This window comes from Microcella flavibacter (genome assembly GCF_012530535.1).
Taxonomy (GTDB): domain Bacteria; phylum Actinomycetota; class Actinomycetes; order Actinomycetales; family Microbacteriaceae; genus Microcella; species Microcella flavibacter.
In genome coordinates this window covers 2,250,743-2,308,413 of the sequence record NZ_CP051299.1, presented here as the reverse complement: position 1 = coordinate 2,308,413, position 57,671 = coordinate 2,250,743, and the positions used below count along the sequence as shown (strand labels likewise).

Below are 57,671 nucleotides of genomic sequence, written 5' to 3'. Positions count from 1 at the left end.
GCGCTACTTCGTGCGCGGCCTGCTGGCGGGCTCGACGAAGGGCTGATCGGCCCGCGCTGATCGGCCCGCACCGCATCGAGAGGCCCGGGGGGAGCATCCCCTCGGGCCTCTCGGCGCGTGCACGGCGACCCGGCTCTAGGCTCGGCCCGTGAGCATGGGCATGCACGGCGGAGGCCGCCGCGGAGGACGCGTCTCGGGCAGCGACGCCGCCGCGCAGAAGGCGGAGAACGCCGCCGCGCCGCGCATCCCGAACCTGCTCGGCCGCATCGCGGAGCTCTTCGCGCCGCACAAGCCGATGATCATCGTCACGATCGTGCTCGTGCTCATCGGGGCGGCCCTCAGCGTGCTGCCGCCCCTGCTGACGCAGCGGGCCTTCGACGAGGGGCTGTTCCCGCCCGGGGGCGAGCCGAACATGCCGGTGCTGCTCATGCTCGTCGGGCTCATGCTCGCGCTGTGGGTCGCGAGCGCGGGCCTCGGCATCGCGCAGACGTACCTGACGGCGACCGTCGGCAACGCCGTCATGGCGCGCCTGCGGGTGAAGCTCTTCGACCACCTGCAGTCGATGGAGCTCGCCTTCTTCACCCGCACCAAGACCGGCGTCATCCAGTCGCGGCTGCAGAACGACGTCGGCGGCGTCGCCGGCGTGCTCAACAACACCGTCTCGAGCGTCATCGGCAACACCGTGACGGTGCTCGCCGCGCTCGTCGCGATGCTGCTGCTGAGCTGGCAGCTCACGCTCGTCGCCATCGTGCTGCTGCCCCTGCTCGTCATCGCCCAGCAGCGCGTCGGCCAGGTGCGCGCCCGCATCGCGACGAAGACGCAGGAGTCGCTGAGCGACATGAGCGCCATCACGCAGGAGGCCCTGAGCGTCTCGGGCATCATGCTCGCCAAGAGCTTCTACCGGCAGGGCGCCGAGGTCGAGCGCTACCGGGCCGAGAACGACACCCAGCGCGGGCTGCAGGTGCAGCTGCAGATGAGCGGGCAGTGGTTCTTCGCGCTCGTCAACGTGTTCCTCAGCGTCATCCCGGCGGTCGTCTACCTCGTCGCCGCCTGGCTGCTGCAGCAGGACGTTCCCGTCACCGCCGGCACGATCGTCGCCTTCACGACCGTGCAAGCGCGCCTCACCTTCCCGCTGCTCGGGCTCATGCGCGTCGCCCTCGACCTGCAGACCTCGGGCGCCCTCTTCGCGCGCATCTTCGAGTACCTCGACCTCAAGCCCGCCATCACGCCGAGCGACGACGCCCGGCCCGTCGACCTCGCCCAGGTGGGGCGCATCCGGTTCGACGACGTGGTGTTCCGGTACCCGGATGCTCCCGCCGACCAGCGGCCGACGCTCGACCGCGTCTCCTTCGAGGTCGAGCCCGGGCAGTTCGTGGCCTTCGTCGGCCCGAGCGGGGCCGGCAAGACCACGGTCTCGTACCTGATCCCGCGCCTGCACGAGGCGAGCAGCGGCCGCGTTCTCTTCGCCGGAACGGACGTGCGCGAGCTCACCGAGGACAGCCTCATCGCGCAGATCGGCATCGTGAGCCAGGAGACCTACCTGTTCCACGCGACCATCGCCGAGAACCTGCGCTACGCGAAGCCCGAGGCGACGGACGAGGAGCTCGAGGCGGCCTGCCGGGCGGCGAGCATCCACGCCACCATCGCCTCGTTCCCCGACGGCTACGACACGGTCGTCGGCGAGCGGGGGTACCGGCTCTCGGGCGGCGAGAAGCAGCGCGTCGCGATCGCGCGGGTGCTGCTGAAGGACCCGCCGGTGCTCATCCTCGACGAGGCGACGAGCGCGCTCGACTCGGTGTCGGAGCGCGTCGTGCAGGGGGCGCTCGACTCGGCCGCGCGCGGCCGTACGACCATCGCGATCGCGCACCGGCTCTCGACCGTCGCCGGGGCCGACGTGATCCACGTCATCGACGCCGGGCGCATCGTCGAGAGCGGCACGCACGGCGAGCTGCTCGCCCTCGGCGGGGTCTACGCGCAGCTCGTCGCGGAGCAGTCGACCGAGTTCCGGCCGGCGATCGCGCCGGTCGAGGCGGAGCCGGTCGAGCCGACGGTCTGACCGCTGATCGCCGCCCGGCGCCGCGTGCGAGCGCCCCGGCGTCGCTAGGAGCGGGCCTCGAGCAGCTCGGTCATGTAGTCGATCTCCTTCTGCTGCAGCGTCGCGGCGCTGGTGGCCAGCGGGGTGACCAAAGGGTCCTCGCTGCGGGCGAGCACCGCCTCGGCCATCTCGATGCCGCCCTGGTGATGGGCGATCATCAGCTCGAGCCAGAGCCGTTCCGCCTCGACGCCCTCGGCGTCGCGCAGCTGCTGCAGCTGCTGCGCGGTCGCGAAGCCGGGCATGGAACCGTCCATCTCCATGGAGGAGTGACCCCCGCCCTGCGACTCGCCGTCGAGCGCGGGCCGCGTCATCCATGCCATCTCGGGCTCGCTGCCGGTCTGCGGCAGGCCCCAGGTGTTGAGCCAGGCGAACATCTGCCCCGCCTGCTGCGACTGCGCCGTCATGATGTCGAGGGCGAGCAGCCGGATCTCGTCGTCGTCGGTGCGATCGCGGATGAGGATGGCCATCTCGACTGCTTGGTTGTGGTGGGTCTGCATGTCGCGGGCGAAGCCCGCCTCGGCGCTGGTCTCGCCCGGGGATGCGGAGGCGGGGGCACCGACACGCCCGAGCAGAACGCCCGCGACGAGGGCGATGAGGATGAGCGCGACGCCCGCCCAGACGGCGCGCGCGGTGACGCGCGGCGGCCGAGGCGGGGACTGCGGGTCGTCCGTCGCGCTGCTCGTACTGAGGCTCATGACACCCGACCCTGCCCGTCGACCCCCTGGGTGCAGAGGGCGCCGGGCTCCGGGGCGGTTTCGGCGAGCAGGTATTTCGTGACGAAGTCCTCCAGCCGCTCGTCCTCGACGCCGTCGAGGAAGACCTGCGCGCCCCAGGCGCTCGCGACGACGGGGCTCTCGAGGCCCTCGAACGGCGAGACGACCATGTAGGTGCTCGGCACCGCGTCGCGCAGGGTCTCGATCTCGGCCTCGCTCAGTACCGAGGGGTCGTAGGTCACCCAGACGGCGCCGTGCTCGAGCGAGTGCACGGCGTTCTCGCTCTGCACGGGCTGCTCGTAGATGCCGCAGTTGAGCCAGACCTGGTTGTGCGGGCCGCCCGCGGGCGGGGTCATCTCGTAGTCGACGACGCCCTGCACGTGCGTGCCCTCGAGCCCCTCGAACTCCTCGACGCCGGCGACCTCGATCGTCGCGGGGTCGACCTGCGGCTGCGCGTTGACGATGACGATCGAGACGATGAGTGCGACGACGGCGACGCCGCCGACGACGGCGCCGATGATGCCGAGGCGGTTGCGGCGGCGCTCGGCGGCCTGCTTGGCCTTGAGGGCGGCGACCTTCTCCTGGCGGCGCTGCTCGCGCTGCTGCTTGACGGTGAGGTTGTCGTTCGGCACGGTGGGGCTCCAGCTCGTCGGGGAGGGGCGGCGCCCGCGGCGCGGCAGGCGTTCCCCCAGTATCGCCGATGCGCATCACGGCGGGCTGACAGGGTGCGAAGCGGGTGCTGGATGCGCGGCTCAGGGCGAGCATCCACCCCCGGTTCCTCGCTGCCGGGCGCCGGTAGGCTCGAGCCCATGAAGTACGCGAACTCCGTGGTCGATCTGATCGGCGACACCCCCCTCGTCAAGCTCAACCGGGTGACGGAGGGGATCAGCGCGACGGTGCTCGCCAAGGTCGAGTACTTCAACCCCGGCGGCTCGGCGAAGGACCGCATCGCGACGCGCATCATCGACGCGGCCGAGCGGGAGGGCAAGCTCACACCCGGCGGCACGATCGTCGAGCCAACGAGCGGCAACACCGGCGTCGGCCTCGCGCTCGTCGCCCAGCAGCGCGGCTACAAGTGCGTCTTCGTGCTGCCCGACAAGGTCGGCGAGGACAAGCGCAACGTGCTCACCGCCTACGGCGCCGAGATCGTCGTGACGCCGACCGCGGTCGAGCCGACCGACCCGCGCTCGTACTACTCGGTGAGCGACCGGCTGGCCCGCGAGATCCCCGGCGCCTTCAAGCCCGACCAGTACTCGAACCCGAACGGCCCGCTGAGCCACTACGAAACCACCGGTCCCGAGATCTGGCGCGACACCGAGGGCCGCGTGACCCACTTCGTCACCGGCGTCGGCACCGGCGGCACCATCACCGGCACCGGCCGCTACCTGCGCGAGATCAGCGCGGGGGCCGGCGAGAAGCGCGTGCGGATCGTCGGCGTCGACCCGCAGGGCAGCGTCTACTCGGGCGGCACCGGCGAGCCCTACCTCGTCGAGGGCGTCGGCGAGGACTTCTGGCCCGCCGCCTACGACCCGACCGTCGCCGACCGCATCGAGGCCGTCACCGACGCCGAGGCCTTCGACATGACGCTGCGCCTCGCCCGCGAGGAGGGCCTGCTCGTCGGCGGATCCTGCGGCATGGCCGTCGTCGGCGCGCTGAACGTCGCCCGCGAGCTCGGCCCGGACGACGTCGTCGTGGTGCTGCTGCCCGACGGCGGCCGCGGCTACCTCGGCAAGATCTTCAACGACGACTGGATGCACCGCTACGGCTTCTCGCACCCGCAGGGCTCGCCCACCGTCGCCGACCTGCTCGGCGCCCCGGCCCGCCCGCTGGCGCACCTGCGGCGCGAGCACACCGTGGCCGACGCCGTGGCGGCGCTCGCCGGAGCGGAGGGCGCGCTGCCCGTGCTCACCCGCGAGCCCGCGGTGCGCCTGGGCGAGGTGCTCGGCGCCGTCGACGCGCACGGCCTGCTGCGCGCGCTCGCCGCCGGCGAGGTGACCCCGACCGATCCGGTGACGGCCGCCATGGGCCCGACGATGCCCTTCGTGGGCGCGCACGAGAGCCTCGAGGCCGCCCGGAAGCGCTTCGACGCCCGCGGCGCCGGCGGCCGCCAGCCCGACACCCTGCTCGTGCTCGACGGCGGCGACCCCGTCGGCCTGCTGAGCCGGCACGACCTGGTCGCGGCGCTCGCCGCCGGCGACCACGGCGATGCCGACCCGACCGACCCGGCCGGCGCCGCCGTCGCCGACCCCACCCCCGACTCCGGAGTTCACGCATGAGCACGCCCGACCCGCACGCCGCCCACGGCTTCTCGACCCGGGCCATCCACGCCGGGCAGAGCCCCGACGCGAGCACCGGCGCGGTCATCCCGCCCGTGCACTTCAGCACCACCTACGCGCAGGACGGCGTCGGGGGGCTGCGCAACGGCTACGAGTACACGCGCGGCACCAACCCCACGCGGGATGCCCTGCAGCAGCAGCTCGCCGCGCTCGAGGGCGGCGCCCACGCCTTCAGCTTCGCCTCGGGCCTCGCCGCGGAGGACGCCCTGCTGCGCGCCGTGCTGCGCCCCGGCGACCACGTGCTCATGGGCAACGACGTCTACGGCGGCACCCACCGGCTCGTGCGCCGCGTCTTCGGCGACTGGCAGATCGGCCTGACGACGCTCGAGCTCGGCGACCTCGACGCGACCCGCGAGGCGCTCGAGACGCTGAAGCCCCGCGTGCTGTGGCTCGAGACCCCGTCGAACCCGATGATGAAGATCACCGACGTGACGGCGCTCTCCGAGCTGGCCCGCGCGGTCGGCGCGCTCGTCGTCGTCGACAACACCTTCGCCACCCCGTACCTGCAGCAGCCGCTCGCGCTCGGCGCCGACGTCGTCGTGCACTCGACGACGAAGTACCTCGGCGGCCACTCCGACGTGCTCGGCGGCGCCCTCGTGATGAACGACGACGCCCTCGCCGAGCAGGTCGGCTTCCATCAGTTCGCGGCCGGCGCCGTCTCGGGCCCACTCGACGCGTGGCTCACGACCCGCGGCATCAAGACGCTCGCCGTGCGCATGGACCGCCACAGCGCCAACGCGCAGTCCCTCGCCGAGGCCGTCGTCGGCCACCCGGCCGTCGCGCGGGTCTACTACCCGGGCCTCGCCGACCACCCCGGGCACGCCCTCGCCGCCCGGCAGATGAGCGGCTTCGGCGGGATGCTCTCGCTCGACCTCGTCGGAGGGGCCGCGGCCGCGCGCGCCTTCGCCGAGGCGTTGACCGTGTTCACGCTCGCCGAATCGCTCGGCGGGGTGGAGTCGCTCGTCAACCACCCGAGCGAGATGACCCACGCCTCCGTCCGCGGCACCGAGCTGGAGGTTCCGGACTCGATCATCCGGCTCTCCGTCGGCATCGAGGACGCGGCCGACCTCGTCGCCGACGTGCGGCAGGCGCTCGACCGGCTGTAGCGGCGCGGCCGCGGCCGGGGTGCGGCGCCCCTCCGCGGCAGGCTTCGGGCATCCCGCTCATCGATGGCGGGGCACGCCGGTGCATAATGAGCCGAGCGCATGTGAACGTACACATGCCCCAGCGGACGGGTGCGGATGACGACGGAGTCGGAGCGGGCGGCGGAGCCCGACCGCGTGCGCGCGCCCAACATCCGCGACGTCGCGCGGGTCGCCGGCGTCTCGTACCAGACCGTCTCGCGCGTGCTCAACGACAGCCCGAGCATCCGCCCCGGCACCCTCGCCCGGGTGCGCGCCGCCATCGACGAGCTCGGCTACCGGCCGAATCAGGCCGCCCGCGCGCTCGTCACGAGCCGCTCGCGCACGATCGGGGTGCTGTCGGCGCAGACCGCGCACTACGGCCCGGCGACGAGCATCGCCGCCATTGAGCTCGCCGCCCGGGAAGCCGGCTACCGGCTCACGATCACCAACATCGCCTCGAGCGAGTACGCCTCGATCAAGTCGGGGCTCGACTACCTGATGAGCCAGTCGATCGAGGCCCTCATCGTCGTCGCGCCGCAGGTGCGCGTGTTCGAGGCGCTCGACGACCTGCAGGTGGCGGTGCCCTTCGTGACGCTCGAGGCGACGGGGCTCAACCGCGCGCACTCGCTCTGGGTCGACCAGGTGCAGGGCGCCCGGCTCGCGACCCGGCACCTCATCGAGCTCGGGCACACCGAGATCACCCACCTCTCCGGCCCGCAGGACTGGATCGAGGCCGAGGCCCGCATGCAGGGGTTCCTGCGCGAGCTCGGCGACGCCGACCTGCGCACCCGCGCGCCGATCCTCGGCGACTGGACGGCGCACTTCGGCTACTACGCCGGACTCGAGCTGCTGCGCTACCGCGACTTCACCGCCGTGTTCGCCGGCAACGACCAGATGGCCCTCGGCTTCATGCACGCCTGCCGCGACTCGGGGCTCTCGGTGCCCGACGACATCTCCGTCGTCGGCTTCGACGACATCCCCGAGGCCGCGCACTTCGCCCCGCCCCTGACGACCGTGCGGCAGAACTTCGCCGAGATCGGCCGCCGGGCCGTCGCCCTGCTGCTCGGCGAGCTGCGCGGCGAGACCGAGCTGAGCCACGACCCGGTGCAGGCCGAGCTCGTCGTGCGGCAGTCGACGGCCCGCGCGCGCTGAGCCCGCGCGGTCGGGTCGGCGCGCTGGGCCGCTCGCCCGGCTGGGCCCGCGCACTGAGCCCGCGCGGGTGCGTCGGCGGGCTTGCTGCGGCCGAGCATCCCGTCGTCGGGTGTGCACGAATGCAGGACTCAGTCGGCGCGTCGCCCGACGTCGAGCGGCGACACGCCGCGGTCGAGCGCCGAACTCCTGCATTTCGGCCAGCGCCAAGGCGGAGCGGGTGCCGGGGCCAGGACGGAGCGGTGCGCCCGGATGGCTGCCGGCGCGCTCCGCGCCTGTTACGCAGTTGTGACCGACGGCCGCTCGCCTCGGCTTGACAGATGTGACCGTTTCGCCGTTAGATGTGTCCACGCCATGTGAACGATCACATCCGACCGATCGCCGGCGATACCCGCACCACCCCGAACCACCGCATCGGCACCACCACGGTCGATGCCCCCAGACGATGAGGTCTCGAGTGAGCGCTGTCAGCCCCGCCGGCACCGTGCCCTGCGGCACGACGCCCGGCCGCGCCGGCTCCTCGAGAACCCTCGTCGCCGGAGGTGCGCGATGCACCGCCTGAGCCCCGAGGTGCAGGTCGCCGTCGCCCGCGTGCGCGACGAGGTCGCCGCCCTCCACGCCGAGCTCGTCCGTGCCGGCCTCGTCGTCTGGACGGGCGGCAACGTCTCGGGCCGCGTGCCCGGTGCCGACCTCTTCGTCATCAAGCCGAGCGGCGTCAGCTACGACGACCTCGACGCGGCCGCCATGATCCTCTGCACCCTCGACGGCGAGGTCGTGCCCGACACCCCCGGCAGCGACCGCAGCCCCTCGAGCGACACCGCAGCGCACGCATACGTCTACCGGCACATGCCCGAGGTCGGCGGGGTCGTGCACACCCACAGCCCCTACGCCTGCGCCTGGGCCGCCGTCGGCGAGCCGATCCCCTGCGTGCTGACGGCGATCGCCGACGAGTTCGGCGGCGAGATCCCGGTCGGTCCGTTCGCGATCATCGGCGACGACTCGATCGGCCGCGGCATCGTCGAGTCCCTGCGCGGCCACCGCTCGCCCGCGGTGCTCATGGCGAACCACGGTCCGTTCACGATCGGCACGGATGCTCGCGCCGCGGTCAAGGCGGCGGTCATGGTCGAGGACGCCGCCCGCGCTGTGCACCTCGCCCGCCAGCTGGGGGAGCCCCGGCCGATCGCGCAGAGCGCGGTCGACCAGCTCTTCGACCGGTACCAGAACGTCTACGGACAGGCGGAGGCCCCGCCCCGATGAACCTCCCGGGTTCCCCCCGGGAAGCGGATGCGGCGCTCGAGGTCGAGAGCGGCATCCCGTTGCACCACCACAATCCCCATTGAAAGGACACACAGTGAAGAACTCCAAGTTCCTCCTCGGCGTCGCCGCCGCAGGAGTCATGTCGCTGGCACTCGCCGGCTGCGCCGGTGACCGCACCGGCGGCGGCGCTGCCGGCGGCGGCGAGGACGAGGCGGGCGGCATCATCGGCGTCGCGATGCCCACGCAGCAGTCCGAGCGCTGGATCGCCGACGGCGACAACGTGCAGTCGCAGCTCGAGGAGCTCGGCTACGAGGTCGACCTCCAGTTCGCGAACGACGACATCCCCACCCAGGTCTCGCAGATCGAGAACATGATCGCCAGCGGCGCCGAGGCCCTGATCATCGCCTCGATCGACGGCACCACCCTCACCGATGTGCTGCAGCAGGCCGCCGATGCGGGCATCCCCGTCATCGCCTACGACCGCCTCATCAACGGCACCGAGAACGTCGACTACTACACGACCTTCGACAACTTCGAGGTCGGCGTGCAGCAGGCCACCTCGCTGCTCATCGGCATGGGCGTGTTCGACGAGAGCGGTGCTCGCACCGACGTCGCCGGCCCGCTGAACGTCGAGCTCTTCGCCGGCAGCCCCGACGACAACAACGCGACGTTCTTCTTCGACGGCGCGATGAGCGTCATCCAGCCGCTGATCGACGACGGCACCCTCGTCGTCCCCTCCGGCCAGACCGACTTCGAGCAGGTGGCGATCCTCCGCTGGCTGCCCGAGACGGCGCAGGAGCGCATGGAGAACATCCTCACCATCATCGGCGACACGCAGATCGATGGCGTTCTCTCGCCCTACGACGGCCTCTCGATCGGCATCATCTCCGCCCTCACCTCGGGCGGCTACTCGACCGACGCCCTGCCCATCATCACGGGCCAGGACGCCGAGCTCGGCTCGGTGCAGTCGATCATCGCCGGCGAGCAGTACTCGACCATCTTCAAGGACACCCGTCTGCTCGCCGAGCAGGCCGTCGCGATGGTGGATGCCCTCCAGAACGGCGAGGAGCCCGAGGTCAACGACACCGAGACCTACGACAACGGCGAGAAGGTCGTCCCGTCGTACCTGCTCGACTCGTCGATCGTCACGGTCGACAACTACGAGGACGTGCTCATCGGCAGCGGGTACTACACCGCTGAGGAGCTCGGCTAGTAGGTTCCGCTACATCGGGTGCGGGTCCGGCCGTTCGCGGTCGGACCCGCACCATCCCGCTGTTCCCCCGCACCACCTCACCCGCAGAGGAGAAGGAGCATCCATGAGCACCATCCTCGAGATGCGCACCATCACCAAGGAGTTCCCCGGCGTCAAGGCGCTGCAGGACGTCACGCTCACCGTCGAGCGCGGCCACGTGCACGCCATCTGCGGCGAGAACGGGGCCGGCAAGTCGACGCTCATGAAGGTGCTGTCGGGCGTCTACCCGTACGGCACCTACACCGGCGACATCGTGTTCGAGGGCGACACGATGCAGTTCAAGGACATCCGCGACAGCGAGAAGTCGGGCGTCGTCATCATCCACCAGGAGCTCGCCCTCAGCCCCTACCTCTCGATCGCCGAGAACATCTTCCTCGGCAACGAGCGCCAGAAGCGCGGCTTCATCGACTGGGACGAGACCAACGCCGAGGCGGCCAAGCTGCTCGCCCGCGTCGGCCTCGGCGACAGCCCGACGACGATCGTCAACGAGATCGGCGTCGGCAAGCAGCAGCTCGTCGAGATCGCCAAGGCGCTGTCGAAGAACGTCAAGCTGCTCATCCTCGACGAGCCCACCGCGGCCCTCAACGACGAGGACTCCGCGCACCTGCTCGACCTGATCCGCCACCTCAAGGGGCAGGGCATCACGTCGATCATCATCAGCCACAAGCTCAACGAGATCAAAGCGATCGCCGACGAGGTGACGATCATCCGCGACGGGCGCACCATCGAGACGCTCGACCTCGCCGAGGTCACCGAGAACCGCATCATCAAGGGCATGGTCGGCCGCGATCTCGAGCACCGCTACCCCGACCGCACGGTCACCATCGGCGAGGAGGTGTTCCGGGTCGAGGACTGGACGGTGCACCACCCGACCGACGGCGACCGCACGATCATCCACGGCGCGAGCCTGAACGTGCGCGCCGGCGAGGTCGTCGGCATCGCCGGGCTCATGGGCGCCGGGCGCACCGAGCTCGCGATGAGCATCTTCGGCCGCTCGTACGGCTCGCGCATCACCGGCTCGCTGTACATGCGCGGCGAGGAGATCCAGGCGCGCTCGGTGCCGGAGGCCATCCGCAACGGCCTCGCCTACGCCACCGAGGATCGCAAGCTCTACGGCCTCAACCTCATCGACGACATCAAGCGCAACATCTCGACCGCGGGCCTCAAGAAGCTCGCCCCGCGCGGCTGGGTCGACGGCGGCCAGGAGCAGATCGTCGCCTCGGGCTACCGCAAGAGCATGAACATCAAGGCGCCCTCGGTGGACGTCGTGACGGGCAAGCTCTCGGGCGGCAACCAGCAGAAGGTCGTGCTGTCGAAGTGGCTCTACTCCGACCCCGAGGTGCTCATCCTCGACGAGCCCACCCGCGGCATCGACGTCGGCGCCAAGTACGAGATCTACACGATCATCAACGAGCTCGCGGCGCAGGGGAAGGCGGTCATCGTCATCTCGAGCGAGCTGCCCGAGCTGCTCGGCATCTGCGACCGCATCTACGCCCTCTCCGAGGGCACCATCACCGGTGAGCTGCCGATCGAGCAGGCCACCCCCGAAGCACTCATGGTGCTCATGACCAAGGAGAAGGAGGCCGACCATGTCATCGGCTAGCGCAACCCGCACCGCCACCAGTCGATCGGAGGTGCTGAGCTTCCTGAGCTCGCGCCTGCGTCAGATCGGCATCTTCCTGGTGCTCATCGTCATCGTCATCCTGTTCCAGGTGCTGACCGAGGGCCGCCTGCTCACCGCGGGCAACGTCTCGAACGTCATCGTGCAGAACAGCTACATCCTGATCCTCGCGATCGGCATGGTGATGATCATCATCGCCGGCCACATCGACCTCTCGGTCGGTTCGGTCGCCGCCTTCGTGGGGGCCATGTCGGGCGTGATGGTGCGCGATCTCGACTTCCCCTGGTGGGTCGCGATCATCGTCTCGCTCGTCATCGGCGCGCTCGTCGGATGCTGGCAGGGCTTCTGGGTCGCCATCGTCGGCATCCCCGCCTTCATCGTGACCCTGGCGGGCATGCTGATCTTCCGCGGCCTCACCCAGATCGTGCTCGGCAACACGCAGATCACGCCGTTCCCGACGGAGTACCGCCAGCTCGGCGCCGGCTACGTGTTCCCGCAGCTGTTCCCCGCGTCGACGAGCCCTGCGGAGTGGATCACGGTGGGCCTCGGCCTCATCGCCCTCGTGATGTTCGTGGTCTCGCAGCTGCAGGGCCGCATCAAGCGCACGAAGCTCAACCTCGAGACCGAGCCCGCCTGGTGGTTCATCGTGAAGCTCGCCTTCGGCTCGGGCCTCATCCTGTTCCTCACCTACCTGCTGGGCGTCGCCCCCGGCTCGCGCGGCACGCCCATCGTGCTCATCGTGCTCGGCGTGCTCGTGGTCGCCTACACGCAGGTGATGAACCGCAGCGTCTTCGGCCGTCACATCTACGCGGTCGGCGGCAACCGCAACGCGGCGAACCTGTCGGGCATCGACTCGCGCAAGATCGACTTCTACCTGTTCGTCAACATGGGCGTGCTCGCCGCGCTCGCGGGCATCATCTTCACGGGCCGCCTCAACTCGGCGGGCCCGGGTGCCGGCAACCTGTTCGAGCTCGACGCCATCGCGGCCGCCTTCATCGGCGGCGCGGCGGTGCAGGGCGGCGTCGGAACGGTGATCGGCGCCATCACCGGCGGTCTGATCGTCGGCGTGCTGAACAACGGCATGTCGCTGCTCGGCGTGAGCACCGACTACCAGCAGTTCATCAAGGGCCTCGTGCTGCTGCTCGCCGTGGCCTTCGACGTCTACAACCGCAAGCGCGCCCGCACGTAGGCCGCGCCGGAGGAGTGCTCGGGGGTCGGCCGTCCGCGGCCGACCCCCGTACCCCTGTCCACCACTGTCATACTGTTAGCGCTAACAACGCGCCGGGGCGAGCGAGCGCCGGCCTGAACCGAGAGCGGACCCTCGTGAGCGACGTCGCTGCCCCCACCCCGTCCCCGTCCACCCCCCGCTACGTCATCGGCGTCGACTACGGCACCCTCTCCGGCCGCGCCGTCGTCGTGCGCGTCGCCGACGGCGCCGAGCTCGGCACGGGCGTGCACGAGTACCGCCACGCCGTCATGGACACGACGCTCGCGGCGACCGGCGCCGCCCTGCCGCCCGAGTGGGCGCTGCAGGATGCCCGCGACTACGTCGAGGTGCTGCAGAACGCCGTGCCCGCCGCGGTGCGGGCCGCCGGCATCGACCCCGCCGACGTCATCGGCATCGCCACCGACTTCACGGCCTCGACCCCGCTGCCCGTGACCGCCGACGGAACCCCGCTCTCGTCCCTCGACGAGTGGCGCGAGAATCCGCACGCCTACGTCAAGCTCTGGAAGCACCACGCCGGCCAGGGCCAGGCCGACCGCATCAACGCGCTCGCCGAGGAGCGCGGCGAGGCCTGGCTGCCGCGCTACGGCGGGCTCATCTCGAGCGAGTGGGAGTTCGCGAAGGCGCTGCAGCTGCTCGAGGAGGCGCCGGACGTCTACGCAGCGACCGACCGCTGGATCGAGGCCGCCGACTGGATCGTCTGGCAGCTCAGCGGCACCTACCTGCGCAACGCCTGCACCGCCGGCTACAAGGGCATCTACCAGGACGGCGCCTACCCCGACGCCGCGTTCCTCGCGGCGCTGAACCCCGGCTTCGCCGGCTTCGTCGACGACAAGCTCGCCCACGAGATCGGCCGGCTCGGCCAGCGCGCGGGCTGGCTCACCGCCGAGGCCGCGGCGTGGACGGGCCTGCCCGAGGGCATCGCCGTCGCGGTCGGCAACGTCGACGCGCACGTCACCGCGCCCGCGGCCCAGGCCGTCGAGCCCGGCCAGATGGTCGCCATCATGGGCACGAGCACGTGCCACGTCATGAACGGCGCGACCCTCGCCGAGGTGCCCGGCATGTGCGGTGTCGTCGACGGCGGCATCGTCGACGGGCTCTACGGCTACGAGGCGGGCCAGTCGGGCGTCGGTGACATCTTCGCCTGGTACGTCAAGAACCAGGTGCCGGCATCGGCGTACGCCGCCGCCGAGGCTGCCGGCACGAGCATCCACCAGTACCTCACCGACCTCGCCGCCGACCGCCCCGTCGGCGACCACGGCCTGCTCGCCCTCGACTGGCACAACGGCAACCGCTCGGTGCTCGTCGACACCGAGCTCAGCGGCCTCGTGCTCGGCATGACGCTGACGACCCGGCCCGAGGAGGTCTACCGCGCGCTGCTCGAGTCGACCGCCTACGGCACCCGGCGCATCGTCGAGGCGTTCGCCGAGTCGGGCGTGCCGGTGACGGAGTTCATCGCCGCGGGCGGCCTCATCAAGAACCCGGTGCTCATGCAGATCTACAGCGACGTGCTGCGGATGCCCATCTCGACCATCGCGAGCGAGCAGGGCCCGGCGCTCGGGTCGGCGATCCACGCCGCCGTCGCCGCGGGCGCCTACGCCGACGTGCGCGAGGCCGGAGCGGCGATGGGCTCGCGCACCGTCGCGGCCTTCACGCCGAACCCCGAAGCCGCCGACGCCTACGACGCGCTCTACGCCGACTACCTGCAGCTGCACGACTACTTCGGCCGGGGTGCGAACGACGTGATGAAGCGGCTGAAGGCGCGCCGGCGCGAGGTCCGCGCGTGAGCGGGGTCGCCGACGCGAGCGGCACCGACGCCTCCGTCATCGAGATCACCCGCCTGCGCGAGGAGCTCGCGGCCCTGCATGGCGAGCTCGTGCGCTACGGCCTGGTCGTCTGGACGGGCGGCAACGTCTCGGCGCGCGTGCCCGGCGCCGACCTGTTCCTCATCAAGCCGAGCGGCGTCGACTACGACGACCTCACCCCCGAGAGCATGATCCTGTGCACGCTCGACGGCGAGGTCGTGCCCGACACCCCCGGCGGCAAGGAGCGCAGCCCGTCGAGCGACACCGCCGCGCACGCGTACGTCTACCGGAACATGCCCGAGGTCGGCGGCGTCGTGCACACGCACTCGCCGTACGCCTGCGCCTGGGCGGCCCGCCGCGAGCCCATCCCCTGCGTGCTGACGGCCATCGCCGACGAGTTCGGCGGCGAGATCCCGGTGGGCCCGTTCGCGATCATCGGCGACGACTCCATCGGTCGCGGCATCGTCGACACCCTGCGCGGCCACCGGTCGCCCGCTGTGCTCATGGCCAACCACGGTCCGTTCACGATCGGCGTGGATGCTCGCGCTGCGGTCAAGGCGGCCGTCATGGTCGAGGACGCCGCCCGCAGCGTGCACCTCGCCCGCTCGCTCGGCGAGCCCCACCCCATCGACCCCGCCGCGATCGACTCGCTCTACGACCGCTACCAGAACGTGTACGGCCAGACGGCCACCCCCGAGAAGACCCCCGAAGGAGCTCCCGCATGAGCCGCAGCATCGTCCCCGACCTGTCGACCTACGAGGTCTGGTTCCTCACCGGCAGCCAGAACCTCTACGGCGACGAGACGCTGCGGCAGGTGGCGGCGCAGTCGCAGGAGGTCGTCGCCGGCCTGCAGGCCGCGTCGAGCATCCCGGTCAGCATCGTCTGGAAGCCCACCCTCGTCGACAGCACGAGCATCAAGAAGGTGATGCAGGAGGCCAACGCCGCCGAGAACGTCATCGGCGTCATCGCCTGGATGCACACCTTCAGCCCGGCCAAGATGTGGATCGCCGGCCTCGACGCCCTGCAGAAGCCCCTCATGCACCTGCACACCCAGGCCAACGTCGAGCTGCCCTGGAGCGAGATCGACTTCGACTTCATGAACCTGAATCAGGCGGCGCACGGCGACCGCGAGTTCGGGTACATCCAGACCCGGCTCGGGGTGGCCCGCACGACCGTCGTCGGCCACGTCTCGAACCCGGCCGTCACCGACCGCGTCGCCGTCTGGGCGCGCGCCGCGGCCGGCTGGCACGCCACCCACGAGCTCAAGCTGGCCCGCTTCGGCGACAACATGCGCTACGTCGCCGTCACCGAGGGCGACAAGACCGAGGCCGAGCTGCGCTTCGGCGTTCAGGTCAACACCTGGGGCGTCACCGAGCTCGCCGACGCCGTGCACGCCGTCTCGGACGCCGCCATCACCGAGCTCGTCGCCGAGTACGTCGACCTCTACGACGTCGCCCCCGAGCTGCACCCCGGCGCCGAGCGCGCCGACTCGCTGCGCTACGGCGCGGCTATCGAGCTGGGCCTGCGCTCGTTCCTCGAGGCGGGGGGCTTCGGCGCCTTCACGACCTCGTTCGAGGATCTCGGTGCGCTGCGCCAGCTGCCCGGCCTCGCCGTGCAGCGCCTGCAGGCCTGTGGCTACGGCTTCGGGGCTGAGGGCGACTGGAAGACCGCGGTGCTCGTGCGCGCGGCCGCCGTCATGGGCGCGGGCCTGCCGGGCGGCGCGAGCCTGATGGAGGACTACACGTACCACCTCGAGCCCGGCAACGAGCTCATCCTCGGCGCGCACATGCTGGAGGTGAGCCCCTCGCTCACCTCGCAGCGCCCGCGCCTCGAGGTGCACCCGCTCGGCATCGGCGGCAAGGAGGACCCGGTGCGCCTCGTCTTCACCGCCGACGCCGGCCCCGCCGTCGTCGCCGCGCTGAGCGACATGCGCGACCGGTTCCGCCTCGTGGCGAACGTCGTCGAGAACGTCGCCCTCCCGGCACCCATGCCGAAGCTGCCCGTCGGCCACGCCGTCTGGAAGCCCGCGCCCGACTTCGCGACCTCCGCCGCCTCGTGGCTCACGGCCGGCGCCGCGCACCACACCGTCATGTCGACGCAGGTGGGGGTCGACGTCTTCCGCGACTTCGCCCACATCGCGGGCGTCGAGCTGCTCGTCATCGACGAGGGGACGACCGAGCGCGGCTTCGCGCAGGAGGTGCGGGCGAACGCGGCGTACTACCGCCTGGCCCAGGGGCTCTGATCGCCGGCGCCCGCGCGAGCATCTACGACGTCGCGCGCCTCGCGGGCGTCTCGCACCAGACCGTCTCGCGCGTCATCAACGACCACCCCAACATCCGCGCCACGACGCGGGCGCGGGTCGAGGCGGCGATGGCCGAGCTGCGCTTCACCCGCAACTCCTTCGCCCGCGCGCTCGCGACGAACGAGTCGCGGCGCATCGGCGTGCTCATCGATAGCCCCGTGCAGTACGGCCCGACGAGCACCCTGCGCGGCCTCGAGGAGGCGGCGCGCGGCCGCGGGTACCACGTGAGCGTCACGACCGTCGCCGACGACCCCGCCTTCTCGGTGGATGCCGGACTCGAGCAGCTCATGCTGCAGGGCATCGACGGGCTGTGCGTCATCGCGCCGCGCGCCTCGGCGCTCGCGGCCGTGCACGGCATCGCCGACCGCTGCCCGACGGTGGTCATCACGGCCGAGGCCGACGCGGGGCTGCTCACCTCGGCGGTCGACCAGCACGGCGGGGCCGTCGCCGCGGTCGAGCACCTCATCGCCCTCGGTCACCGCGGGATCCGCCACCTGGCCGGCCCCGCCGACTGGCTCGACGCCGCGGCGCGCGAGCGCGGCTGGCGGGATGCCCTCGAGCGGGCGGGTCTGCCGGTGCACGAGCCCATCCCGGGCGACTGGAGCTCGGACGCCGGGTACCGCGCCGGCTCCGACCCCGCCGCCCTGGACGGCGCGACCGCCGTCTTCGCCGCCAACGACCAGATGGCGCTCGGGCTCGTGCACGGGCTCGTCGCCCGCGGGATCCGCGTGCCCGACGACGTGAGCGTCGTCGGCTTCGACGACGTGCCGGACGCGCACCACTTCCTGCCGCCGCTGACGACGGTGCGCCAGGACTTCCGGGCGCTGGGAGCGGACAGCCTCGCCGCCCTGCTCGACGCGGTCGAGGGCGACCCCGGTGCCGCGGGGCACCGGGTGATCGGGGCGCAGCTCGTCGTGCGAGCATCCACCGCCCCGCCGCCCGCCCCCGACGCCGACTGATGCGTACCCGATCACCCGCCCCGCGACCGTGGGAGCGGTTGCACACCCGAAGGAATAGGCTCGACCCATGACCGACAGCTCCCCCGACTACCGCGACGCCGGCCTCGAGTTCCCCGCCGGGTTCCTCTTCGGCTCCGCCACCGCCAGCTACCAGATCGAGGGCGCGGTGACCGAGGACGGTCGCGGCCCGTCCATCTGGGACACCTTCAGCCACACCCCCGGCCGCGTGCTGCACGGCCACACCGGCGACGTGGCCGACGACCACTACCACCGCCTCGACGACGACCTCGACCTCATGCAGCGCATGGGTCTCGAGGCGTACCGCTTCTCGATCGCGTGGCCGCGCATCCAGGCCGAGGGATCGGGCCGCGCCAACGAGAAGGGGCTCGCCTTCTACGGGCGCCTCGTCGACGGCCTGCTCGCCCGCGGCATCACGCCCATCGCGACGATGTACCACTGGGATCTTCCGCAGGCCCTCGAGGACGAGGGCGGCTGGACCAACCGCGACACCGCCTACCGCTTCGCCGACTACGCTCACCACCTCGGTGATGCGCTCGGCGACCGCATCCACACCTGGACGACGCTGAACGAGCCCTGGTGCAGCGCCTACCTCGGCTACGGCTCGGGCGTGCACGCCCCCGGCATCGCGAACGGCGCCGCCGCCCTGACCGCCGTGCACCACCTCAACCTCGCCCACGGCCTCGGCCTGCAGGCGCTCCGCTCGACCGTCACGCGGCCCGAGACGCAGTACTCGGCGACGCTCAATCTGCACATGATCCGCGGCGACGAGCGGGCCGAGCAGGCCTCGCAGGAGGAGGCCGTGCGCCGCATCGACGCGCTCGCCAACCGCGCCTTCACCGGCCCGATGCTGCGCGGCGCGTACCCGACCGACCTGCTCGAGGACACCGCCTCCGTCACCGACTGGTCGTTCGTGCGCGACGGCGACCTCGAGCAGATCCACCAGCCGATCGACGTGCTCGGCGTCAACTACTACTCCACCGTCACCGTGCGCATGTGGGACGGCCACTCGCCCCGCAGCAACGCCGACGGCCACGGCCAGTCCGAGGGCTCGGCCTGGCCCGGCTCGCTCGACGTCGAGTTCGTGCAGCAGCCCGGCCCGTACACCGACATGGGCTGGAACATCGCGCCCGACGGCCTCGAGCAGCTGCTCATGGACCTGCACGAGCAGTTCCCCGAGCTGCCGCTCATGATCACCGAGAACGGCGCGGCCTTCCCCGGCGACGAGGTCGTCGACGGCCGCGTCGACGACCCGCTGCGCATCGACTACCTGCGCCGCCACTTCACGGCCGCCCACCGCGCCATGCAGCGCGGGGTCGACCTGCGCGGCTACCAGGTGTGGAGCCTCATGGACAACTTCGAGTGGGCCTACGGCTACACGAAGCGCTTCGGCATCGTGCACGTCGACTACGAGTCGCTCGAGCGCACCGTCAAGCAGTCGGGCCACTGGTACTCGGAGCTCATCCGCACGCGGCGCATCCCCGAGTAGGGGCTCGTGAGCGGCCTCGCAGGCGCGCGTGGTGCGATGTCGACATGGCTCTGAACATCACGGGGGATGCCCCGGCCGACGCCCTGCTCACCGACGACCCCTTCGCGCTGCTCGTCGGCATGCTGCTCGATCAGCAGATCCCGATGGAGACGGCGTTCGCCGGCCCCGCGAAGATCCGCGACCGCCTCGGCCCGGTCGACCCGGCGACGATCGCCGACACCGACCCGGAGGCGTTCCTCACCGCCTTCCGCGAGACGCCCGCGGTGCACCGGTTCCCCGGCTCGATGGCGGCGCGGGTGCAGACCCTCGCCGGGGTCGTGCGCGACGAGTGGGGCGGCGACGCCGCCGCGATCTGGACCCGTCCGGCTGAGGGCTCGGACGAGGCGCCCGACGGCGCCGAGGTGCTGCGCCGGCTGCAGGCGCTGCCCGGCTTCGGCGAGCAGAAGGCGCGCATCTTCCTCGCCCTGCTCGGCAAGCAGTGCGGGCTGGATGCGCCCGGCTGGCGCGAGGCGGCCGGGCGCTACGGCGAAGAGGGTTCGTACGCCTCCGTCGCCGACATCGTCGACGCCGACTCGCTCGCCCGCGTGCGCGCGGCGAAGAAGGCGGCGAAGGCGGCGAAGGCCGACAAGGGCTGAGCGCCTCCGCGCTCGCCCGCGTTCGCGCGCTCCCAGCGCGTCGCCGCGCGTGGAGAGACGTCGGCGCGGCGTGCGCTAACTCCTGCGATTCAGATTCGGCAGAAGGTCGGCGGCGCGGCAGCGCGCGGAGCGCCTCCCGGAATGCAGGAGTTGCCGCACGCTCCGAGCCGGAGAGCACGGGACCGAGTGACATGACGGGCGAGTTCGTTCGACTCGCCGACAAACTGTCGAATCGATTCGACGTGAGGCCGGAGCGAGCGTAGGATCGTCTGCGCGCCGGATCACCCGCGCCTCTCGCGCCGCCTCGGCGCAGCATCCCGTTCAGCGTCGACCGGTCGCCCACGTCGACCGGTGCGCCCCGCTCGCGAAAGGCCGTACCGACCGTGTCGACCGTCGTCCACCCCGGTGATTCCCTGACCCGGCGCCAGCGCGTGACCTACGTGCTCGTGCTCGGGGCGCTCACCGCGCTCGGGCCGTTCACCGTCGACCTGTACCTGCCGGCCTTCCCGCAGGTCGAGGCCGACCTCGGCGTCAGCGTCGCGCTCGTGCAGCTGACGCTCACCGCCACGATGATCGGCTTCGGCTTCGGGCAGCTGATCGTCGGCCCGTGGAGCGACCGCATCGGCCGAAGGCTGCCCCTCATCCTCGCGACGACCGTGCACGTGGCCGCGAGCCTCGCGGTCGCGCTCGCCCCCGACATCGGCTGGCTGCTCGCAGCCCGCGTGCTGCAGGGCGCCGGGGCCGCGGCCGGCGGCGTCGTCGCCATGGCGATGGTGCGCGACCTCTTCGGCGGCTACCCGCTCGTGCGCATGCTCTCGCGCCTCGCGCTCGTCACCGGGCTCGCCCCCGTGCTCGCGCCGCTCATCGGCTCGCAGCTGCTGCTCGTCATGCCGTGGCGAGGACTGTTCGGCGTGCTCGCCTGCTACGGCGTGCTCGTCGTCGTCGCCTCGTGGCTGCTCATCGTCGAGACGCTGCCGCCCGCGCGCCGCGCCGACCCGGGGCACTCGACCCTCGGCGAGCGGTACCGCGCGCTGTTCCGCGACCGCATCTTCGTCGGCGTCGCCATCATCGGCGGATTCACCTTCACCGGGCTCTTCGCCTACCTCTCGGCCTCGTCGTTTCTCTTCCAGGACGTCTACGGGCTCGACGCCCAGGCCTACGGCATCGTCTTCGCGGCGAACTCGATCGGCGTCGTCATCGGCGTGCAGGTGAGCTCGCGGCTGGCGAAGTTCATCGGCCCGCAGTGGATCCTCTCCGTCTCGACGGCCGTGCTGCTGACGAGCGCCATCGCGATCGTCGTGCTCGACCAGCTCGACGCCGGCATGTGGGGCACGATCGTGCCGCTGTTCTTCTTCATCACGGCCTGCGGCTTCGGGTTCCCGATGGTGCAGGTGCTCGCGCTCGTCAACCACGGCAAGGAGGCCGGCACCGCCGCCTCGCTGCTCGGCGCCATGAACTTCGGCCTCGCCGGACTGCTCTCGCCCGTCGTCGGCGTCTTCGGCATCGACAGCGCGACCCCGATGGGCGCGGCGATGGCCGTGGCCGCCGCGGTCGCCGTGCTCTCGCTGTGGTTCGTGGTGCGCCCGCGCACCGTTCCGGCGCTGTCGCGCTGATCGCGACGGGATGCTCGCGCTGAGCATCCCCCGAACGCCCGTGCCGCCCGGCACCGGTGCGCTCGGTAGTGTTCGCCCATGACCACCGTGACCCCCGCCGAACGCCGCCGCATCCGCCGACGCTGGCCGCTCATCACGGGCGGCGTCGGCCTCGCCGCCGCCGTGCTCGTCGGACTGCTCGTCGCGCTGCGCGAATCGCCGACCGCGCTCGACGAGGAGTTCATGGACGAGCTGCTCGAGGAGCGCGCCCCCTGGCTCGACGTTCCCGCGCTCTTCCTCGACTGGTTCGGCGGGCACATCGTCGGCATCGTCGTGGTGCCGGTCGGGCTCGCGGTGCTGCTGCTCGTGCTGCGGCGGCCGTGGGGCGCGCTCTACTCGGTGGTCGCGGCGGTGCTGAGCGCCGGGGTCGTGCAGCTGCTGAAGAACCTGTTCGGGCGCGCGCGCCCGGAGGACATCCTGGTCGTGGCCGACTTCGGCTCGTTCCCCTCCGGCCACGTCGCGAACGCGGCGACGCTCGCGGTCACCTTCGTCGTCATCTTCGGCCTGCGCCCGGGCCGGTGGTGGGTGTGGATGCTCGGCGCGGTGTACATCGTCGCGATGGCGCTGGCCCGCACCTACCTCGGGGCGCACTGGATCACCGACACCATCGGCGGCGCCCTCGTCGGCATCGCCGTCGCCGTCATGGTCGCCGTCCCCTTCGCCGTGAGGCTGGGGGAGGAGCCGAGGCCGAGGAAGTCGGGCGGCGGACCCGTGCCGGATGCGGTGGCCGGCGAGGTGGCGGAGCGCGGGGTGCCGGGGCGCTCGGCGCCGGAGCGCTCGGCGCCGGGGCGCGGGGCGCCGGAGGCGCGGGCGGACGACGCCGGGCGCTGAGGGGCTCGCGCGGAGCATCCCCTCGCCTCTTCCGCTTTGTTGTCCAGTTGGATAACATCATGGCCATGAGAATCCTGCTTGTCGGCGCCGGGGGCGTGGGCGACGCGATCGCCAAGATCGCCGCCCGCCGCTCGTTCTTCGAGACCATGATCGTCAGCGACTACGACCTCGGCCGGGCCGAGCGCTCGGTCGCCTGGATCACCGAGCGCCACGGCGACCAGGGCGGCCGCTTCGTCGCCGCGCAGATCGACGCGAGCGACGCCGCCGCGGTCGAGCGCGTCGCCCGCGAGCACGGCGCCACCCACGTCATGAACGCCGTCGAGCCCAAGTTCGTGCCGACGATCTTCGCCGGGGCGCTCGCCGCCGGCGCCGACTACCTCGACATGGCGATGAGCCTGTCGCAGCCGCACCCGACCGAGCCGCACGCGCTCACGGGCGTCAAGCTCGGCGACGAGCAGTTCGCCGCGGCCGCCGAGTGGGAGGCCGCCGGCCGCCTCGCCCTCGTCGGCATGGGCGTCGAGCCCGGGCTCAGCGACGTCTTCGCCCGTTACGCCGCCGACCACCTCTTCAGCGAGATCGACGAGCTCGGCACCCGCGACGGCGCCAACCTCGTCGTGCGCGACGACGAGGGCAACGAGATCTTCGCCCCCTCCTTCAGCATCTGGACGACCATCGAGGAGTGCCTCAACCCGCCCGTCGTGTGGGAGAAGGACCGCGGCTGGTTCACGACCGCGCCGTTCAGCGAGCCCGAGGTCTTCGAGTTCCCCGAGGGCATCGGCCCCGTGGAGTGCGTCAACGTCGAGCACGAGGAGGTGCTGCTCATGCCGCGCTGGGTCGACGCCAAGCGCGTGACCTTCAAGTACGGCCTCGGCGACGAGTTCATCGGCATCCTCAAGACCCTGAACCAGCTCGGCCTCGACCGCACCGCCCCCGTGCGCGTGCGCTCGGCGAACGGCCCCGTCGAGGTCAGCCCGCGCGACGTCGTGGCGGCGGGCCTGCCCGACCCGGCCACGCTGGGGCCCCGGATGACCGGCAAGACCTGCGCCGGACTCTGGGTGACCGGCACCGGCGTCGACGGCGCGCCCCGCGAGGTGTACCTGTACCACGTGGCCGACAACGAGTGGACGATGGCCGAGTACGAGGCCCAGTGCGTCGTCTGGCAGACCGCGCTCAACCCCGTCATCGCGCTCGAACTGCTCGCCACCGGCGCCTGGAGCGGCGCGGGCGTGCTCGGGCCGGAGGCGTTCGACGCCCGGGCGTTCCTCGACCTCATGGCGCGGCCCGAGGCCGACGGCGGGTACGGGCAGCCGTGGGGGTTCGAGGAGCGGACGCCGGCGGCGGTCTGAGCCGGGCGGCCTGAGCGCCGGGCCTGAGCGCCGGGTGCCGCCGAGTTGACGGTTCCCGCCGAGTTGCGCGTTCGGAACCCTCAACTCGAGCGAAACGGCGCAACTCGACGGCGGCTCGGGCGCAGCCCGGCACGGGCGGGCAGCCTGAGCGCCGGCCGCGGGCGGCGGCAGGCCGCTCGCGGTCGGCGGGCTCCGGGGCCCGCGGCGTAGGGTCGAGCAGGTGACCACGACCGCGCAGACCCCCACCACGGCGTCCCCCGGCCCCGCCGGGCTGAACTGGGCGCGCAACCTCGCCTACGCCGCATCCCGCTTCGCCGAACCGACGAGCATTGGTGAGCTGCAGCAGCTCGTCGCCGAGGCGCCGCAGGTGAGCGCGCTCGGCTCGCGGCACTCGTTCACGCGCATCGCCGACACGTCCGGGCTGCTCGTGTCGGTGGCGCGGCTGCCCGGCGCGGTGACCGTCGCGCCCACTGCCGACGGCCGCTCGGGCGTCGCCTCGGTGCCCGCCGGGATGCGCTACGCCGAGGTCGCGAGCGCGCTCGACGCGCAGGGCTGGGCGCTCGGCGCGATGGCCTCGCTGCCGCACATCTCCATCGCCGGCGCGATCGCCACCGGCACCCACGGCTCGGGCGACGCCGCGGGCTCGCTCGCGACCGCGGTCGTCGGGCTCGAGCTCGTGCGCTCCGACGGCTCGGTCGCGACCATCCGTCGCGGAGACGAGGGGTTCGACGGCGCCGTCGTCTCGCTCGGCGCCCTCGGCGTCGTCGTCCGCGTCGAGCTCGCGGTCGAGCCGAGCTACGCCATGACCCAGGTCGTCGACCTCGACCTGCCGTGGGATGCCGCGCTCGCCGATCTCGACGCCGTGATGGGGTCGGCGACGAGCGTGAGCCTGTTCACGAACTGGAGCCGATCCGACCTCATCGACCAGGTGTGGCGCAAGTCGCGCGTGACGCCCGAGGCGAGCGGGGCGCCCGGGCCGCTCGACAGGGCCGTGCGCGCGGGGGCGGCGGAGCATCCCCTCAGGGGTCAGCCCGCCCCCAACTGCACCGACCAGAGCGGTGAGCCGGGGCCCTGGTTCGAGCGGCTGCCGCACTTCAGGCCTGAGTTCACGCCCTCGAACGGCGACGAGCTGCAGAGCGAGTACTTCGTGCCGCGCGAGCACGCGGTGGCCGCGCTCAGCGCGATGCGCGCCCACGGGCCGGCCATCGAGGGGCTGCTGCAGGTGAGCGAGGTGCGCAGCATCCGCGGCGACGAGCTGTGGCTGAGCGGGGCGTTCGGCGGCGACGTCATCGGCATCCATTTCACCTGGATGCCCGACGAGCCCGCCGTGCGTGCGGCGCTGCCCGGCATCGAGTCGGTGCTCGCGCCCTTCGGCGCCCGACCGCACTGGGGCAAGGTCTTCACGATGGATCCGGCGGCCGTGGCCGCGCGCTACCCGCGCTGGGAGTCGTTCCGCGCGCTGCGCGCCGAGTGGGATGCGCGCGGCGCGCTGCGCGGCCCGCTGCTGCAGCACTGGGGCGTGTAGCGGGGCGGAGCACCGCAGGTGCGGTCGCGGCGCGACCGGCGACCCGGCATGATGGACCCATGACTCGGGAAGCGCTTTCCGCCGACACCGCCGATGCCGTGCGGCACGCCGTCGACGGCCGGCACCCCGCCCGCTCGGTGCTGCGCCTGCTCGGCCTGCACCGCCGCCGGGTGCTGCTCGCGCTGCTGTTCTTCGCCGTCAAGGACACCCCGCTCTGGCTGCTGCCCGTCATCACCGCGCAGGTCATCGACATCGTCGTCGACCAGCGCCCGCCGATCGAGCTCGCGCTCTGGGGCGGCATCGCCGTCGTCGCGCTGCTGCAGAACTACCCCGGCCACGTGCTCTACACGCGCTTCTTCATGGGGGTCGTGCGGCGCACGGGCGCCGACCTGCGCAACGCGATCGCGGCCCGCCTGCAGGAGCTCTCGATCGGCTTCCACACCCGCGCGAACTCCGCGGTCGTGCAGACGAAGGTCGTGCGCGACGTCGAGAACATCGAGGTCATGCTGCAGCAGACCGCGCATCCGCTGCTGTCGGCGACGATGGTGCTGCTCGGCGCCGTGACGATGACGGCGATCGCGGTGCCGCAGTTCCTGCCGGTCTACGCCCTCGCCATCCCGCTCGCCGTCGCCCTGCGCGCGCTGCTGCAGCGGCGCAGCCTCACCCGCAACGAGGCGTTCCGGCGCGAGGTCGAGCACTTCTCCGCCCGCGTCGGCGAGATGGCCGCGCTCATGCCCATCACCCGCGCGCACGGGCTCGAGCACACGGCCCGGCAGCGCGTCGCCGACGGCGCCGAGGGCGTGCGCACCGCCGGCTTCGCCCTCGACCTGCTCAACGGCCGCTTCGCCTCGGTCTCGTGGGTGAGCCTGCAGCTGCTCGGCGTCGGCTGCCTCATCCTCGCCGCCTGGTTCTCGCTCACCGGGTTCCTGCCGATCTCGGCCGGCGAGGTCGTGCTGCTGAGCTCGTACTTCGCCCTGCTCACGACGAGCGCGACGGGGCTGCTCATGCTGCTGCCGATCGTCGCGCGCGGCACCGAGTCGGTGCGGTCGATCGCCGAGGTGCTGCAGGATCCCGACCTCGAGCGCAACGAGGGCAAGACCGCGGTCGGCGTGGTGCGCGGCCGCATCGAGCTGCAGGGGGTGACCTTCGCCTACGGGGATCGCGCCGGCGGCGCCGGCGCGGCCCGAGCCGGGCATCCCGAGGCCGCCCCCACCGCGGCCCCGCCGCCGGAGCCCGCCCCCGCCGCCCGCCCCGCCCTCGACGGCATCGATCTCGCGATCGAGCCCGGCGAGACGATCGCGTTCGTCGGCTCCTCCGGCTCGGGCAAGTCGACGATGCTGAACCTCGTGCTGGGCTTCGTGCGTCCGACGCGGGGGCGGGTGCTGCTCGACGGCGTCGACATGGAGACCCTCGATCTGCGCAGCGTGCGCCGCCGCGTCTCGGTCGTGCCGCAGGAGTCGGTGCTGTTCGAGGGCACCATCCGCGAGAACATCGCCTACGGCCTCGGCGAGGTCGAGGATGCCCGGCTCGAGCAGGCGCTGCGCGACGCGAACGCGCTCGAGATCGTGACGGCGCTGCCCGAGGGCTGGCACACGGTCGTCGGCGAGCGCGGCGCGCGACTGTCGGGCGGCCAGCGCCAGCGCCTGTCGATCGCGCGGGCCCTCGTGCGCGACCCGAGCATCCTGCTGCTCGATGAGGCGACGAGCGCCCTCGACTCGGGCAGCGAGGCCGTCATCGCGCAGGCCCTCGACCGCCTCATGGCCGGCCGCACGACGCTCGTGGTCGCGCACCGGCTGTCGACGATCCGCTCGGCCGATCGCATCGTCGTGCTCGAGCACGGGCGCATCGTCGAGGTCGGCCCGCACGACGAGCTGCTCGCCCGCGGCGGCCGGTACGCGCAGCTGCACGGGGTGCAGGCGGGGTGACCCGGCGGACGCGCGACGGTGCGACCGGCCCGCCTGGGCTGCCCTGCCCGGGGCCCACCCGGCCCGGCCCGACCGGCCCGCCTCACCCGGCCAGCAGGTACGGGAACCGCAGCACGATCGCCCCGATGATGACCGCGTAGTTCGCGAGCACGAGCACGACGATGAACGGGGTGAGCGCTCGGCCCGGCGCGACCGCGCGGCGACCCAGATCCCCGTCCGCCATCGTGCGCACGATCGCCGTCCACCACAGGGGGATCGTCGCCGCCCAGACCACCAGGCAGTACGGGCAGAGCACGCCGATGACGAAGGCGCTCTGCACGAACAGCCAGGTGACGAAGACCCAGGCGCCGAAGAGCCCCATGACGACGAGCCGCCAGAACCAGGAGGCGAAGCGGGCGCTCGCGAGCATCCCGAGGCCGACCACGATCGGAACGACGAAGCCGGCCACCCCGATCACCGGATTGGGGAACCCGAGCAGCGAGGCCTGCCAGCGGTCGAACAGGGCGCCGCAGGAGACGAAAGGGCTCAGGTCGCACGAGAGGGGAGTCTCGGGGTTCTGCAGCGCGCGGACCCTCTCGATGAGGAGCCCGGTGGACGCGAGCCAGCCGATCGCTCCGCCCACGATCAGTACGATCGCGAATGCGATCGACGAGCGGGCAGCGGTCCGGTCATCACGCTCAGTGAGGGTCGCTGTATCGACCGTCGTCATCTCGAACCTCTCCTCAGTGTGCAGACATGCCTTCCCAGCCTATGCTGACACGGCCCGGCGTAACATGACACCCGTGGACGTCCCTCTCGATGCGCAGGCCGCGACGGTGCCCGCAGTCGGGCGCGGCACCGCTGAGCTCGGCAGCGGCGGAAGGGTACTGCGGCGCATCGTCCTCATCGTCCTCGCAGTCGCCCTCGTGGTCGTCGGCGCGCTCACAGCCGATCACGTCGAGGCCGCCGGGGCGAACGAGCACGCCGCCGCCGTCGCCGCGGAGAGCCCGCTCATCGTTCCGGCTGCCGCCACCACAGCATCCCCCGACCCGACTGTGCCCGACATCGCCACCGAATCGGGCCTCGGGGCCGCCCAGGAGCTCGTGCTGCTCATCTGCTCGATCCTCGCCCTGCTCGTCCTCCTCGGGCCCGCGCTACGGTCCGGCCCCGCCGGAGGGCTGCGCCGCATCGCGATGGGATGCTGGGCCCTCGTCGCCCTCGTCCGGCAGGCCTGGATCGACGCCGACCGGCCTGACCGGACGGCGCTCTGCATCATCCGCACGTAGGAGTCGCCCCCCCGGTCCGCGCCCTGCGCGATCGGAGCCGGGCACGTCACCGCGCGGACCCTTGTCTGCGCCCCTCCTGTTTGCGCGCTCTGCGCTCGTCGAAAGGTATCCTTCGTGACCACCAGCACCACCGCCAAAGTCTCGGTCGCGCTCTCCGGCGCGATCATCCTGCTCATCGCCGCGTTCGTCATCCTCGGCATCGTTCAGGCGCCGTCCAGCGGCCCCGTAGCCGACCCGGACTCCGACCCCGGCGCCGCCATACCGGCGCCGGTGTCGATGCTCCAGCCCGATACGCGCATCCTCGACGACGCGGGGGAGGGCGCCGTCGTCGTCGTCGAGTTCCTCGACTTCGAGTGCGAGGCCTGCGGGGCGTTCTACCCCGTCGTCGAAGAGCTGCGCGAGGAGTTCGAGGGCGAGGTCACCTTCGCCTTCCGCTACTTCCCCATCCCCGGGCATGTGAACTCCATGACCGCGGCGCTCGCCGTCGAGGCGGCCGCGCAGCAGGGCGAGCTCGAGGCGATGTACGACCTCATGTACGAGACGCAGTCGGAGTGGGGCGAGTCGCAGGATTCGAAGGCGGAGCTGTTCCGGGGTTACGCCAGCCAGCTCGGACTCGATCTCGCGGCGTACGATGCCGCGGTCGCGGCACCGGAGACCCTGGAGCGCGTCACCGCCGATCTCGAGTCGGGCACGCAGATCGGCGTCGCCTCGACCCCGACCTTCTTCGTCGACAACCGCCCGATCGAGATCCGCGAGCTCGGAGACCTGCGTTCGGCCATCGTGACAGCGCTCGAGAGGTGAGCCGGCCCCGCCCTCTCGCGAGGTCGACTGACGCGAGGAGGACGCGATGACGCCCTTGGATCCTCCGGGTCTTCAAGCATTCATCGGCGTCTCCGCGAGCTCTTCCTTCGTCTTCCCGGCGATCGCGATCCTCTCCGCGGTGGTCTACCTCGTCGGCGCTGCCTCGCAGTGGAGGCGGGGCCGGCGGTGGTCGGTCACCCGCACGCTGCTCTTCCTGGCCGGCTGCGGCGTGATCACGGTCGTGACGGGGTCGGCGCTCGAGGACTACAGCCAGGTGATGCTCTCGGTCTTCATGGGGGAGCAGCTCACGCTCATGATGCTCGTGCCGCCGCTGCTGGTGCTCGGGTCGCCGGGCCGCCTGCTGCTGCGCAGCGTGCCGCATCGAGGTGCCGGTCGCCTCGTGCTCGTCCTCGCCGTGGCCGGGCTGCGCAGCCGCGCCGCGCGATGGATACTGCATCCGGCGGTGAGCGTCGCGGTCTTCCTGCTGCTGTTCTACGGCCTCTACCTCGGCGACCTCGTCGATCCCGTGCTGGCGCTGCCATCCGGGCACGGTCTGCTCGAGGCGGCCTTCCTGCTCGCGGGCATCCTGTTCACCGTTCCGATCCTCAGCGACGATCCGCTTCCGGTTCGGATGTCGTACCCGGCGCGGGCGCTCGATCTCGGTGCTGAGGTCGCGCTGCACGCCTTCTTCGGGGTGTTCCTCATGGTGAGCCCGACGCTCGTGACCGACTACTTCGCGACCCCGCCGGCATCTCTCGGTATCGATCCCCTCGTCGACCAGGGCGTGGCCGGCGGCCTGGCCTGGTCGTACGGCGAGGGGCCGACGGTGCTCATGCTGCTGTACATCCTGCATCGCTGGTTCCGCGACGACACGGCGAGGGCAGCGAGAGCGGACGCCCGCGCCGATCGCCTCGGCGACCCCGACCTCGACGCGTACAACGACTACCTCGCGCGTCTTCGTGGTGAGCGGTCGAGGGGGGATGCGACGATAGCGGCAGCGCCGCAGCGCCCCGCACTCGGCGGTGCGCCCGACGAGGAGGCTGCCCGATGACCCGCTCCCCCCGCTCATCCCGCGCCGGTCGCCCCGTGCACCGCCGGTTCGCGCTCGCCCCCGGACTGCTCGGCGTGGTCGTCGCGCTCGGCGGCATCATCGCGATCGGCACGGAGGCCTTCTTCTTCGTGCAGTTCGTGATCGCGATCCTCGCCCTCATCGTCGGCTGGTTCGCGCTGCAGGCGCGCCAGTGGTGGTGGCTGCCCATTCCGGTCGCGCTCGCGGTGGTGTGGAATCCGGTCGTGCCCATTCCGCTCGACGATGCGGCGTGGCTGACCGCGCAGTACCTCGCCGTCCTCGGCTTCGTCGTCGCCGGGCTCGTGATCACGGTGCCGGAGGACGAGGCGCGCTGAGCGCGGCGTGCGGCTGCCGCCGGCGGCGGGATGCTCAGTGCAGGTCGTGCTCCCGCTCGGCCCCGACCGGTTCGAGCTGGAAGGTCGCGTGGTCGATGGCGACCGGGAAGTGCTCGGCGACGCACCGCTGCAGCGCGGCGGTGATCTCAGGAGCGTGCCCGTCGTGGAAGCACTTCGTCTCGACGACGACGTGCGCGGTGAGCACGGGCAGCCCGGTCGCGATCTGCGAGATGTGCAGGTCGTGCACGTCGACGACGTGGTCCTCGTCGAGCAGGTGCTGCCGCACGTCGTCGAGTTCGATGCCGCGCGGCACCGACTCGAGCAGCACGTCGACGGCGTCCCGCAGCAGGCGCAGCGTGCGCGGGATGATGAGAACGCCGACGAGCAGTGCGGCGATGGTGTCCGCCTGCTGCCATCCGGTCGTCATGATGACGATCGCCGCGACGATGACGGCGACCGAACCGAGAGCGTCGTTGAGCACCTCGAGGAACGCCGCCCGCATGTTGAGGTTCGCCCCTCGCCCGCCGGACAGGATGACGAGGGAGACGACGTTGGCGACGAGACCGATGATTCCGAAGATGAGCAGTTCGGCGCTGACGATCTCGGCAGGTGCCGTGAAGCGTCTCACCGCCTCGACGACGACGAAGATTCCCACACCGAGCAGGATCGCCGCTTGAGCGGTGGCCGCCAGCACTTCCGCCCGTCGTAGTCCCCACGAGCGGCGGGAGGTCGCTGCCCGTTCCATGAGGCGGGACGCCAGGAGCGCGATGAGCAGACCTCCCGCATCGGTGAGCATGTGAGCGGCGTCGATGAGGAGGGCCAGCGATCCGGTGATGATCGCACCGATCACTTCGGCGACGAGCACGCTGGCCGTGAGTGCGAATGCGATCGCCAGCCGACGGCGATTCACCCCTCCGGCGGCGTGGGCGTGCGTATCGGCGCTCATCGCGGCACCGAATCGTATTCGTGACCGTCGTGCTCGCCCTCCATGAGTTCACCGATCGCGGTGGAGCAGGTGTCCCCGTTCCAGGCCTCGATGCCCTCGCGCACGGCGAAGAGCCCGATGACGATGGCGGCGAGCGCGTCGGCCCACGCCCAGCCAAGGGCGGCGTTGGCGACGAGTCCGATCAGCACCGCGGCGGAGAGCAGCGAGCAGATCATCGTCTGCTTCGCGTCGGCGACGACGGTGGCCGAGCCGAGCTCCCGCCCGGTGCGGCGCTCCAGCAGCGACAGCGCGGGCATGATGACGACGCTCACGGCGGCGAGCACGATGCCGGTGCTGCTCGACTCGGCTTGCGTGACCCCGATCAGCGCGAGCGTCGATCCGACGATCGTGTAGGCGGCCAGTGCGAAGAACGCGAGCGCGATGACGCGCAGCACGGGCTTCTCGTACCGCTCGGGGTCGCTGCGGGTGAACTGCCAGGCGACGGCCGCGGCCGAGAGCACCTCGATACCGGAGTCGATGCCGAAGCCGATGAGGGCGGCCGAGTTCGCGGCGGATCCCGCGATGAGGGCGATGACGCCCTCGATAACGTTGTAGCCGATCGTCAGAGAGACGATGATCTTCACGCGGCGACGGAGGACGCGCGTGCGCTCCGGGTCGAGGCGGGCGGCGGCGGGAGCGGCGGCGGCGGCCGCGGCGGTCACGCGCGGGCCTCGCGCTCGGGTGCGCAGTGCGGCCCGGGCTCGGGTGCGCAGTGCGGCTCGGGCTCGACGGCGAGCACCACGCCGACGAGATCCTGCAGAGCGTGCCGCAGCCGGGCATCCGCGATGTCGTAGAGCATTCGTCGGCCCGTCGGCTCCGCGACGACGATGCCGCAGTCGCGCAGGCAGGCGAGGTGGTTCGAGACGCCCTGCTTGCTGACGCCGAGCTCGTCGACGAGGTCGGCGGGGTGCTTGGGGCCGTCGAGCAGGGCGAGCAGCATCGCCGAGCGCGTCGGGTCCGCGAGCGCCTTGCCGATGCGGCGGATCGCGTCGAGGCGCGTGGACGTGGTGAGGGCCATGCGGCGATAGTACACGGGATGCTGTACTCGGGCCGCAGCGGGCCCGGGTCGCCCGGGCTCGGAGCCCGGGCTACACCGCGGCGTCGAGTCGGATGAGGCTCCAGCTCTCGGGCGGCAGGGTCACGAGCAGCTCCGCACCCTCGACGACGACGCCCTCGAGCGGGCGCGGGGCGACCTCGGCGGCCTCCGCGGCGGTGCGGCGGGGACCAGCGTCGTCGGCGACCATGACGTGCGACTCGGCGAGCGCCAGCTCGCGGAAGCCCGCGGCGTCGAGGCGCAGCTCGACCGGCTCGGGGGAGCGGTTCGTCAGGATGGCGACGAGCGAGCCGGCAGCGGCATCCCACGTCACGACGCTCGAGACCGCGTCGACCTCGCCGTGTTTCGCCGTCGTGGCGCGCGGGCCCGAGGTGCGCGCCTCGAGCGTCACGCCGCGGGCGTGCTGCGCCGTGAGGGCTACGGGAAAGAACGTGGTCTGGCGCCAGGCCTCGCCGCCGGGCTCGGTCATGATCGGCGCGATGACGTTGACGAGCTGGGCGAGGCAGGCGATCGCGACGCGGTCGGCGTTGCGCAGCAGCGTCGCGAGCAGGTCGCCGGCGACGACGGCGTCGAGGGCCGAGTAGACGTCCTCGATGAGGCGCGGGCGCTCGAGCAGCTCGAGGTTCTCCTCGCCGGCGAAGGTGTCGATGTACCAGATGTTCCACTCGTCGACCGAGAGCCGGATGCGCTTGTCCGAGTGCCGGCGGGCGGCGACCGCGTCGGCCGTCGCGATGACCTCGTGCATGAAGGCCTCGAAGCCGGCCGCCGAGGCGAGGAAGCTCGCCCGGTCGCCGTCGCGCTCCTGGTAGTAGGCGTGCACCGAGATGTACTCGACCTGGTCGAAGGTGTGCTCGAGCACGACCCGCTCCCACTCGCCGAAGGTGTCCATCTCGCGGCTCGAGCTGCCGCAGACGACGAGCTCGATGCTCGGGTCGACGCGGCGCATCGCCTGCGCGGCCTGGCTCGCGAGGCGGCCGTACTCCTCGGCCGTCTTGTGGCCGATCTGCCACGGGCCGTCCATCTCGTTGCCGAGGCACCAGAGGCGGATGCCGTGGGGCGCGTCGGCCCCGTTCGCCCGGCGCCGCTCGCTCAGCTCCGTTCCTCCGGGCACGTTGCAGTACTCCACGAGCGCGGCCGCCTCGGCGACGCCGCGGGTGCCGAGGTTGACGGCCATCATCGGCTCGGTGCCGGTCGCGGCCGTCCAGCGCAGGAACTCGTCGGTGCCGATCTCGTTGGGCTCGATCGTGCGCCACGCCATGTCGATGCGGGTGGGGCGATCCTCGCGCGGCCCGACGCCGTCCTCCCAGTTGTAGCCCGAGACGAAGTTGCCGCCGGGATAGCGCACGACGGTCGTGCCGAGCTCGCGGGTGAGCGCGGCGACGTCCTGCCGGAACCCTTCGGCATCGGCGGTCGCGTGCCCCGGCTCGTAGATGCCGGTGTATACGGCGCGGCCGAGGTGCTCGACGAAGGAGCCGAAGATGCGCGGGTCGATCGCGCCGACCTCGAAGGCGGGGTGGACGGTGATGCGGGCGCGCTGCGTCATCGCAGCTCCTTCCGGTGGGGGTGTGCGGCGGAGACGGTGCGGGCGGTTCGGGATGCGGGGCGGTGCGGCGCGCTCAGCCGGCGACGGCCGTCTCGCGCAGGTGCGCGGCGACGACACGATCGAAACTATCGGCAGTTCGAGCGACAACATCAGCATACGGCGCGGCCCAGATGTCGGCGTGGAACAGCTCGACCTCGATGTCGCCGCGGTAGCCCGCCGCCTCGACCGCGCGGGTGAAGCCCGCGAAGTCGATGACGCCCTCGCCCGGGTAATGCCGGGCGAGCAGCACGTCCTCCGGCAGCGGCGTCGCCCAGTCGCACACCTGGTAGCTCGCGATGCGGCCCTCGCGGCCGGCGCGGGCGACCTGGTCGAGCACCGCCGGATCCCACCACAGGTGGAAGGTGTCGACGACGACGCCCACCGTCGCGGCGTCGAACGGCGCGGCGAGGTCGAGCGCCTGCTCGAGCGTCGAGACCACCGCGCGATCGCTCGCGTACATCGGGTGCAGCGGCTCGATCGCGAGCTGCACGCCCGCGTCGGCCGCGTACGGGGCCAGCTCGGTCAGGGCCTCGGCGACGCGCAGACGCGCCCCGATCAGATCGGTCGACCCGGTCGGGATGCCCCCCGCGACGAGCACGAGAACCGCGGCCGAGCCCTCCGCGCCGGCGGCCGCGAGCGCCGCGGTCTCGTCGATGGCGCGACGGTTCTCGTCCATCGCCGCACGGCGCTCGGCGCTCTCGGGCGCCGTGAAGAAGCCGCCCCGGCACAGGCTCGACACGCGCAGGCCGGAGCTCGCCACGAGCCGCACCGCCTCCGCCAGGCCCACCTCGGCCACGGGCTCCCGCCACAGGCCGATGCTCTGCAGACCCGCGGCGACGCTCGCGTCGAGCGCCTCGGCGAGGGTCGCGTGCTTGATCGTCGCCTGGTTGAGCGAGAGGCGCGGGTGCGGGGTCGGCGGCGCGGCCGCGGGCGGCCGCACGCCGCCGTCGACGGCGGTCATGCGAGCACCGCCGTGCGGGTCGCGGCCTCGATGCCGTTGAGGGCGAGCATCCCGTGCCAGCGTTCGAGCGCGAGCTCGGGCCGCTCCAGCGCGCCGCAGTCGTTGGCGAGCCGCACGATCTCGCTGAGGTGCGGCAGGCTGCGCGCCGCGTGCAGGCCGCCGACCATCGAGAAGGCGCGCTGGTGGCCGTTGAGCCACGAGAGGAAGGCGACGCCCGTCTTGTAGTAGAAGGTCGGGGCGGCGAAGATCTGGCGCGAGAGCTGCTCGGTCGGGCCGAGGATGCGGGCGTACTCGTGGTCGTCCGCGGCGTCGAGCGCCTGGATCGCGGCCGAGGCGTGCGGCGCGAGCGCCGCGAAGGCGCCGAGCAGCGCGTCGGAGTGGTGCACGCCGTCGCCCGCGATGAGCGAGACGTAGTGGAAGTCGTCGCCGGTGAACATGCGGGCCGTCGCCGGAAGGCCCGCGCGCACGGCGACCTCGGCATCGGCATCCAGCAGGCTCATCTTGATGCCGCTGACCCTGTCGGCGCTCTCGGCGATGATCTGCTGCACGGTCTGCGCGGCGGTGCGCCAGTCGGTGCTGCCGAAGTAGCCGGCCAGGCGCGGGTCGAAGGCCTCGCCCAGCCAGTGCAGCACGACGGGTGCGCCCGCGCGGGCGAGCACCTCGCGGTAGATGCGCCGGTAGTCGTCGGCGCTCTGCGCGGCCTGCGCCACGTGCCGGCTCGCCATGAGCACGGCGCCCGCGCCGGCGTCCTCGACGAACTGCAGCTGCTCGACGTAGGCGTCGATCACCTGGGGCAGCGTGAGCACCTCGTCGCCGATGTGGTCGGTGTTGACCCCCACCACGAGGTCCCCACCGACCGCAGCGGCCTCCTGCGCGCTTCGCGTGATGAGCGCGCGCGTCGCGGCGGTGTCGAGGCCCATGTTGCGCTGGGCCGTGTCCATGGCGTCGGCCACCCCGAGCCCCCACGACCAGACGTGGTGGCGGAACGCGAGCGTCGCGTCCCAGTCGATCTCGGCCGGGGCGCCCGGCACGTTCTCGGCCGTCGCGACCGGCACGACGTGCGCGGCGGCGTAGGCGATGCGGCTGCGCAGCGGGGCGACGGGCTTCGCGAAGGCGGGCGCCTCGGCGAGGGGGGTCGTGCTCGTGGAACCCGAGCGGTCGAGCAGGGTCAGGTCGGTCATCGTCGCGGCCTCGCGGGTCTCGGCGGCGGGGGCGGCGTCGTCGGCGCTAGAGCGCGAGGCTCGGGGCGGCGACGTGCTCGGCGGGAGCATCCACCGAATCGGGGGCGCCCTCGACGGCGATCTCGGGAACGTCCACGCGACGGCCCTCGCGGGAGGACTCGAGGCCCTTCTCGGCGAGCAGCATGCCGCGCGCGCCGGCGAGGAAGTCGTAGTGGTTGGGGGCGTCGTCGACCACGTGGCGGATGAAGTCCTCCCACTGCGTCTTGAAGCCGTTCTCGAAGACCTCGTTCGTGGGCACGTCGACCCAGGTGGCGTCGTAGTCGATCTCGTCGACCAGGTCGGGGTTCCACACGGGCTTCGGCGTCGCGTTGCGGGGCTGGATCTTGCAGCCGAAGAGGCCCGCGACGGCCGAGCCGTGCGTGCCGTCGACCTGGAACTGCACGAGCTCGTCGCGGTCGACGCGCACCGTCCAGCTCGAGTTGAGCTGCGCGATGACGCCGCCCTCGAGCTCGAAGATCGCGTAGGCCGCGTCGTCGGCGGTGGCCGCGTAGGGCTCGCCCGCCTCGTCGACGCGGTGGTCGATGTGGGTGACGGCGCGCGAGTACACCGACTCGACGCGGCCGAACAGGTTCTCGAGCACGTAGCTCCAGTGCGGGAACATGTCGACGGTGATGCCGCCGCCGTCCTCCGAGCGGTAGTTCCAGCTCGGGCGCTGCGAGGGGTGCCAGTCGCCCTCGAAGACCCAGTAGCCGAACTCGCCGCGCACGCTGAGGATGCGGCCGAAGAAGCCCGAGTCGACGAGGCGCTTGAGCTTCTGCAGGCCCGGCAGGTAGAGCTTGTCGTGCACGACGCCGTTCTTGACGCCGGCCTCGGCGGCGAGCTTCGCCAGCTCGAGCGCGTCGGCGTACGACTCGGCCGTCGGCTTCTCGGTGTAGATGGCCTTGCCGGCGGCGATCGCCTTCTTGATGGCGGATGCCCGGGCCTTCGTCACGAGGAAGTCGGCGTAGATCTGCCACCGGTCGTCGGCCAGCGCGGCGTCGAGGTCGGTCGTGAAGTGCTCGATGCCGTGGCGCTTCGCGAGCTCGGCGAGCTTCTCCTCGTTGCGGCCGACGAGCATCGGCTCGACCTGCACGCGGCGCCCGTCGGCGAGCTCGACGCCGCCCTGCTCGCGGATCGCGAGGATCGAGCGCACGAGGTGCTGCCGGTAGCCCATGCGCCCGGAGGCGCCGTTCATGATGATGCCGATTGTCGACTCTGACACGGTGTGACTCACTTTCGAGCGCGGTGGGACGGTGTGAGGCAGCCCCGATCGTCAGCGATGCGGGAAAGCGTTTACCAAAGTGTAGGACACCCGGCCGCGGCTGCGCAACGGGGAATCGGCGGGGGCGGTGCGGGGCGGAGGGGGGCGGCGGCGCGGGATGCCCGGCTCGAGCGGGCACGAATGCAGGAGTCCGGGCATCCCGCCGCCCCGTCGTGCGGCGACACGCCGTGCTCGAGCGCGGAACTCCTGCATTTCGGCACGGGCGGGCCAGTGGGGCAGGCAGGCGGGGCCGGCCCTGCGTTCGAGTCGGCGGGCGCGAGCGGCAACTCCTGCAATAACTCCGGCAAGCCGGAGCGGCTCGGGGGCGCCAGTGCTGCTGAGCTCACGAATGCAGGAGTTAGTGCACGGGTCGCGCGGATGGCGGGCGTATCCGAAGCGCTTCGGCCTCGCCGCGCCGACTCCGCCTGTCCCGCCGGGTCCTCGTCGGCCGCACGGTGTCCCGCCCGTCGTGCCGGGTCCACCCGACCCGCCGCGGCAGAGTCGGCGGTGAGCGGGGCGCCCCTTGACCTCCCGTCCGGGGGGGGGGGGGTAACGAGCGTTCCCGTTTGGGAATACGTTTTCCCATCCCACCACGTTCCTCGCCACCGCTGTCGAAGAAGACACCCCGTGGCCTCTGCGTCATCCCCCCGACCCCCTCGCGCTCCCGGCGCGACGCCCCGCGGGAGGTGGATGGCGCTCGTCACGGCGACCGCCGTCGCCTCCTCGCTCGCGGTCGCCGCACCCGCGGCCGCCGCGGAGCCCTTCGCAGGGCTCCGCCTCGATGCGGGCCCTGCCGGCGCACCGCTCGCCGCCGGCTTCACCGCCCTCGACCGCACCATGGCCTACACGCCCGAGCGCGGTTTCGGCTTCGTCGCGACCGGCGGGCTCAACGACCGCAACCGCGGCGCGGCCCCGGGCGAGCTCGGCGCCATGATCGGCGACTTCATCATCTCGGGCGCTCCGTTCGAGCTCGTCGTCGACGTTCCGAACGGCCTCTACGACATCACCACCTGGAGCGGGGACCTCATCGCCTCGAGCCAGACCCGGTTCACCATCGAGGGTCGCGACGCCGGCACGGGCAACGCCGCCTCCGGCTTCGTCACCGAGGCCGACCGCGGCCCGGTCACGGTCACCGACGGGCAGCTGAACGTCGTCATCGGCGGCAACTCCTCTCGCTTCAACGGCATCGCGGTCATCCCCGCGCTGCTCGCGCCGGCCGAGCTGCGCCTCGTCGATCTCGACGTCTCCGCGGCCCAGCCCACAGCCGAGCTCGCCTGGAACCCCGTCGACGGCGCGAGCTACCGCGTGCTGCGCACCGGCGAGGGCGACGCCGCCCCCACCGTGCTGAGCGAGACCGCCGAGCCGACGTTCACCGACACCTCCGCGCGCCTCGGCCGCCAGTACCGGTACGCGGTGATCGCGCTCGACGGCACGGGCCGCGAGTCGGTCGCCTCGAACGAGCTCGTCGTCTCCTACGTCGACGCCGAGCTCGCACCGCCCGCGGCCCCCACCGGCCTCGCCGTGACGAGCATCGAGAAGAACCTCGTCGAGCTCGGCTGGCAGGCCGAGGGCGAACCGGCCTACGCCATCGTCGAGCGAGCCTCGAGCGCCGAGGGCCCCTGGGCCGTCGTCGCCGAGGTCGAGGGCACGAGCTACCGCGACACGGACGTGCTCACGACGATCCCCTACTTCTACCGGGTGCGCTCGGTGAACGCGGGCGGAGCATCCCCCGTCTCGGAGGTGCTCGCGAGCGAGGCCGTCACCGTGCTGCAGCGCCAGACCGAGTACCTCGACCGCGCCCCCGCGGCGGTTCCGAGCGATGACGGCGTGCTGGTCTCGTGGCGGATGCTCGGCGACGACGCCGAGACCACCGCCTTCCACGTCTACCGCGACGGCGAGCGCATCACCGAGTCGCCCGTCACCGCGACCACCTCGATCCTCGACGCCGAGGGCTCGGAGCAGTCGCAGTACCTCGTCACCGAGGTCGTCGGCGACCGCGAGGTCACGGCGACCGAGCCGTTCGGCGTGTGGGAGCAGGAGTACTTCTCCATCCCGCTCGACCGCCCGGCCGACGGCGTCACCCCCGGCGGCCAGGCCTACAGCTACCGCGCGAACGACGCGAGCGTCGGCGACGTCGACGGCGACGGCACCTACGAGCTCATCCAGATGTGGGAGCCCTCGAACGCGCGCGACAACTCGCAGAGCGGCACGACCGGCCCCGTCTACGTCGACGCCTACCGCTTCGACGGCACGAAGCTGTGGCGCATCGACCTCGGCCGCAACATCCGGGCCGGGGCGCACTACACGATGCCCCAGGTCTTCGACTACGACGGCGACGGCAAGGCCGAGGTCATCATGAAGACCGCGGACGCCACCGTCGACGGCACGGGCGTCGTCATCGGCGATGCGAACGCCGACTACCGCAACAGCGGCGGGTACATCCTCAGCGGGCCCGAGTTCCTCACGCTGTTCGACGGCGAGACGGGTGCGGCGCTCGACACGATCGACTACACGCCGGCCCGCGGCAATATCGGCTCGTGGGGCGACACCTACGGCAACCGCATCGACCGCTTCCTCGCGGGCACGGCGTACCTGAACGGTGAGACGCCGAGCGCGATCTTCAGCCGCGGGTACTACACGCGCGCGGTGGTCGCGGCCTACGACGTGGTCGACGACCGGCTCGTCGAGCGCTGGGTGCTGAACTCCGACGACCCGGGCAACGGGGCGCTGTACGGGCAGGGCAACCACAACCTGTCGGTGCAGGACGTCGACGGCGACGGTCTCGACGAGATCGTCTTCGGCTCGGCGACGATCGACGACGACGGCACGCTGCTCTACAGCACGGGCCTCGGCCACGGCGATGCGCTGCACGTGGGCGACCACCTGCCCGAGCGCGACGGCCTCGAGGTCTTCGCCGCGCACGAGAGCATGGGCGAGTCGGGCAACCGGGGTGCCACCATGCGGGATGCGCGCACCGGCGAGATCATCTTCGGGATCCCGGCGACGCGCGACACCGGTCGCGCGGCGACCGCCGACATCGACGCCCGGTTCCCGGGCAACGAGTCGTGGGCCATCGGCGGCACGGGCGCGTTCGACTCGCCCGTCGGCACGCTCGTGGCGGCTGACGGTGCGGTCATCGGCACCGCCATCCCCGCGGCGAACTTCGTCGGCTGGTGGGACGGCGACCCGCTGCGCGAGATCGTCGACAACGACTACGACGCGACGATCGCCGCGGGCGTGCCGACGATCGCGAAGTGGAACGTCGAGACCCAGAGCGAGGACGTCATCCTGCGCGCGGAGGGGGCCTTCACCAACAACACCACGAAGGCGACGCCCATCCTGCAGGCCGACCTCTTCGGCGACTGGCGCGAGGAGCTCGTCTGGCGCAGCGAGGACAGCTCGGAGGCGCGCGTCTACTCGACGCCGCACCCGAGCTTCTTCATCGGGGACGGCATGGAGATGCCGCCGGCGCCGCCGATCGTGTTCACGAACGCTCCCGAGGAGGTCGCCGACTCCTCGGCGCCCGACATCGCGGGGGTGCAGGATGCCCTGCTCGCCGAGTCGGCGACGCTCGACCTGGCCGTGACCGCCGCCGACCCCGAGTCGGGCATCCGCTCGCTGGTCGTGGAGTTCGACGGCGAGCGGGTGGCGGCCGATGCGTCGATCGCGCTCGACGGCCTCGTCGGGGAGCGCACCCTCACGGTGCGCGCCGTCAACAACGCCGGGCTCTCGACCGAGGTCTCGTCGACGATCACCGTGTTCGCCGACTCCGGAGCCGAGGCGGCCCCGGCGCGCGGCGTGCTCACGTCGACGAGCGGGTGGGAGTACGGCCTCAGCGACGGCACCTTCGCCATCATGATGAACCTGTGGTGGGGCGAGAACGCCACCGCCTACCGGCTCTACCAGGACGGCGTGCTCGTCGACACCCAGCTGCTGACCGCCGACTCGCCGAACGGGCAGGTCGCGAGCACCCGCTTCAGCGGGCTGCCCGACGGCCGGTACGTCTTCACGGGCGAACTGCTCAACGCGGCCGGCACGACGGCCACCACCTCGGTGACCGTCGTGGTGCGCGACGCGGCGCCCGGCACCCCCGTGGTGTCGAGCGACTACTCGCGCGACCGCGACAGCGACTACACCCTGACCACGAACCTGTGGTGGGGCACGAACGCGACCGAGTACCGGCTGCTCGAGAACGGCGTCGTCATCGACGAGCAGACCCTCGTGGGGCAGACGCCGCTCGCCCAGCGGGCGACGACGTCGGTGACCGACCGGGAGCCGGGCACGTACGTCTACGTGGCTGAGTTCGAGAACGCGGCCGGGGTCACCTCCAGCCGTGAGCTGACGGTGCGGGTGCGGTAGACGCCCGCGCGACACCGGGGCGTCCGGTCGGGGAGACCCGGCCGGGCGCCCTCCGGCGCGCGGGCGGCGGCCGACCCGTGCGGTGCGGCCCGGCGGTCGGTGTGCGGGATGCGCGGTCTCGGAGTGCCCGCGATCAGGAGTCCGGGCATCCCGCCGCCGTGTCGTGCGGCAACACGCCGTGCTCGTGCGCTCGACTCCTGATCGCGGGCGGCGGGCGGCGGGCGGCGGCCGGCGGGCACGGGCCGCGGGCGACGGGCGACGGAGGGGATGCTCGGCGCGAGCGTGCCGCAACTCCTGCATTCCGGGCCGTGGTTCGCGGGGTCGCGCGGGGCAGGCAGCGGGGCGCGGCACGAACGCAGGAGTTGCGGCACGCGCGTGCTCGACATCGCGGGTGCGCGCTGGCCGCGGGCGGCGGGCGACGGAGGGGATGCTCGGCGCGAGCGTGCCGCAACTCCTGCATCCCGGGCCGCCGTGAGCGGCGCCGCGCGGCGCGAGCAGCGGGGCGCGGCACGAACGCAGGAGTCGCCGCACACGGGCGGTGAGCGCGCGACGCGGCGGGCCGCGCCCGCGCGACCCCTACCCGCGCGCCGGGGTGCTCGCGCGCAGCACGACCTCGCCGCCGAGGGTCACGAGGGTCGGCTCGTCGCCGCGCGGGCCCGCGAGCGCGAGCTCGATGGCGGCGGCGCCGACCTGCTCGAGCGGCAGGCGCACGGTGCTGAGCGCGGGGGTGACGTCGCGCGCGGTGGAGATGTCGTCGAAGCCGGCGACGGCGAGCGACCCGGGCACGTCGATGCCCTCCTCGCGCAGGCGCGACATGGCGCCGACGGCCATGACGTCGTTGACGGCGAAGAGCAGTTCGGCGTCGTCGAGGCCGCGGGCGAGCAGCTGACCGGCGCCGTCGTAGCCGCCGGCGCGGGTGAACTCGGTCTCGACGACGCGCTCGTCGGGCAGGCTCAGGCCGTGCGCGGCGAGTCCGTCGCGGAACCCGGCGAGGCGGTCGCGCGCCGTCATGAGCGAGCTGACGCCGGTGAGGGCGGCGAACGAGCGGTAGCCCTGGCCGACGAGCGATTCGGCGAGCTCGCGCGCGCCGCCGTAGTTGTCGGTCTGCACGGTGTCGAAGGGCAGCGAGCGCTGCGAGACCATGACGACGCGGCCGCCGGTCGACTCGAAGGCCTGCAGCTCGCGGGTGAGGGCCTCGTCGAGGGCGGCGTCGACGTAGCGGGATCCGGTGAGGATGAGCACGCGCGGCCGCTGCCCGCGCAGCGTCTTGACGAGGTCGAGCTCGCGCTCGGCGCTGCGCTGCGTGATGCCCATGGTCGTGATGAGGCCGGCCTGCTCGGCTCCGCTGAGCACGCCCGCGGCGATGGCGGCGAAGTAGGGGTCGGCGATGTCGCTGACGAGCAGGGCGAGGGTCGACGAGGTTCCCTTGGCGATGGTCTGCGCCGAGAGGTTGGCGACGTAGCCCAGGCGCTCGGCGGCGGCGAGCACGCGGGCGCGGTAGTCCTCGTTGACCTTGCGGGTGCTGCCGTTGAGCGAGCGGGAGGCGGTGGCGAGCGAGACGCCGGCCTCGCGCGCCACGTCGTGCAGCGTCGCGGGGCTGCTGCGCAGGGTGTCGGTCACGACGGGTGCCCCTCTCTTCTCCGTGGCGGCGATGGATGCCCGGCCTGACCCGCGCGATCGCTCGACTCTAACGCGCGCGCGCCGCCGCGCGGGTAAGCGATTGCCCCGGGGTCGCGCCGCGCATCCCTCGACCCCGGATCGCCCGCCGGCCGTACGCTGGGCCGCGGAGCACCCCGTGTACCCTGTCGGATAACGCTTTCCACGATCACGGGCGCGCAGTGCGGCGCCCCGAACCCTCGGAGCCCCATGACCTCCCTCCGCGACCCCCGCACCCTCCGCGCGGGCATCATCGGCACGGGCGCCATCGCCGGCGCTCACGCCCTCGCCATCGAGCGCAGCGGGCTCGGCCGGCTCGTCGGGGTCGTCGACCGCGACCCGGCCGCCGCCGCCGCTTTCGTCGAGCGCATCGCTGAGCCGGCCGCCTCCGCCCCCGCCGGAGCCGCCCCCACGGCCGCCGCCTCTGCCCCTGCCCCGGTCCCCGCGGTCTTCGCCGACCTCGACGGGATGCTCGCCGCCGGCATCGATGTGCTGCACGTCTGCACCCCTCCCGGCGTGCACGTCGAGCAGGCCGTCGCCGCGCTCGAGGCCGGGGTGCACGTGGTGGTCGAGAAGCCGCCCGCCCTGAGCCTCGACGAGCTCGACCGCATGTCGGCCGCGGCGCGGGCGGCCGATCGGCAGCTCGCGGTCGTGTTCCAGCAGCGCACGGGAACCGCCGCCGCCCGCGTGCGCGAGCTGCTGCGCAGCGGGGCGCTCGGCCGACCGCTCATCGCGACCTGCCACACCCTGTGGTTCCGCGACCCGGCGTACTTCGCCGTGCCGTGGCGCGGCAGCTGGGCGACGGAGGGCGGCGGGCCGACCCTCGGCCACGGCATCCACCAGATCGATCTGCTCGCCTGGCTGGTCGGCGACTGGCAGAGCGTGACGGCGCAGCTGTGGCGGCTCGACCGCGAGACCGGCACCGAGGACTCGTCGACGGCGGTCGTGACCTTCGAGGGAGGGCTCGTGGCGAGCATCGTGACGAGCGCGGTGGCGCCGCGCGAGACGAGCTCGATCCGCATCGACACCAAGCGCGCGACGATCACGGTCGACCACCTCTACGGCCACGGGCACGAGAACTGGCGCATCGCCCCGGCCCCGCACGTGAGCGCCGAGGAGGCCGCGGGCTGGGCGCTGCCCGACGCCGGGGAGCGCAGCGGCCACGACCCGCTCGTGCGCGAGGTCTACGCCGCGCTGCTCGCGGGCGAGCCGCTGCCGTCGACGGCGAGCGATCCGGCCCGCAGCTTCGAGCTCGTGACGGCGATCTACGCGAGCGCCGAGCACGGCCGAGCCGTCACCGCCGAGGAGCTGCGCTCCGACGCGCGGTTCCGCGCCGGCCTCGAGAGCACGGTCGTCGAGCGCCGCCCCGGGCGATGAGCGCGCCCGACGGCGCGCGCGACCAGCCAGCCCCCGCCCCGCTGTTCCGCGACCCCGTGCACGACGGCGCGAGCGACCCCACCCTCATCCGCGACCGCGCCACGGGCGAGCTCGTCATGCTCTACACGCAGCGCCGCGCCCGCCACGAGGGCCCCGGCGTCGAGTGGGTGCACGGCAGCCGCATCGGCGTCGCCCGCCGCGGCCCCCGACCCGACGACGCCTGGCGGTACGAAGGCGTGCTCGAGGGCCTCGAGCAGGTGCCCGGCCGGGAGGAGACGCACTGGGCTCCCGAGGTGATCGCCGTGCCGGGCGGCTACCGCATGTTCCTCACGGTGATCGACGGCGCTCCCGATCGGTGGGAGGGGCATCCACGGTCGATCGTCGAGTACCGCAGCCCCGATCTGCGCAGCTGGACGCGCATCGGCCCGCTGCCGCTCGCGAGCGACCGCGTCATCGACGCCTGCGTCGCGCACGGCCCCGACGGCGTCTGGCGCCTCTGGTACAAGAACGAGGCCGACGACTCGACGACGTGGATGGCCGAGAGCGACGACCTCGAGACCTGGCGCGACGGCGGGCGGGTCATCGGCGGGCGCCCGCACGAGGGCCCGACGGTCTTCGCCCTCGGCGGCTGGTGGTGGATGCTCGTCGACGAGTGGCGCGGCATGGCCGTGCACCGCTCGGCCGACGCCGTGACGTGGCACCGCCAGGGCGGCCCCGACGCGGTGGTGCTCGGCCCCGCCGCCGATCCCGCCGCTGCGCGCCCGCTCGACGGCGAGATGGGGCGGCACGGCGCGGCCTTCGTCGAGGGGCCGCTCGCCGCGCTCGTGTACTTCACCGAGCCATAGCGGCGAGCATTACGAGGTGCCCGGGCTGATCGATGAGCTCGTTCTCGAGCTGCACGGCGATGACGGGCGAGGACGGCCCGCACACGCCGGCCAGGTGTGCCCCGAGCGCGGCGAACCACTCCTCGACGCGCGCGAGGTAGGCGGGGTCGTCGGTGCGGTGCCGCACGTCGGCCGCCTGCACCCAGTCGGGCAGGCCGCCGTTGCGCACCTCGCCGTGCACCCACGGGCCGACGCGCAGCACGACGTCGAGGCCCACCTCGGCGGCGAGCGCCACGAAGGCGGCGACGTCGCGCTGCCCGTCGAAGCGGGCCGGACCCGGCTCGGGCTGGTGGTGGATCCAGATGACGTAGCTCGAGACGACGCTCACGCCGCCGGAGCGCAGGAGCTGCAGGCGCTCCCGCCAGTGCCGGCGCGGCACCCGCGTGGGGTGCAGCTCGCCGCTCACGGGGATCCAGGGCCGCCCGTCGCGCTCGACCCGGCCCGGGCCGAGCGCGACGCGGTCGTGGCGGTCGTCGCCGTGCGACATGAGGGGCGTCGGCAGGGAGAGAACCGGGGCGGATGCGCGGATCGTGAGCGCGGCATCCCGTCGCTGCGTCATCGGAGCCTCTCGGATGGGAGCCGCGGGAGCGGAGCGGCAGGATGGGAGCGGAGCGTCGCGACCGGTAGGGTCGGAATACGCTTTCCATTCACTCGACGACGAGGTTAACGCATGCACTACGGAGCCGACTACAACCCCGAGCAGTGGCCGGAGGATATCTGGCCCGACGACGTCGCCCGCATGCGCGAGGCCGGCGTCACGATGGTCAGCCTCGGCATCTTCGCCTGGTCGCGCATCCAGCCCGCCGAGGGCGAGTTCGACTTCGCGTGGCTCGACCGGGTCATCGACCTGCTGCACGCCGGCGGCATCGCCGTGGACCTCGCCACGGCGACGGCCTCGCCTCCGCCGTGGGCGACGACGCGGTACCCCGAGATGCTGCCGCAGGATGCGGATGGGGTGACGTACGGGCCGGGCAGCCGGCAGCAGTACGCGCCCTCCTCGCCGGTGTACCGCCGGCTGGCGGGCGAGTTGGTGCGCGCCATCGGGCGGCGCTACGCCCAGCATCCCGCCGTCGTGCTCTGGCACGTCAACAACGAGTACGGCTGCCACGTCAACGCCGACTACTCCGACAACGCGCGCGACGCCTTCCGCGGCTGGCTGCGAGCGCGCTACGGCACGATCGACGCCCTCAACGCGGCCTGGGGCACGATGTTCTGGTCGCAGCGCTACGGATCCTTCGACGAGGTGCTGCCGCCGCGCAAGGCCCCGTACTCGCACAACCCCGGGCAGGCGCTCGACTTCCGCAGGTTCACGAGCGACGCGATGCTCGAGTGCTACCTGATGGAGAAGGCCATCCTGCGCGAGGTGGGCGCGACGCAGCCCATCACGACGAACTTCATGGGCCCGTTCAAGCCCGCCGACTACGCGCAGTGGGCCCCCCACGTCGACGTCATCAGCGACGACGCCTACCCCGACCCGAACGAGCCCGAGAGCTTCCGCGACGCGGCCATGCAGCGCGACCTCATGCGCTCGCTCAAGCCCGGCACCGGCTGGCTGCTCATGGAGCAGGCCACGAACGCCCTCAACTGGCGGCCGACGAACGCCCCGAAGGCGCCGGGGCAGATGGCGGCGCTCAGCATGCAGTCGGTTGCCCGCGGCGCCGACGGCATCCTGTTCTTCCAGTGGCGGCAGTCCCGGGCCGGGGCTGAGAAGTTCCACTCGGCGATGCTGCCCCACGCCGGTACCGACACCCGCACCTGGCGCGAGGTCACCGGCCTGGGCGAGCGCCTCGCCGCCCTGCCCGAGCTGCCCGTGCCCGGTCGCGAGGCCCGCGTCGCCCTCGTCATCGACTGGCAGAACTGGTGGGCCGTCGAGGCGAGCGACCACCCTGTCGTGCTCGACTACTTGCGCGTCGTGCAGCGCTGGTACCGCGCGCTGCACCGCCGCCACGTCATGGTCGACCTCGTGCCCGCGAGCCGGCTCGACGACGGCTACGACCTCGCGATCGCGCCCGCGCTGTACCTGCTGACCGACTCCGACGCGGCCATCGTCCGCACCTTCGTCGAGGGCGGCGGGCACCTGCTCGCCGGTCCCTTCACCGACGTGGTCGACGAGAGTGACCGGTTCCGCGAGGGCGGCTTCCTCACCCAGCTGGGCGGGATGCTCGGCGTGCGCCTCGAGGACTTCGGCGCGCTCGTCGACCCCGCGTCGCCGGCCGAGGTGCCCGGCGAGCGGTTCGCGCCGCTGCACGGGCCGTTCGGCACGGTGACGGGCACGCTGCTCGCGGAGGAGCTGCACCTGCTCGGCGTCGCCGGGGCGGACGACGCACCCGCCCCCGCCGAGGTCGAGGCCCGCTTCACCGCCGGCCGCCGCGCCGGCGACCCGGCCCTCACCGTGCGGCGTCACGGCCGCGGCTCCGCCCGCTACCTCGCGACCGTGCCCGACGAGCAGGGCGCCGACGCGATCGTCGGGCACGTGCTCGCCGCCGCCGGGGTCGCTCCCGTGCTGCCGGGACTGCCGGCGCACGTCGAGGCGGCGCGCCGCGGCGACGTGGTGACCGTCATCAATCACGCCGCGCATCCCGTCACGGTCGAGGCCGCGGGCGTCGACGTCGAGTCGGGCGAGCGCGTGAGCTCGCTCGAGCTCGAGCCGTTCGGGGTGCGCCTCCTGCGACCGGAGGCCTGATGCGCGTCGTCCTCGCCCCCGACTCGTTCAAGGGCAGCGCCTCGGCCGTCGAGGCGGTCGCGGCGCTCGCCCGCGGGTGGGGCTCGGTGCGCCCCGATGACGAGCTCGTCGCGCGCCCGATGGCCGACGGCGGCGAGGGCACGCTCGACGCCTTCGAGGTCGCGGTGCCGGATGCGCGGCGCATGCCCGTGCGGGTGACGGGCCCCGACTCCCGAGTGGTCGACTCGCACTGGGTGCTGCTGCCTCGCACGGCGACCCGGCCGGCGACCGCGGTCGTGGAGCTCGCCGCGACCTCCGGGCTGACCCTGCTCGAGCATCCCGCCCCCGATGACGCGCATACGCTCGGCTTCGGCGAGGCGATCGCGGCGGCCCTCGATCACCGGGATGCGCAGGGCCGCGGCGTCGACCGTCTGCTGCTCGCGCTCGGCGGCAGCAGCTCGACCGACGGCGGCGCCGGGGCCCTGCGCGCGCTCGGCGCCCGCCTGCTCGACGCGCACGGCGCCGAGGTGCCGCTCGGGCTGCGTGGCCTCGTCTCGCTCGCGACGGTCGACCTCTCCGGCCTGCGTGCCCTCCCGCCCGGCGGCGCCGTCATCCTCGGCGACGTCGACAACCCCCTGCTCGGCGCGCGCGGAGCGGCCGCCGTCTTCGGCCCGCAGAAGGGCGTCGTCGACATCGAGGGGGCGGATGCCGCTCTCGCGCACCTCGCATCCCTCCTGCCGCACGTCGACGCCGCGACCCCGGGTGCGGGCGCCGCGGGAGGCGCCGGCTTCGGCCTGCTCGCCGCCGGCGCCGTCATGTCGAGCGGCTCGCGCCGCATCGCCGAGGCGGTCGCCCTCGCCGAGGCCCTGCAGCAGGCCGATCTCGTCATCACCGGAGAGGGCCGGTTCGACACCCAGACCGCCGCGGGCAAGGCGCCCGCCGAGGTGGCCCGGCTCGCCGCCCTCGCCCGCCCGGCCGGGGTCCCTGTCGCCGTCGTGGCCGGATCTGTGGGCGCCGCGGCGCCGGTCGAGGGGCTCGCCGCGGTGGTCGAGCTCGCGGCGCTCGCTGGCGGCTCCGCCGCCGCCTTCGCTCGGGCCGAGCACTGGCTCGAGCACGCGGGAGCCGCGCTGGCGCGCCGGGCCGACGCCGGGTCGCTCGCGCGGCCCTGAGCCGCGCATCCCGCCCCGCCCCGCTCGCCCGCCTCGCCCTGCCCCGCCCCGCCCGCCCCTCGCCGGCCGTGCACGAATGCAGGAGATCGCGCGCACGGCTGGCGTGTCGAGCGGCGACACGCCGACTTCCGTCACAGAACTCCTGCATTCGTGCACGCCAGCGGCGGGGAGGGGGTTCCCTGCGTGAGCGGTCGATCCCCGGTGGTCGACGCTGCTCCCCGGCTCTCCGCGTGTCGCAACTCCTGCATCCTGGGTCGCGAACACGGCGCGCGGGCGGCTCTGCACCGCACTCGCCACCGTGATGCAGGAGTTACCGCACGCATCCCCGGCCACGGCCGCCCTCCGGCCGATCACGGTGTCGAACGTCGGAGATCCGGGGCGAGGGGAGGCGATCGTGAGGCGAACGGCGGGGGATGCTCGCAGAACTCCGACGTTCGGAACACGAGGGCGTGGTCGGCGTCGACACTGACGCTTAGGCTGACGCCATGAGCGATGCGGCAGCGCAGGTCGAAGCGGCGAAGAAGGCCCTGGAGCAGGCGCAGGCGGCGCTCGCCGCGGCCGAGCAGCAGGCCGCCGAGGCAGCGCAGGCCGCGCAGGCCGCCGCCGCAGCAACCGAGGCAGCAGCGGCCGCCGCCGAAGCCGAGGCCGCCGCCGCGCCGACCGAGACCGTACCCGCCACCCCCGCGCCCGACACGCCCGGCCCGCTCACCCCCGCCGACGTCGACCTCATCCGCGCCGCCTACACCACGACCTCCCCCGTCCTCGAGATGGGAGCCCTCGTCAACGGCGACCCGCGAGCCGACGTCCCGATCCGCATACCCCTGGCGATGACGAACCGCCACGGTCTCGTCGCCGGAGCCACCGGCACCGGCAAGACGAAGACCCTGCAGGTGCTCGCCGAGCAGCTGAGCGCGGCCGGCGTGCCGGTGTTCGCGGCCGACATCAAGGGCGACCTCAGCGGCATCGCCGTCGCGGGGCAGCCGAGCGAGAAGCTGCTCGCCCGCACCGCCGGCATCGGGCAGCACTGGGTGCCCGCGGCGTGCCCCACCGAGTTCCTCGCCCTCGGCGGCATCGGCCACGGGGTGCCGGTGCGCGCGACGGTGTCGAGCTTCGGGCCGCTGCTGCTGAGCAAGGTGCTGGGCCTGAACGACACGCAGGAATCCAGCCTCGGCCTCGTGTTCCACTACGCCGACACCCAGGGTCTCGCACTCGTCGACCTGGAGGATCTGCGCGCGGTCATCCAGTACCTGATCAGCGATGAGGGCAAGCCGGCGCTCGCCGAGCTGGGCGGGCTGGCGAAGGCGACGGCGGGCGTGATCCTGCGCGAGCTGGTCGCGTTCGCGGCCCAGGGCGCCGACGTCTTCTTCGGCGAGCCCGAGTTCGACACCGCCGACGTACTGCGCCTCGCCCCCGACGGGCGCGGCATCGTGAGCCTGCTCGAGGTTCCCGGCGTGGCCGACCGCCCCGCGCTGTTCTCGACCTTCCTGATGTGGATGCTCGCCGACCTGTTCAACGATCTGCCCGAGGTCGGCGATCTCGACAAGCCGAAGCTGGTCTTCTTCTTCGACGAGGCCCACCTGCTGTTCCGCGACGCGAGCAAGGACTTCCTCGCCGCCATCACGCAGACGGTGCGCCTCATCCGCTCGAAGGGGGTCGGCATCTTCTTCGTCACGCAGACCCCGAAGGACGTCCCCGCCGACGTGCTCGCCCAGCTGGGTTCGCGCATCCAGCACCAGCTGCGCGCGCACACGCCCGACGACGCGAAGGCGCTGCGGGCGACCGTGTCGACGTACCCGAAGTCGGGGTACGACCTCGGCGAGGTGCTGACGACGCTCGGCATCGGCGAGGCGATCGTGACGGTCATGAACGAGAAGGGCGCGCCGTCGCCGGTCGCGTGGACGCGGCTGCGGGCGCCGCAGGGCTCGATGGATGCTGCTCCCGAGCCCGTGATCACGCAGGTCATCCAGGCCTCGCCCCTGCTGCCCGCGTACGGAACCCCGATCGACCGCGAGTCGGCCTACGAGATCCTCTCGGCGCGCATGAACGCGGCGGCCGAGGCCGAGGCGGCCCGCGAGCTCGAGGCGGAGGCGGCGAAGGAGCGCGCCCGGCTCGAGAAGGAGGCCGCGTCCGCGGCGACCGCCGAGGCGAAGCGGCAGGCGAAGGCGCAGGCCGACTACGAGCGCACGCTGCGCGACCTCGAGCGCCGCGGCCGCACGACGACGCGCACGCCGACGCGCCGCACCGGCGGCGCGAGCGGCGGCGGAACGGCGGGCGGCGGCGCGGGCGGCGGCTCCGGCGGCCTCGGCGACCTGCTCGGCGGGGCGCTCGGCTCGCGCGCCGGGCAGACGATCGTGCGCGAGGTGCTGCGCGGCATGTTCGGCACGCTCAAGCGGCGCTGACGTTCGAGCGGTGCCGAGCATCCCGAATCGGATGCGGACGCGCGCGCGGATCGTGCGCGGGCGGTCGCGGCGAAGCAGGTGATCTGGCGGAGAATGGGGGATTCGAACCCCCGAGGGCTTGCACCCAACACGCTTTCCAAGCGTGCGCCATAGGCCACTAGGCGAATTCTCCTGGCGGTCGTGCGCGCCGAAGGGCGTGCGACCGGAGGCAACTCTACCGGTAAACTGATCCCGGCTCCTCGCGCGGCGCCATCCAGGCCAACTCCCCCAGGGCGGAAACGCAGCAAGGGTAACCGGGCTCTGGCGGGTGCGCGAGGGGTCCTTTCTCGTCTCCGGGTCCGTCTGCGCGCCCCTGGTCAGGCGGCCCTCCGCCGTTCTAGGGTGAACCACACCCCCGAGAGAGGCGGCACGTGCCGAGCGAAGCGCCGGAACCTCCCCGCACGTCGCCGCAGTCGGCGGACGACTCGGATCTGGTGCGCCTGGCGGGACGCATCGCCCGCTTCGGCGGCTGGTCGGTCGAGATCCCCTCGGGCGAGGTCTACTGGACGGCCGAGCTCTTCGCCCTCTTCGGCTACGAGTCGGAGGGCGGCGGGGCCCCGCCGCTCGACGCCGCGGTCGACATGTACCCCGAGGATGAGGGGCCCATCGTGCAGGCCGCCATCCAGCGCAACGTCGTCGACAAGGTGGCGACCGACCTCGAGACGCGGGTCGTGGACCGCGAGGGCCGCGAGATCCGGGTGCGCATCATCGGCGTGCCGGTGCTCGACGAGGCGGGCGAGGTCGTCCGCGTGCAGGGCGCGATCTACGACATCACCGAGATCGTCACCGAGCGCGAGAACCGCATCGCCGCGCAGGAGAGCCTGCAGCGCACCCTCGACTACATCCCCGATTTCGTGTTCTTCCTCGACGACCAGTGGCGCATCACCTTCGCGAACCGGGCGCTGCGCTCCTTCCTCGACCTGCCGGCCGCGACCCTGTACTCCGAGCCGGTGTGGTCGCTCATCCCCGAGCTCGCGGCGGGCCCGTTCACGAACGGCCTGCACCGCGCGATGAACGAGGCGACGAGCAGCACCGCCCGGGCGCGCGTGGAGCAGTTCGGGGTCACGATCGAGGGCACCGCGCATCCCCTCGAGAACGGCGTCGCCGTGTTCGCGCGCGACGTCACCGACGAGGTCGAGCGCGAGGCCGAGATGGATGCCGTCGCCGCGGTCGCCCGTCAGCAGGCGGCCCTCATCGAGGCCTCGACCGAGGCGATGCTCATCGAGGATCTCGACAACGTCGTCCTCTACTGGAACCAGGGCGCGGAGCAGCTCTACGGCTGGTCGAGCGAGGAGGCCGTCGGGCGCAACATCCGCGAACTCATCTACGCCGACCCGGACGACTTCGAGGGGCCGGGCGCGGCGCTGCTGCGCGACGGCCGCTGGTTCGGCGAGCTGCAGCAGCGCACGAAGGACGGTCGCGCGCTCGTGATCGAGTGCCGCTGGCAGGTCGTGCTCGACGCGGAGGGGCGGCCGGCGAAGATCTTCGTCGTCAACTCCGACGTCACCGAGCTGCGCCGCCAGCAGCAGGCCCTGAGCCGGGCGCAGCGCACCGAGAGCCTCGGAACGCTCGCCGGCGGCATCGCCCACGACCTCAACAACGTGCTCACGCCGCTGCTGATGTCGGTGCAGCTGTTGAAGGCGCAGTCGCCGACGCCCGACCAGGGGGTGCTGCTGGAGGGCATGGAGGCGGCGGTGCGCCGCGGCGCCGACATGGTCGATCAGGTGCTCTCCTTCGCCCGCGGCGTGGAGGGCGTGCGCGAGCTGGTCGACCTGGCCGACGTGGTGCAGGAGCTGTGCACGATCACCCTGCCGACGATGCCGGCGTCGATCACGGTGACCTCGCACCTCGACGCGGTGCCGCCGGTCTCGGGCGACCGCACGCAGCTGCTGCAGGTGCTGCTCAACCTGGTGGCGAACGCCCGCGATTCGATGCCCGAGGGCGGCGAGCTGACGATCTCGTTGCGGCCGCAGACGATCCGCCTCGCGGAGCGCGCGTCGACGTCGCTCGAGCCGGGCCGCTACGCCGTGCTCACGGTGGAGGACACCGGCGAGGGCATGAGCGCCGACGTGCTCGACCGCATCTTCGAGCCGTTCTTCACGACGAAGCAGCTGGGCCGCGGCACGGGTCTGGGCCTGGCGAACACGCAGGCGATCGTGACGAGCCACGGCGGCGCGATCAGCGCGCACAGCGTGCGGGGCGCGGGCTCGCGGTTCACGGTGCAGATCCCGCTCGCGACCCAGGGCACGCCGACGACCCCGGTCGCCGTGCAGCCCGCGCCGGCGTCGGTCGGCTCGGGGGAGCTCGTGCTCGTGGCCGACGATGAGGCGAGCATCCGCGATCTGGTGCGGCGGGCGCTCGAGGCGCACGGCTACCGCGTGCTGGTGGCGGCCGACGGGGCGGAGGCGGTGCAGCTGCTCGACGAGCGCCCTGACGAGGTGGCCGTGGTCATCACCGACGTGATCATGCCCCGAATGGATGGCGCCGCGGTCGCGGCGCACGTCGCCCAGCACTACCCGCACGTGCCGGTCATCGCCGCGAGCGCCTACCCCGGCGCCGGAGCCCTCGACGAGCTCTCGGCGAGCAACGTGCGCGACGTGCTCGCGAAGCCCTTCACGGCGGAGCTGCTGCTGCGCACGGTGCAGGGCGCGCTGCGGCCGAAGGAGTAGCGGCCGGGCGCGCCTCCTCGGGCCGGGCTCAGCGCCCGGCGGGGCGCAGGTCGCGGGTCGCGGGCCCTTCGAGCAGCGCGCCGTCGGCGGCGAAGCGCGAGCCGTGGGCGGGGCAGTCCCAGGTGCGCTCCTGGTCGTTCCAGTTCAGGACGGCGTGCAGGTGGGGGCAGAGGGCGGAGAGCTCGCAGGTGCGCCCGTCGACGGTGCTGACGGCGACGGGGCGGATGCCGCGGCGTCCGGTGACGCCCTCGCCCTCGGCGGGGCGACTCTGCGGCAGCGGGGTGGCGAGGGTGCGCGCCCAGCCCCGGGCGTACCACCAGCCGACGGCGAGGTTGGCGCCGATCCCTTCGGCGAGGGCGAGGGGCAGCGTGACGCGGTGGTGCAGGGTGCGGGCCCAGTCGGGGGTGTCGCCGAGCCGGTCGCCGACGATGGTCAGGGCGGCGGCGACGGCGTTGGTCATGCCCCACTTGTCGTAGCCGGTGGCGAGGCTGACGCGGCGGTTCGTGCGCGGCATGATGCCGACGAAGGGGATGCGCTGCGGGGCTTCGTAGTCCTGCGCGCTCCAGGCGTGGGTGCGTTGGGCGCCGGGCCAGCGGGCGAGGGTCCAGTCGGTGAGCTCGTCGACGAGGGCGGCGGGGCTGGATGCTCGTCCGACGGTGTGCCCGTTGCCGCCGATGATGAGCCGCTCGCCGTCGTGGTCGCCCGGCGCGCTGCGCACGGAGCGGGTGGGGCTGTCGACGCTGAGGTACATGCCCTGGGGGAGGGTCTGCGGTGCGGTGAAGGCGAGCGCGTAGGAGCGCTGCGGCTTGAGCTTGGCCCAGTAGAGGCCTCGGTCGAGCACGGGGCTGCCGGTGGCGAGCACGACGTGCTCGGCGCGGATGCCGCCGTGGTCGGTGCGCACGTCGACGGGGTCGTGGGAGCTGTCGACGCCGGTGACGCGCACGCCGGTGACGAGGCGGCCGCCGAGGCTGCGCAGTTCGGCGGCGAGTCCGCGCAGCACGTCCATGGGGTCGAACTGGGCCTGGTCGTCGAGGGCGACGGCGGCGCGGGTCGAGTAGGGCAGTTCGGGCGTGGTGGTGCGGTAGACGGGCAGGCCGGTGCTCTCGGCGACGGCCTGCTCGCGCAGCACGGTGCTGACGCCGCTGTCGGTGCCGGCGTAGCTGTAGGCGGTGCGCCGCTGCACGTCGATGCCGGCGCCGGCGGCCCAGTCGAGCATCCACGTCTGGGCGGCGCGGTTGCCGTCGACGTAGGCCTGCAGCACGCCGCGGGTGTTGCGCGAGGCGATCTGCTGCAGCTGGGAGCCCTGCAGCAGGCTGAGCTTCGCCGTGGAGCGCCCGGTGGCGACGACGCCGACGCTTCGTGCCTCGAGCACGGTGACGCGGCGGCCGGCGCGGGCGAGCAGCACGGCGGTGGTGAGCCCGGTGAGTCCGGCGCCGACGACGACGTCGTCGACCCGGGCCCCCGGCTCGAAGGGGTCGGTCTCGAGCGTGCCGCTGCGGTCGATCCAGAGGGAGGTCATGCGGCGACGGTACGACCGCGCGGCCCCGGCGGCTACGGGGTTGCGCTCGGTCGCCGGGCGCGGTACCGGCGGTCGCCGCGCGCGAACAGCGGCAGCAGCGGCACGGCGAGCCCGGCGGCGAGGATGAGCGGCCAGCCGCTGCTCGTCGTGATCGAGAGCACGATGCCGAGCGCCAGCAGGGCGCCCGCGATCGACCAGAGCGTGACGCTCACCCACTGCGGAGCACTGTTCCGCCGAGACCGAGTCATGCTCGACATCGTACCGAGCTCGCCGACGCCCTGCATTTCGCACCCGCACCCCCGCACCCGCACCCCCGCACCCCCGCACCCCCGCACCCCCGCACCCCCGCACCCCCGCACCCCCGCACCCCCGCACTCGCACTCGCACCCGCACCCGCACCCGCACCCGCACCCGCACCCGCACCCCGTGCTCACTCCTCGGCGCGCAGGGGGTCGCGAGCATCCCCGCCGTCCTTCCGCAATCACGGAGCGCGTGAGCCGGTTTCACCCACTCCGTGATTGTGGAAGGCGCGCGGGAAAGTTCGCCGCCCACCCGCCCGCTCGCCGCCCGTCTTCGCGCCCTGCGTTGCCCGCCCGCCGAGACTCCGCCCGCGGACTCGGCCGAGGCCCGGTGAGCGGGGAGCGGGGAGCGACCTTCACGACGGCACTCCTTCCAGAACTGCGGATCGGGTGAGCCGCATTCACCCGATCCGCAGTTGTGGAAGGACCGCGGAACGGTTTCGCGCTCCGAGCGGCTCCGGCGCGCCGCGCACCGCCGCGCCCTGCCGCGCCCCGCTCGGCGCCGTCCCTCGACGGGCGCCACCAAGGCTTGGTGCTGCACGGCTCCGGAGCCGTCAGCGCACACACCCCACGCCGGTTGCCGCGCGGCGGCGAGCGCCGCCGCGGTCCTGCCGAGGTGTCCCGCCGCGCGAAGCCGGGCCGCACTCGGCGCCCCGAGCAACCCGCCCACCGCGCGGCAAGGCGACGCCCCTACGCTGGGCGCGTGGCGAAGAGCATCTACCTGACATCAGCCGAGGGCAACTCGGGCAAGTCGACGGTCGCGCTGGGCATCCTCGATACGCTCGCCCACCAGATCGGGCGGGTCGGCGTGTTCCGGCCGGTGGCGCGCTCGCACGACCGCAGCGAG

General features: G+C 72.8%; 46 protein-coding genes, 1 tRNA gene and 1 other RNA gene (2 of these 48 running past the window's edge). 33 read left to right on the top strand and 15 right to left on the bottom strand.

Translation table 11 applies throughout. The features are described from left to right. Together HGB54_RS10950 and HGB54_RS10945 are read left to right on the top strand one after the other, a co-directional pair. A protein-coding gene (locus HGB54_RS10950; RefSeq protein ID WP_168916449.1) for a carbohydrate ABC transporter permease crosses the window boundary here: on the top strand, positions 1-46 show its final stretch. The gene continues 920 nt to the left of window position 1, outside the view; 46 of the gene's 966 nt are visible here — the last part of the coding sequence; its start codon lies off the left edge, out of view; the stop codon is at positions 44-46. Positions 47-154: 108 nt separating this feature from the next. Continuing rightward, positions 155-2,056 carry an ABC transporter ATP-binding protein gene (locus HGB54_RS10945; protein WP_168916963.1) on the top strand — a complete coding sequence of 634 codons (1,902 nt, stop codon included), beginning with the start codon at positions 155-157 and terminating at the stop codon, positions 2,054-2,056. Positions 2,057-2,100: 44 nt separating this feature from the next. On the opposite strand, the gene HGB54_RS10940 is transcribed toward HGB54_RS10945, so the two are convergent. Further along, a complete protein-coding gene (locus tag HGB54_RS10940; RefSeq protein ID WP_168916448.1) occupies positions 2,101-2,790 on the bottom strand; it encodes a DUF305 domain-containing protein in 690 nt (229 codons plus the stop codon). Continuing rightward, positions 2,787-3,440 carry a DUF3105 domain-containing protein gene (locus HGB54_RS10935; RefSeq protein WP_228545806.1) on the bottom strand — a complete coding sequence of 218 codons (654 nt, stop codon included), beginning with the start codon at positions 3,438-3,440 and terminating at the stop codon, positions 2,787-2,789. The genes HGB54_RS10940 and HGB54_RS10935 overlap by 4 nt, the downstream gene beginning before the upstream one ends. 177 nt (positions 3,441-3,617) lie before the next feature. Between HGB54_RS10935 and HGB54_RS10930 the strand changes: the two genes are divergently transcribed. From HGB54_RS10930 to HGB54_RS10845, 18 genes are all read left to right on the top strand, one after another. After that, positions 3,618-5,084 (top strand): cystathionine beta-synthase, encoded by a 1,467-nt coding sequence (locus HGB54_RS10930; RefSeq protein WP_168916447.1) that lies wholly within the window; start codon positions 3,618-3,620, stop codon positions 5,082-5,084. Then, positions 5,081-6,250 carry a cystathionine gamma-synthase gene (locus HGB54_RS10925; protein ID WP_168916446.1) on the top strand — a complete coding sequence of 390 codons (1,170 nt, stop codon included), beginning with the start codon at positions 5,081-5,083 and terminating at the stop codon, positions 6,248-6,250. Before HGB54_RS10930 ends, HGB54_RS10925 begins: the two co-directional genes overlap by 4 nt. A 135-nt stretch (positions 6,251-6,385) precedes the next feature. After that, positions 6,386-7,420 carry a LacI family DNA-binding transcriptional regulator gene (locus HGB54_RS10920; protein WP_168916445.1) on the top strand — a complete coding sequence of 345 codons (1,035 nt, stop codon included), beginning with the start codon at positions 6,386-6,388 and terminating at the stop codon, positions 7,418-7,420. Between the two features lie 546 nt (positions 7,421-7,966). Then, the gene (locus HGB54_RS10915) at positions 7,967-8,674 is read left to right on the top strand and encodes an L-ribulose-5-phosphate 4-epimerase (RefSeq protein ID WP_168916444.1); all 708 of its coding nucleotides are present in this window, start codon (positions 7,967-7,969) and stop codon (positions 8,672-8,674) included. A 94-nt stretch (positions 8,675-8,768) separates the two neighbouring features. Then, positions 8,769-9,887 carry a multiple monosaccharide ABC transporter substrate-binding protein gene (gene chvE, locus HGB54_RS10910; RefSeq protein WP_407663486.1) on the top strand — a complete coding sequence of 373 codons (1,119 nt, stop codon included), beginning with the start codon at positions 8,769-8,771 and terminating at the stop codon, positions 9,885-9,887. Positions 9,888-9,990: 103 nt separating this feature from the next. Then, on the top strand, positions 9,991-11,529 hold the full coding sequence (gene mmsA, locus HGB54_RS10905; RefSeq protein ID WP_168916443.1) for a multiple monosaccharide ABC transporter ATP-binding protein: 1,539 nt from the start codon (positions 9,991-9,993) through the stop codon (positions 11,527-11,529). Then, positions 11,516-12,736, top strand: a complete 1,221-nt coding sequence (gene mmsB / locus HGB54_RS10900; RefSeq protein WP_168916442.1) for a multiple monosaccharide ABC transporter permease — start codon at positions 11,516-11,518, stop codon at positions 12,734-12,736. Before mmsA ends, mmsB begins: the two co-directional genes overlap by 14 nt. Positions 12,737-12,870: 134 nt before the next feature. Further along, the gene (araB, locus tag HGB54_RS10895) at positions 12,871-14,559 is read left to right on the top strand and encodes a ribulokinase (protein WP_168916441.1); all 1,689 of its coding nucleotides are present in this window, start codon (positions 12,871-12,873) and stop codon (positions 14,557-14,559) included. Positions 14,560-14,597: 38 nt separating this feature from the next. Next, a complete protein-coding gene (locus HGB54_RS10890) occupies positions 14,598-15,302 on the top strand; it encodes an L-ribulose-5-phosphate 4-epimerase (protein WP_407663503.1) in 705 nt (234 codons plus the stop codon). Further along, the gene (araA, locus tag HGB54_RS10885) at positions 15,299-16,819 is read left to right on the top strand and encodes an L-arabinose isomerase (protein ID WP_168916439.1); all 1,521 of its coding nucleotides are present in this window, start codon (positions 15,299-15,301) and stop codon (positions 16,817-16,819) included. The genes HGB54_RS10890 and araA overlap by 4 nt, the downstream gene beginning before the upstream one ends. After that, entirely contained in the window at positions 16,816-17,838 is a 1,023-nt protein-coding gene (locus HGB54_RS10880; RefSeq protein ID WP_168916960.1) for a LacI family DNA-binding transcriptional regulator, read from the top strand. Before araA ends, HGB54_RS10880 begins: the two co-directional genes overlap by 4 nt. A gap of 67 nt (positions 17,839-17,905) precedes the next feature. After that, positions 17,906-19,345, top strand: a complete 1,440-nt coding sequence (locus tag HGB54_RS10875; protein ID WP_168916438.1) for a GH1 family beta-glucosidase — start codon at positions 17,906-17,908, stop codon at positions 19,343-19,345. Positions 19,346-19,389: 44 nt separating this feature from the next. Then, entirely contained in the window at positions 19,390-19,980 is a 591-nt protein-coding gene (locus HGB54_RS10870) for an HhH-GPD-type base excision DNA repair protein (RefSeq protein WP_168916437.1), read from the top strand. Positions 19,981-20,363: 383 nt separating this feature from the next. Beyond that, on the top strand, positions 20,364-21,593 hold the full coding sequence (locus HGB54_RS10865) for a multidrug effflux MFS transporter (protein ID WP_168916436.1): 1,230 nt from the start codon (positions 20,364-20,366) through the stop codon (positions 21,591-21,593). A 78-nt stretch (positions 21,594-21,671) separates the two neighbouring features. After that, a complete protein-coding gene (locus HGB54_RS10860; RefSeq protein ID WP_168916435.1) occupies positions 21,672-22,463 on the top strand; it encodes a phosphatase PAP2 family protein in 792 nt (263 codons plus the stop codon). Between the two features lie 65 nt (positions 22,464-22,528). Next, complete coding sequence (locus HGB54_RS10855; protein ID WP_168916434.1) at positions 22,529-23,809, top strand: saccharopine dehydrogenase family protein; 1,281 nt, start codon at positions 22,529-22,531, stop codon at positions 23,807-23,809. 220 nt (positions 23,810-24,029) lie between these two features. Then, positions 24,030-25,334, top strand: a complete 1,305-nt coding sequence (locus HGB54_RS10850; RefSeq protein WP_228545805.1) for an FAD-binding protein — start codon at positions 24,030-24,032, stop codon at positions 25,332-25,334. Positions 25,335-25,393: 59 nt separating this feature from the next. Then, positions 25,394-27,259, top strand: coding sequence for an ABC transporter ATP-binding protein (locus HGB54_RS10845; protein ID WP_168916433.1), 1,866 nt, complete (start codon positions 25,394-25,396; stop codon positions 27,257-27,259). 82 nt (positions 27,260-27,341) lie between these two features. Here HGB54_RS10845 and HGB54_RS10840 read toward each other — a convergent pair whose 3' ends face one another. Beyond that, on the bottom strand, positions 27,342-27,881 hold the full coding sequence (locus HGB54_RS10840) for a vitamin K epoxide reductase family protein (protein ID WP_228545804.1): 540 nt from the start codon (positions 27,879-27,881) through the stop codon (positions 27,342-27,344). 160 nt (positions 27,882-28,041) lie between these two features. Here HGB54_RS10840 and HGB54_RS10835 point away from each other — a divergent pair, with 160 nt between their 5' ends. The 4 genes from HGB54_RS10835 (at position 28,042) to HGB54_RS10820 (ending at position 30,729) form a co-directional block, all read left to right on the top strand. Then, positions 28,042-28,524: a hypothetical protein gene (locus HGB54_RS10835; protein ID WP_168916431.1), complete on the top strand. Its 483-nt coding sequence runs from the start codon at positions 28,042-28,044 to the stop codon at positions 28,522-28,524. Between the two features lie 114 nt (positions 28,525-28,638). Then, positions 28,639-29,325 carry a DsbA family protein gene (locus HGB54_RS10830; protein WP_168916430.1) on the top strand — a complete coding sequence of 229 codons (687 nt, stop codon included), beginning with the start codon at positions 28,639-28,641 and terminating at the stop codon, positions 29,323-29,325. A 46-nt stretch (positions 29,326-29,371) separates the two neighbouring features. After that, positions 29,372-30,376, top strand: a complete 1,005-nt coding sequence (locus HGB54_RS10825) for a cytochrome c oxidase assembly protein (RefSeq protein ID WP_168916429.1) — start codon at positions 29,372-29,374, stop codon at positions 30,374-30,376. Continuing rightward, positions 30,373-30,729 (top strand): DUF6804 family protein, encoded by a 357-nt coding sequence (locus HGB54_RS10820; protein ID WP_168916428.1) that lies wholly within the window; start codon positions 30,373-30,375, stop codon positions 30,727-30,729. The genes HGB54_RS10825 and HGB54_RS10820 overlap by 4 nt, the downstream gene beginning before the upstream one ends. 34 nt (positions 30,730-30,763) lie before the next feature. On the opposite strand, the gene HGB54_RS10815 is transcribed toward HGB54_RS10820, so the two are convergent. The 7 genes from HGB54_RS10815 to HGB54_RS10785 all read right to left on the bottom strand — a co-directional run bounded on the left by HGB54_RS10815 (position 30,764) and on the right by HGB54_RS10785 (position 37,726). Next, on the bottom strand, positions 30,764-31,675 hold the full coding sequence (locus tag HGB54_RS10815; RefSeq protein ID WP_168916427.1) for a cation diffusion facilitator family transporter: 912 nt from the start codon (positions 31,673-31,675) through the stop codon (positions 30,764-30,766). Next, positions 31,672-32,376, bottom strand: coding sequence for a cation transporter (locus HGB54_RS10810; protein ID WP_168916426.1), 705 nt, complete (start codon positions 32,374-32,376; stop codon positions 31,672-31,674). Before HGB54_RS10810 ends, HGB54_RS10815 begins: the two co-directional genes overlap by 4 nt. After that, on the bottom strand, positions 32,373-32,732 hold the full coding sequence (locus HGB54_RS10805) for an ArsR/SmtB family transcription factor (protein ID WP_168916425.1): 360 nt from the start codon (positions 32,730-32,732) through the stop codon (positions 32,373-32,375). The genes HGB54_RS10810 and HGB54_RS10805 overlap by 4 nt, the downstream gene beginning before the upstream one ends. A gap of 70 nt (positions 32,733-32,802) precedes the next feature. After that, complete coding sequence (gene arfA, locus HGB54_RS10800; protein ID WP_168916424.1) at positions 32,803-34,311, bottom strand: arabinosylfuranosidase ArfA; 1,509 nt, start codon at positions 34,309-34,311, stop codon at positions 32,803-32,805. 73 nt (positions 34,312-34,384) lie between these two features. Next, positions 34,385-35,311, bottom strand: a complete 927-nt coding sequence (locus HGB54_RS10795; RefSeq protein ID WP_168916423.1) for a sugar phosphate isomerase/epimerase family protein — start codon at positions 35,309-35,311, stop codon at positions 34,385-34,387. After that, positions 35,308-36,492: a DUF993 family protein gene (locus HGB54_RS10790; protein ID WP_168916422.1), complete on the bottom strand. Its 1,185-nt coding sequence runs from the start codon at positions 36,490-36,492 to the stop codon at positions 35,308-35,310. Before HGB54_RS10790 ends, HGB54_RS10795 begins: the two co-directional genes overlap by 4 nt. 46 nt (positions 36,493-36,538) lie before the next feature. Next, positions 36,539-37,726, bottom strand: coding sequence for a Gfo/Idh/MocA family protein (locus HGB54_RS10785; RefSeq protein ID WP_168916958.1), 1,188 nt, complete (start codon positions 37,724-37,726; stop codon positions 36,539-36,541). 756 nt (positions 37,727-38,482) lie between these two features. Here HGB54_RS10785 and HGB54_RS10780 point away from each other — a divergent pair. Then, on the top strand, positions 38,483-42,151 hold the full coding sequence (locus HGB54_RS10780) for a rhamnogalacturonan lyase family protein (RefSeq protein ID WP_168916421.1): 3,669 nt from the start codon (positions 38,483-38,485) through the stop codon (positions 42,149-42,151). Positions 42,152-42,727: 576 nt separating this feature from the next. Here HGB54_RS10780 and HGB54_RS10775 read toward each other — a convergent pair. Next, positions 42,728-43,771, bottom strand: a complete 1,044-nt coding sequence (locus HGB54_RS10775) for a LacI family DNA-binding transcriptional regulator (protein WP_228545803.1) — start codon at positions 43,769-43,771, stop codon at positions 42,728-42,730. A gap of 246 nt (positions 43,772-44,017) precedes the next feature. Here HGB54_RS10775 and HGB54_RS10770 point away from each other — a divergent pair, with 246 nt between their 5' ends. Next, on the top strand, positions 44,018-45,184 hold the full coding sequence (locus HGB54_RS10770) for a Gfo/Idh/MocA family protein (protein WP_168916420.1): 1,167 nt from the start codon (positions 44,018-44,020) through the stop codon (positions 45,182-45,184). After that, entirely contained in the window at positions 45,181-46,029 is an 849-nt protein-coding gene (locus tag HGB54_RS10765; protein WP_168916419.1) for a family 43 glycosylhydrolase, read from the top strand. Before HGB54_RS10770 ends, HGB54_RS10765 begins: the two co-directional genes overlap by 4 nt. Here HGB54_RS10765 and HGB54_RS10760 read toward each other — a convergent pair. Then, on the bottom strand, positions 46,016-46,627 hold the full coding sequence (locus HGB54_RS10760; RefSeq protein ID WP_228545802.1) for a beta-galactosidase: 612 nt from the start codon (positions 46,625-46,627) through the stop codon (positions 46,016-46,018). The two genes, HGB54_RS10765 and HGB54_RS10760, sit on opposite strands and share 14 nt — an antisense overlap. 111 nt (positions 46,628-46,738) lie before the next feature. On the opposite strand from HGB54_RS10760, the gene HGB54_RS10755 reads away from it, so the two are divergent. From HGB54_RS10755 to HGB54_RS10745, 3 genes are all read left to right on the top strand, one after another. After that, entirely contained in the window at positions 46,739-48,751 is a 2,013-nt protein-coding gene (locus HGB54_RS10755) for a beta-galactosidase (RefSeq protein WP_168916418.1), read from the top strand. Next, positions 48,751-49,899 carry a glycerate kinase family protein gene (locus tag HGB54_RS10750; protein WP_228545801.1) on the top strand — a complete coding sequence of 383 codons (1,149 nt, stop codon included), beginning with the start codon at positions 48,751-48,753 and terminating at the stop codon, positions 49,897-49,899. The genes HGB54_RS10755 and HGB54_RS10750 overlap by 1 nt, the downstream gene beginning before the upstream one ends. Positions 49,900-50,384: 485 nt before the next feature. Beyond that, entirely contained in the window at positions 50,385-52,298 is a 1,914-nt protein-coding gene (locus HGB54_RS10745; RefSeq protein ID WP_168916417.1) for a helicase HerA-like domain-containing protein, read from the top strand. 84 nt (positions 52,299-52,382) lie between these two features. On the opposite strand, the gene HGB54_RS10740 is transcribed toward HGB54_RS10745, so the two are convergent. Further along, positions 52,383-52,470, bottom strand: a tRNA-Ser gene (locus HGB54_RS10740). A gap of 58 nt (positions 52,471-52,528) precedes the next feature. Between HGB54_RS10740 and ffs the strand changes: the two genes are divergently transcribed. Beyond that, an RNA gene (gene ffs, locus HGB54_RS10735) (signal recognition particle sRNA small type) lies at positions 52,529-52,625 on the top strand. A 146-nt stretch (positions 52,626-52,771) separates the two neighbouring features. Then, positions 52,772-55,006: a PAS domain-containing hybrid sensor histidine kinase/response regulator gene (locus HGB54_RS10730; RefSeq protein WP_168916416.1), complete on the top strand. Its 2,235-nt coding sequence runs from the start codon at positions 52,772-52,774 to the stop codon at positions 55,004-55,006. Positions 55,007-55,034: 28 nt separating this feature from the next. Here the strand turns inward: HGB54_RS10730 and HGB54_RS10725 are convergent, their stop codons facing one another. Next, entirely contained in the window at positions 55,035-56,525 is a 1,491-nt protein-coding gene (locus HGB54_RS10725) for an FAD-dependent oxidoreductase (protein WP_168916415.1), read from the bottom strand. Positions 56,526-56,557: 32 nt separating this feature from the next. Then, positions 56,558-56,773, bottom strand: a complete 216-nt coding sequence (locus HGB54_RS10720) for a hypothetical protein (protein WP_168916414.1) — start codon at positions 56,771-56,773, stop codon at positions 56,558-56,560. Positions 56,774-57,527: 754 nt separating this feature from the next. Between HGB54_RS10720 and pta the strand changes: the two genes are divergently transcribed. Next, positions 57,528-57,671, top strand: partial view of a phosphate acetyltransferase gene (gene pta / locus HGB54_RS10715; protein ID WP_168916413.1) — the 5' portion only. It continues 2,016 nt past the right edge of the window; 144 of the gene's 2,160 nt are visible here — the first part of the coding sequence; its start codon is at positions 57,528-57,530; its stop codon lies off the right edge, out of view.

Bases quoted from the DNA above. Each gene is read 5' to 3' on its own strand.
- HGB54_RS10925 (WP_168916446.1), top strand. From the start codon at position 5,081: ATGAGCACGCCCGACCCGCACGCCGCCCACGGCTTCTCGACCCGGGCC.
- HGB54_RS10815 (WP_168916427.1), bottom strand. From the start codon at position 31,675: ATGAGCGCCGATACGCACGCCCACGCCGCCGGAGGGGTGAATCGCCGT.
- HGB54_RS10720 (WP_168916414.1), bottom strand. From the start codon at position 56,773: ATGACTCGGTCTCGGCGGAACAGTGCTCCGCAGTGGGTGAGCGTCACG.
- HGB54_RS10770 (WP_168916420.1), top strand. From the start codon at position 44,018: ATGACCTCCCTCCGCGACCCCCGCACCCTCCGCGCGGGCATCATCGGC.
- HGB54_RS10805 (WP_168916425.1), bottom strand. From the start codon at position 32,732: ATGGCCCTCACCACGTCCACGCGCCTCGACGCGATCCGCCGCATCGGC.
- HGB54_RS10915 (WP_168916444.1), top strand. From the start codon at position 7,967: ATGCACCGCCTGAGCCCCGAGGTGCAGGTCGCCGTCGCCCGCGTGCGC.
- araA (WP_168916439.1), top strand. From the start codon at position 15,299: ATGAGCCGCAGCATCGTCCCCGACCTGTCGACCTACGAGGTCTGGTTC.
- HGB54_RS10870 (WP_168916437.1), top strand. From the start codon at position 19,390: ATGGCTCTGAACATCACGGGGGATGCCCCGGCCGACGCCCTGCTCACC.
- HGB54_RS10855 (WP_168916434.1), top strand. From the start codon at position 22,529: ATGAGAATCCTGCTTGTCGGCGCCGGGGGCGTGGGCGACGCGATCGCC.
- HGB54_RS10790 (WP_168916422.1), bottom strand. From the start codon at position 36,492: ATGACCGACCTGACCCTGCTCGACCGCTCGGGTTCCACGAGCACGACC.
- HGB54_RS10875 (WP_168916438.1), top strand. From the start codon at position 17,906: ATGACCGACAGCTCCCCCGACTACCGCGACGCCGGCCTCGAGTTCCCC.
- HGB54_RS10845 (WP_168916433.1), top strand. From the start codon at position 25,394: ATGACTCGGGAAGCGCTTTCCGCCGACACCGCCGATGCCGTGCGGCAC.
- HGB54_RS10820 (WP_168916428.1), top strand. From the start codon at position 30,373: ATGACCCGCTCCCCCCGCTCATCCCGCGCCGGTCGCCCCGTGCACCGC.
- HGB54_RS10795 (WP_168916423.1), bottom strand. From the start codon at position 35,311: ATGACCGCCGTCGACGGCGGCGTGCGGCCGCCCGCGGCCGCGCCGCCG.
- HGB54_RS10725 (WP_168916415.1), bottom strand. From the start codon at position 56,525: ATGACCTCCCTCTGGATCGACCGCAGCGGCACGCTCGAGACCGACCCC.
- HGB54_RS10760 (WP_228545802.1), bottom strand. From the start codon at position 46,627: ATGACGCAGCGACGGGATGCCGCGCTCACGATCCGCGCATCCGCCCCG.
- HGB54_RS10755 (WP_168916418.1), top strand. From the start codon at position 46,739: ATGCACTACGGAGCCGACTACAACCCCGAGCAGTGGCCGGAGGATATC.
- HGB54_RS10920 (WP_168916445.1), top strand. From the start codon at position 6,386: ATGACGACGGAGTCGGAGCGGGCGGCGGAGCCCGACCGCGTGCGCGCG.
- arfA (WP_168916424.1), bottom strand. From the start codon at position 34,311: ATGACGCAGCGCGCCCGCATCACCGTCCACCCCGCCTTCGAGGTCGGC.
- mmsB (WP_168916442.1), top strand. From the start codon at position 11,516: ATGTCATCGGCTAGCGCAACCCGCACCGCCACCAGTCGATCGGAGGTG.
- HGB54_RS10945 (WP_168916963.1), top strand. From the start codon at position 155: ATGGGCATGCACGGCGGAGGCCGCCGCGGAGGACGCGTCTCGGGCAGC.
- HGB54_RS10750 (WP_228545801.1), top strand. From the start codon at position 48,751: ATGCGCGTCGTCCTCGCCCCCGACTCGTTCAAGGGCAGCGCCTCGGCC.
- HGB54_RS10825 (WP_168916429.1), top strand. From the start codon at position 29,372: ATGACGCCCTTGGATCCTCCGGGTCTTCAAGCATTCATCGGCGTCTCC.
- HGB54_RS10785 (WP_168916958.1), bottom strand. From the start codon at position 37,726: ATGAACGGCGCCTCCGGGCGCATGGGCTACCGGCAGCACCTCGTGCGC.
- HGB54_RS10780 (WP_168916421.1), top strand. From the start codon at position 38,483: ATGGCGCTCGTCACGGCGACCGCCGTCGCCTCCTCGCTCGCGGTCGCC.
- HGB54_RS10930 (WP_168916447.1), top strand. From the start codon at position 3,618: ATGAAGTACGCGAACTCCGTGGTCGATCTGATCGGCGACACCCCCCTC.
- HGB54_RS10745 (WP_168916417.1), top strand. From the start codon at position 50,385: ATGAGCGATGCGGCAGCGCAGGTCGAAGCGGCGAAGAAGGCCCTGGAG.
- mmsA (WP_168916443.1), top strand. From the start codon at position 9,991: ATGAGCACCATCCTCGAGATGCGCACCATCACCAAGGAGTTCCCCGGC.
- HGB54_RS10860 (WP_168916435.1), top strand. From the start codon at position 21,672: ATGACCACCGTGACCCCCGCCGAACGCCGCCGCATCCGCCGACGCTGG.
- HGB54_RS10940 (WP_168916448.1), bottom strand. From the start codon at position 2,790: ATGAGCCTCAGTACGAGCAGCGCGACGGACGACCCGCAGTCCCCGCCT.
- HGB54_RS10765 (WP_168916419.1), top strand. From the start codon at position 45,181: ATGAGCGCGCCCGACGGCGCGCGCGACCAGCCAGCCCCCGCCCCGCTG.